The sequence below is a fragment of the Bacillus sp. EB106-04-02-XG92 genome (assembly GCF_058791995.1).
This window is the reverse complement of the sequence record NZ_JBYTEA010000012.1, coordinates 56,569-113,921: the sequence shown is the minus strand read 5'-3', so window position 1 is coordinate 113,921 and position 57,353 is coordinate 56,569. Positions and strand designations below refer to the sequence as shown.

Sequence of the window (57,353 nt, the reverse complement as noted above, 5' to 3'; positions counted from 1 at the left end):
AATAAAAAAAGGAGCGAATGATTTACGAGAAAGATTCAATACATATTATGAAGAAAAAGGAAATAATACTCTGTTTACTTTCGAGCAAATGCAGACGGGGCATATTGTTTTCGATAAGGATGCAGAGAAAAGAATAGCGAAGAAACATCCGAAGCATTATGTTACGGCAGTTTTTAGAAGTAATACTATTTTAGATGTAAACAATCCTGTACATATGGAAACATTAGCGGAGGTTGCAAGAAGTATAAAAGAATTCAATAAAACAATTGAAAATAGTAAGAGTAGTGTGGATGATATAACGATTCAGTTGCCAAATGATAATAAAGATGTATTACTACATATTGCGGTAGATTATATAGTAACGGCTGAAGAGGCAAAAAAGACACTTGAGAAAAAGGTGGATTATATGAAAGCTTTATAATCTGCAAGGGAATAGTCTGACACCTTTACTTCTCACGAAACATATAGTATGATGATTTCAGTAAATTAGATTTCAATGACTATAATATAAATTAATGAGAGGTGCTTTTTGTGAGTGCGGTAGGTACTAAATAGGAAAAATTTAATGAAATAAATCGGATAAGAACAGGGGATTTTTATGTATACCATACCCCTAATTTTGTCATGGATTTATTTCAATACCTATGAAGATACCTACAATACTTTATAAAGCTTGTAATAAGGGGATTGCCATCCGTTTTTATGGCTTATTTCCTCATATGTTATTACTCATGCCTTGTAAATGTAAAAGCTGCGGTATCCCCCGCAGCTTTTTTGTATATATTTTTAATGTATAAAAATGGTAATTGAATAATGTAGGGCTCATTGGAATCTAATGAGTAGGTATCTTCATTTATGATAGAAATCAATCATAGTGAGGAGAAACAAAATGAATACGATGACTTTTGAAAAGTTACAATATAACGAATTAAAGGATATAGTGAAATCTTATTGTGTAAGTGGATTAGGAAAAGAATTAATAAATAAATTAGAGCCGAGTACAAGTATAAAAGTAGTAAGGAATCGATTAAATGAAACGACGGAAGCACGAGCTATATTAGATGCAGAAGGGCATGTTCCTTTTTTCGGTATTTCAAATATCGCAAGTACGATTCAAAAATTAGAAAAAGGGATGATTTTAGATCCTGAAGAGTTAGTAAGTGTTTCAGATTTTTTACGTGGCTGTAGGAAGATTAAAAAGTTTATGTTAGATAAAGAATTTTTTGCGCCAATATTAGCTTCTTATGCAAATTCAATGACTGAATTTAAAAGTATTGAAGAGGAAATTAATTTTTCAATAAAAGGCAATAGCATTGATTCTGCCGCTAGTAAAGAGTTAAAACGAATTCGAAATAACATCGATTCTGTAGATGGAAAAATAAAAGAGCGTTTAACGAAGTTTTTAAATAGTAGTGCAAATAAGAAGTATATTCAAGAATTCTTTATTAGTAAGAAGGATGATAGGTATACGATTCCAATTAAATCTTCTTATAAAAATCAAGTTGCGGGAAGTATAGTTGAAGCGTCCGCTAAAGGTTCTACTGTATTTATAGAACCACATACGGTTACAAAGTTAAATGCGGAACTCGCAAGTTTGAAAGCAGAAGAAGCGATGGAAGAGTATCAAATTTTAGCGACTTTATCAGGCATGGTAGTAGAAAATATTTATCATATAAAAATTAACATGGAATTGATTAGCCAATATGATATGGTATTTGCGAAAGCGAAGTTTAGTAAATCAATCGATGGAATAGAGCCGAAGTTAAATGATCACGGCTACATTCGTTTAGTAAATTGTAAGCATCCGCTTTTAAGTGGAAAAGTAGTACCGTTAAACTTTGAAATCGGTCAAAATTACCGTAGTTTAATTATTACAGGACCAAATGCAGGCGGGAAAACAATCGTGTTAAAAACAATTGGATTGTTAACATTAGCGACAATGTCAGGCTTGCACATTGCTGGAGATAAAGAAACAGAAATTGCTATTTTTGAAAATGTATTTGTAGATATTGGAGATAATCAAAGTATCGAAAACGCACTAAGTACATTTTCATCTCATATGAAAAATCTATCTGAAATTATGAGGATGTCAAATAATAATACGTTGCTACTATTTGATGAAATAGGAAGCGGGACCGAACCGAACGAAGGGGCAGCACTTGCAATTTCTATTTTAGAGGAGCTTTATCTGGCGGGATGTATTACAGTGGCGAGTACGCATTACGGTGAAATTAAACGATTCTCAGAAATGCATGATGATTTTATGAACGCAGCAATGCAATTTAATAGTGAGACACTAGAACCACTTTATAAATTAGTAATCGGTAAATCAGGTGAAAGTAATGCACTTTGGATTGCGAATAAAATGAACGTAAGAGAGCGTGTACTGCAAAGAGCGAAAGCGTATATGGAAAATAAAGAATATGCTTTAGAAAAACTGAATGAAAGTAAAATTAGAAAACCAAAATTTGTGCAGGAAAAAAGAGAAAACCATTACGAGTACAAAATTGGCGATCGTGTAAATTTATTAGATTATGATGATTTTGGTATTATCTATAAGGAAATAGATAATTTCTATAACGTCGTTGTATATTATAACGGTGAATTTGTTGAAGTAAATATAAAACGTATTACGTTAGAGGTAGCAGCGAAGGAATTATACCCAGAGGGATACGATTTAAATACACTATTTGTCGATTATAAAGAAAGAAAAATGCAGCATGATATTGAGCGCGGATCGAAAAAAGCGCTTCGTAAAATCCAAAAAGAAATAAGAAAGAATAGAGGATAATATAGGATGGTAACGATTAGACAAGAGCAAAAAAACGATTATAGAAAAACAGAAGAAGTTGTACAACAAGCATTTTTACATGAAGAATTTAGTGATAAAACAGAACATGAACTTGTGAGTCGTATTAGAGAATGTGACGCGTTTATTCCTGAATTATCAATCGTTGCAGTAGACGAAGAAATAGTCGGTCACATTATGTTATCTAAAATTACGATAGAACAAGGTGCAACTTTTGTAGAATCGTTAGCACTTGCACCGGTTTCAGTTGCTAGGGGTCATCAGAAAAAAGGAATCGGCGGGAAGCTTATTGTAGCTGCGTTAGAAAAAGCGAAAGAACTTGGATACGGATCAGTTGTAGTATTAGGACATCCAGAGTACTATCCGAAATTTGGTTTTAAGAAAGCAAGTGAGTGGAATATAAAAGCACCATTTGAAGTGCCAGATGAAGTGTTTATGGTGATTGAGCTAAGTGAGAACGCTCTGCAAGATGTAGAAGGAATTGTACAATATTCGAGTGCATTTGCTGAGTAGGAGTATCGGTTAAAAAAATGTAATCATAAAAGATGCTATCTTTTTGTAGGGATATACAGAAAGATAGCTTTTTTATTAAACAAATGTACTTACGTATATTTTGCTCAATGAATAATTAAGGTGGTAAAATTGATATAGAAATGTAAAGGGAGAGAATTGAATGAAGAAGCGAGAAACAGATAGCAATGAGAATGTAGTTACGTTATATGTTACGAGACACGGTAAAACAATATTAAATACGAATCATCGTGCGCAAGGGTGGGCAGACTCTCCGTTAGTAGAAATAGGTGTGGAAGTTGCCTCTAATTTAGGAACGGGATTAAAAGATGTTCATTTTGCGAATGCGTATAGTAGTGATAGTGGCCGAGCGATTGAAACTGCTAATTTAGTATTAAAATATAGTGAGCAAACAAAGTTAAAACTTGAGAAAAGAAAAAATTTACGAGAATTAAATTTTGGTATTTTTGAAGGTGAAAAACTTGAAAATATGTGGGATGTGGTTGGAAAAGCTGCGGGCGTTGCATCACCAGAAGAACTTATGAAGTTTTCTATTCAAGAAGTGATTAATCTTATTAGAGCAGCGGACCCTACAAAACAGGCGGAAGATTGGGAATTATTTTCTACTCGTATAAAAGCAGAGATTGATAAAATTAGTGAAGAATCTGCTGCAAATGGAGGCGGCAACGTTTTAGTTGTCGTTCATGGGCTTTTAATTACTACATTAATCGAAATGTTAGACAGTAGCCAAACAAAACTTGGAGTAGAAAATGCTAGTGTGACGAAGATTATATATCAAAATGGAACATACACAGTCGAGTCGGTTGGAGATATGAGCTACGTTGCAAAAGGAAAAGAAAGTGTGGAAATATAAAAATAAGAAAAGGAAGGTAGAGAAATCTAGCTTCCTTTTTATTTTTTAATATATCATTTATTAATTCGAATCGGAATATTCTGTTAAAAATGAACTATGAAAATTATTGTAATGGTATAATTAGAGAGTAGGAACAACAAATTAGTTTGCAGTGTATTGGAGGGACATTAGCCTTACATTTCATCTCGGAATCTAAAGTAAGTATACGAGAAATAAAACAAAGTAAGGAATGTGTGAATATGGGTGGTACATGGTATGTGATTTATGTTCAATTCTAAGAAGAAAAGAATATTAACAATTATATGGAGAAGTGATTATGTTGATTAAATTCGTTCATTTGTTATTTGGAAAACCGTGTGAAAAAGGTGATTCGTTCCAAACTAAGTTTCCACGTTTTATTTATTGGAGTGCAGTTGTATTTTATTTTTTTGGAATGCTATTATTTGGGATTCTTTCTTTTATTGATACTGTATTTATTGGATCGTTGATATCAGGAGGTTTGTTCTTTCCTTTAATATTTAGATTCATTTATTATATAAACTTAAAAATGAGGGGCCTAGAAAGAGAAGCGTAGAGAAAAAATATAAATAACAGGGTAATTGAAAAGAAGCGAGATTGAACATAAATAACGTTAAAAAAGGAAGCAAAGAAATACATTCTAGCTTCCTTTTTTTATTGGAACGATTATGGGATCAATAAAATCTTCCCTGTGCTTTTTCGGCTCTCTAATAATTCATGAGCACGGGCACCATCTTGTAAAGAGAATGTAGTAGAACTTGCGATCTTTAATTTTTCGGTCGCAATCCATTCGAATAATTGAGAGGAGCGTTCTATTCTCTCTTCATAAGATGTAAGCACGTTCCAAAGGTCTCCGCCAGTTAAAGTTTTCGAAGTATCCATAAGCATACGTGGATCAACTGGCGCAGGATTACCGCCGGCCATTCCGTAAAATACGACAGTACCGCCAGTTTTAGTAGCATTAAAACTCTCCTCTAATGTAGAACCTACTGATTCATATACAACATTTACTCCATCACCATTTGTTATTTCAACTACTTTTGTATGCCATGCTTCCGTATATAAAAAAACGTGATCAGCACCAGCTAATGTAGCTATCTTTGCTTTTTCTTTGGATGACGTTAGGCCGATTACTTTTCCGCCTAGTAGTTTAATTATTTGAATAAGAAGTTGCCCAACACCACCAGCTGCAGCGTGTACTAAAGCTATATCACCTTGTTTTATTTCATAGCTATCTTTCGTTAAATAATGTGCGGTTAGACCTTGCAATAAGACAGAAGCGGCTGTTTCAAAAGAGATAGAATCTAAAAGCTTAATTGCTTTCTCAGACGGAACAGCAACTAGCTCTGCATTTGCAAATGGGACATCAGCAAATGCAATACGATCTCCAGGATTAATATTCGTAACGTCAGCTCCTACTTTTTCAACAATGCCAGCCCCTTCATAACCTAATATAAAGGGCGGGGTACCAGCGAGATGATAATCACCGCGGCGTCTATAAATATCGGCGAAATTTAAACCGATTGCTTTCGTGCGGACAAGAATTTCATTTGGATTTATGATTGGATCATTTAGTTTTTTATATTGTAGTACATCCGGATTTCCGAACTGTTCGAAACAAAGTGCTTTCATATGGAATACCTCCATTTTTATTGTTTGTCGATGCTCTTTATCATACAATACAAATATCAATAGACAAAGAGGATTATTTCGATGAAATCAATCGGAAATTACGATTGAAAAGAGGGATGATAAATGGAGATAAAACAATTAATTACATTTAAAATAGCCGCGGACACTTTGAACTTTACACAAACTGCGAAGAAATTAAACTTTGCTCAATCGAGCGTAACAGCGCAAATTAAAACGTTAGAAGCTGAGCTAGGTACGCCGTTATTTGAAAGATTAGGAAAACGCCTTTTCTTAACTGAAGCAGGTAGGAAGTTTCAACTATATGCCGACAAGATGATTGCACTCAGTAACGAAGCGAAAATGGCTGTGAAAGATGATGAAGAAATAGCAGGTACGTTAATAATCGGTGCGCAAGAAAGCCAATGTACATATAGACTTCCTTCTATATTAAAGAGGTTTAAAGCACAATTTCCTCAAATAAAGCTTATATTTAAACCAGCGCATTCCAATAAAGATGCGAAGGAACAATTGATGGAGGGAAAAGTCGATCTTGCATTTATTTTGGACGAATGTAAAACAGAAGATACTTTATATGTGGAGCCGCTTATGAAAGAAGAATTAAAAATAGTAGCTGCTTCAGGGCATCATTTACTCGAGAAAGCTTCCATTTCTACAAAAGATTTAGAAAGTGAGACGTTGTTGCTAACAGAGTTAGGGTGCTCGTACCGGACTTTATTTGAAGAGCTACTTCGTACAGAAGATGTGTATCCAGCAAATAAAATTGAGTTCGTTAGTGTAGAGGCAATTAAACAATGTGTTATTGCAGATTTAGGAATAGCTGTTTTACCAGCGATAGTAGTAGAAAAAGATATACGAGAAGGGACGATAGAAGAGTTACATGTAGAAAGTGCAATCTCACCGATTTATACACAAATTGCTTGGCATAAAGATAAATGGATGACATTGCCACTGCAGCAATTTATTGATGTAACGAGAGAGTTTTTTACAACGGATTAAGTGGAGAAATATTTATTTTATACAATAGAAAAAATGGCAATTTTGTATAAAGAACCGATACTTGCATGAAACGAGTATCGGTTCTTTTATGTTTTAAATAAAGAATGCTAAAACATGTGTATTTCTCAACTTTTTTTCTTAGACGGATACGTAAATTTCTTCGTATATTCCAATAATCATAAGGAAATTTACAACGTTTAGTCGTTTCTGTAAGATGCCTCTAGGAAGCATGAAAGGAGGGGCGTACATAGGGGATAGATTGTCTTTATTATACGTACTTATTTTGAGGGAGGAAATTGAAAATGTTTAAAAAGTTAATGAAAGTATGTGTATTAAGTGTAGCGAGTGTAGGGCTATTATTTAGTTTCCAAGGAAGTACATTTGCTGCTACTGATTTAAGTAGTTACTATGACGGGAAAAATCCAGCAACAACGAAAGTATACGGAGGTAGTACAACGTGTGATGCAGATGGATTTAATGCAAAGTCTACAGCTGTGTACGAAGGGAGTAAAAAAGTAGGGACAGTGTATTTACGTTACAGCAATAAATGTCATGCAGCTTGGGCTAAGTTTGTTTTAGATCAACCAGCACCAGCTGTGTCTGGAGGAGTGTATGCGTACGCTGTTGTGAATAAATACAAAAATGGTGTATTTCAAAAATCAGTCACTTCTAATCAGGGAAACGGTACAATAAAAACAGGTCAAACGAGCACGTATACAGGAATGGTATTTGATTTAACTGCTGATTTCGGATACACAGCAGATGCTGAGGCGGTTACGTTTAATAACGGTTATGGAAAAACAGGACGCTATTAAAAAGGAGTGGAATACTTTGAAACTTTTAAAAAAGCTAAGCGCATGTTTCTGTCTATCATTGCTCGTTTTAATTAGTGTGTTTAGTACGACGAATAATGATAAAGCATATGCAGAAAATCATTCGTATGATGGGAAAAGTCCGTATTACAATAGCTGTGACCAATCAGCAGTAACGAAAGAAAAGAAGTGGATTGATTCCAATTCTTATGTGGAATTAAAATTTAGCACAACGTGTAAGACAGCATGGGCAAAAGTTACAGTAACTCGTGCAGCAATTTATAATAACGAAGCTGATGCAAGAATTGTAAGAAAAACAGATGGAAAGGCATATACTTGCGGAAGTACTGGAGGAAATGGTGTTGTGAATAAAGGGCAAACATCATGTTATACGCCAATGGTATATGATTTAGATCCAAGAAAGGCACAGGCGCAAGGGAAACATGCTATTCCAAATAGTGATGCATATAATTATGCGGAGACTATTTGGTATTGATCATATTATAAAAAATTAAGATAGCATATTTAAAGAGCATGTTTTGAGTGGTTTTCAAAGCATGCTCGATCTGTATTCATTCTAAGTTTTTAGGTAATCAACTAATAAGATCTGTATCAGGAGGAGTATATCCAAGGTGACGAGCCATCGATACAATTTGTCCTTTATGATGAAATTCATGTGTCTCTGTATGAGTTAAAAGCCATAGCGGTGTTGTACTCCAAGGCTCTTTTTGCCATTTCACTTCATTTGCTATATTTTCGAGCCAACGGTCATTGTATTCATCTAAAAAACGTTGTACAGTCTCATCTACTAACTTAAATCTAGCACGGACTTTCGCGACATTTGCATGCTCAATTTCATCATCACTAGCGAATGAAAAATTTGCTCGCTTTTGCTTAAATGCGAATGATCCAAGCCAGTATCGATAGCAATCGGCTACATGAATATGCGTCTTTATAATGCTACCGCTCCCGAAGTTCGGAACAGTGCTATGTAATTTTTCTAGCGGGAGTTCTTCCAAAAATGAAAATAGAGTTTCTCTTGTAGAGCTAATAAGATTATATTGTTGTTTTAAAATATGTAACATGAAATTGACACTCCTCTATTATTTACTAAACTAACTGTGTAGTAAATAATTCTATATGTACGAGAGGTGAACCTTTTTATTATTTGTACTAGGCATATTAGATGTATTTCTTCATTGTTTCTGATAGATTAAACAAGGTAAAACTTTAATGAGTTGAACATTCTTAGTTCATAATAAATGGTACATGAAGAAGGAGCACGATCAAATGAATAGACTAGTTGGCTTAAAACAATTTGAAATAACGCGTGGGGAATTGCTTAAATTTATGGAGAAGCTAGACGATAAAACTGTAGATACGCAGCCAGAGGGGTTTAACAATACAATTCGCTGGCATATCGGTCATGTATTAACGGCAGCAGAAGTTTTCATGTTTGGAAAAGAATTTAAACAATTACCAACTGAATATCCAGGTATGTTTGGATATGGATCAAGACCATCTAAATGGAAAACAGAGGGGCCGTCATTGGAAGTGTTAGCCGCTCAATTAAAAGAACAAGCGAAACGTATTAACGAAATTCCAGCAGAAGCATTTGAAAATAAACTTCCAGAGCCATTCCTAGGATTGGAAACAGTAGGGGAGCTATACGGTATGATGCTTTATCATGAAGCGGATCATATTGGACAAATGAAGGCAATGGAGCGTATTATTAAAGCTCTTTAGTTCTAATTGTATTTAAAAAACGAAAGTACAGATTTTTTGTTAAAATTGAGGTGTAAGTAGTTACAACCTTATTTTTCAAAATATAGGTGTAATGTGAAATAATATATAAACAAAAAGGATAGATAATTTATTATCTATCCTTTTTGTTGTTGAAGGATTATGAGAGCTTACCATAGTAAGAATAGTTATTACTTTTTGTTTTACATAATAGAAAAATATTGAAGAAAATACAGAAATAAGGTTGCGAAATCTATATGAAATATAAGTATAATAGTAGAGAAGAACTAGAAATAGGGGTGAATATTATGATTACATTAGAACAAAAGTTGGAGCAATACACACATACATATGCACAGTTAAAGGAAGAACTAAAATGGAAAACGAGTGATTCTCGAACTGGAATGATGATTGCTGCTATGTATACAGGTAGTGATAAATTGTTTGATATCGGACGTTTTTTAGAGATTAGTAGTTATATTAAGAATCAAGTAGGGATGTTTTCATACTTAAAGTCTTATCATCGCTTTGTGGTGGCCGCAACTTTACATATTCACTTTACAGATTATAAGAAAGCTTTTCGAAATTTTTTAGATTTATATGAACAATTGGTTGCTGGTGGTTTTAGTCGAAGTATATTTACTTATCTCGCAGCATCTGTGCTTTTAACAGAAGAAAATGAACAGCATGGCACGCACATTCAGCGTTCGATGCAAGTATATAAACGTATGAAAGAGGATCACCTTTTTCTTACAAGTACAAATGATTATCCACTTGCAGTTTTACTAGCAGGACAATCAGAGAATGTAGAAACACTTATGGACCGTGTAGAACGTCTGTATCAGAAACTAGCGAAAGCTGGTTTGCGTAAAGGGAATGATCTTCAGTTTTTAAGTCATATCCTTTCACTAAAGAAGGATGTTCGTGAAGAAATGTTAGTTGCAACATGTACAAAAATATGGAATTCGTTAAAAGAAGAAAAGGTAAAAGTGAAACAGATGCATTATCCAGCAATCGGGCTACTAGCGTTACTTGAAGATGGAGAAAAAGAGGTTCATGCTATTAAAGCATTGATTGAAAAATTGCAGGGGGAGAAATTATTCCGTTGGCATACAGATACGAATATTCTTATTGCTATACAACTGTTTGTAAGTCAGAAAGGTGAGGAAAGTAAAGCTACCAGCACAGGTTTACAAACTATGATAGAAGTCCTTATACAAGCACAACAGGCAGCTATGATGGCAACGATTGCCGCTTCATCTGTAGCAACCTCTTCAGCTACTAGTAGTTCATAATGTGTAACTGTTTATGCTCTTGTAATTTATAACTCCTTTGATAAGGACGGTAAAAAAGCCCATCACTCTCTAATGAGTGATGGGCTTTTTTACATAATCAGCATTATTTTTTCGACTCCTTCAAATGTTTGAGTTGTGTAACAATCATAATGCTAATAACAACGAGTAAAAACCATGAGCTAATTTTGCTTAAGTGAACGAGATTCCACGCTTCCCGTTGATTTGGATATTGCCATGCTCCGAAAAATGTTGCGATGTTCTCTGCAATCCAAATAAAGAAACCGATAAGGAAAAAGGAGAGAACAAGTGGTATTTTATAGGTAACGCCTCGTAATGAAAATTCTACAAATGTCCGAAAGAAAACGATGAATAAAAGGACAGTTAATACCCATCTAAAGTCATATAGAAAATGATGTGTGAAAAAATTAAAGTAAATCATTGCTCCTAGCGGTATGGCAAAAATAGCCCTTGGCCAATGATGCATTTGCAAATGCAATCTTCTCCAAGCTTGGCATATGTAACTTGCAACACTTGCATACATAAAACCGCTGTATAGCGGAACTCCAAAAATCTTCGCATATGCCTCTTCAGGATAACTCCATGAACCGAAATGTACTTTATATATTTCTAGTAGAAGCCCGATAAAGTGAAAAACAGTAATTACTTTTAGTTCGTCCTTCGTCTCAAGTCCAGTCTTGTACATAATCAACTGCATAAGAAGACATACGATAAGTATGAAATCATAGCGATATAACCCTGGGATAGAAATGATTTTTGATAGGGCTAGTGTTAAGAAAATAACGACAGGGAATAAACAGGATAATGCTTGCTCATAAGTGAAGTGTAGTAGTTGTTTTATATAGAACATTGTGTCTCCTTTGTTTTTGTTAGAAAACTCAAAATAATGACTAAGTATACTACAATTTGCAAAATAAACCAGTAGTCTATTTTGCATGTATTTGTAAGTTTTAGAGGGGAATTGTAATAAGTATTTTAATATATAACAAAGTAAAAAATAGTTTGCTATTTAAAAAAAGTGGGGATATAATATCTAAATGAAAATGATAATTATTATCAATATTAATTATAAATAAAAAATAATTATAAAAAACAACTGAATATAAAGGATGAAATGAAACATGTTACATAAGTCTACTATACGTGCTGGCAATAACCGCTGGATACATATTAAGTTCATATGTTTTATGAGCTTAACAATTATATGTTTAATTGGATCTATATTTTTGGCCGTCGCATTTGGTGCAAAGGATATTCATTTGCAAACGGTGTGGACAGCGGTTTTTGATTACAATCCGAAATTAACGCAGCATCAAATCATTTACGAATTAAGGCTCCCAAGGGTAATTGGCGCAGCAGTTGTAGGAGCGGCTTTTGCGGTCGCTGGGGCTGTTATGCAAGGAGTAACACGAAATCCTTTAGCTGATGCAGGTGTGCTTGGCATAAATGCAGGTGCGATGTTTGTAGTAGCACTTAGTTTTGCCTTTTTTCCACATATGCCATATTCCTATTTAATGATTGTCTCTTTTATTGGAGCGGTTTTAAGTACAGTACTCATTTTTATTATCGGATCGGCCACATCAGGCGGATTAACACCGATGAGATTAACGATTGCAGGGGCAGTTATGGCCGCGTTATTGCATTCGTTGAGTTCAGGTATCGCGATTTATTATGACTTAAGTCAAGATTTAGCGTTTTGGTACGCTGGTGGTGTTGCAGGGGTTAAGTGGGAACATTTGAAGTTTTTAGTTCCTATCATTCTTATAACGATTCTTTTTGCGATAGGGATAGGGCGATCTATTTCACTCATATCAATGGGGGATGACGTCGCTACGAATTTAGGAGTAAAAACGAACCGAACGAGAATACTAGGGATGATTATAGTAGTCATTCTTGCAGGTGTATCTGTTTCAGCTGTTGGTTCTATCGGATTTGTAGGACTCGTTATTCCGCATATTGCTAGAAAATTAGTTGGTGTGAATTATCGACTCATTATTCCTATGTCAGCATTATTAGGAGCTATGTTATTAGTTTTAGCTGACTTAGGGGCAAGAACAGTAAACCCTCCTAAAGAACTCGCGATAGGAATTATGGTAGCTCTTGTTGGAGTTCCGTTCTTCCTCTATATAGCACGTAAAGTTGGGAGGGAGCTATAAGTGAAGGATCTTATTACCACAGATAAAAAAAGAGCCATTACTGCAACTACAATATTCGGTTGTATTGGTATCGCTGTCATTTTACTTAGCTTAAATACAGGGACACTGAGGATAGCGCCACTTAAAGTAATTCAAACACTTTTCGGTTATGGTGATTTTGAGAGCGCAACAGTGCTATACGATTATCGTATGCCAAGAATTATAATCACCATGTTAGCTGGTATTGGCCTTGGGATTTCTGGTGCGATTTTACAAGGATTATCACGTAATGCACTTGCAGACCCTGGTATTTTAGGATTACATGCAGGTGCATCCTTCGGGCTAATTATATTTGTTACTTTCTTTCATTCTATTAATGAGAATGCATCGATTTTAATACCGTTATTTACATTTGGCGGAGGAGTGCTAGCTGCATTTTTAATTATTATACTTGCGAGTGATCGGTCAAAAGGTTTACTGCCTATTAGACTTATTCTCGTTGGTATTGCTGTTTCAGCTGGATTTAGTGCGATTTCGTTATTTTTCTCGCTCAAGTTAAATGATGAGACATATACATTCGCTTCCAGATGGTTAGTTGGTAACGTGTGGGGAAGGGATTGGATTCATGTCCTTGCATTATTACCTTGGATTTTCATACTAACTCCGTATGCATGGCTAAAATCTAAAACGTTAAATGCATTGTCACTCGGTGATAGTGTGGCAGCAGGACTTGGTGTTTCTGTTCAAAAAGAACGGTTACTCCTTTTAGCTACAGCGGTTGGATTATCTTGCGCGAGTGTATCGATGGCAGGAGGGATTGGTTTTATCGGTTTAGTTGCTCCGCATATTGCAAGAAAGTTAGTAGGTACTACGTATCAACATTTCCTTCCACTAGCTGGCATTATCGGAATGATTATTTTAGTACTAGCAGATACGATAGGTCGTTCTATATTTGAGCCAAATTCTATTCCAGCTGGTGTAGTAGTGGCGGCTTTAGGAGCACCGTATTTTCTTTATTTACTTACAAAAACAAAATAAATACTTCAAAGAGGAGAACATATGAAAAAGAAACTTACTATTTTATTTAGCATCATGTGTATTTTAGTACTAGCAGCATGTGGTCAAACGAAAGCTAATGAAGAGGCAACGAAAAAAAGTAATGAGCCAAAAATCGCCTCTATGTCTATTCACTTAACGAATAATTTACTTGCATTAGGAATTACACCAGTAGGTTCTGTAATTGGTGGAGATTTAAAAGATTTCTTACCACATGCAAAAGAGCAACTGAAAGATACGAAGAAACTGGGCGTTGTAACAGATCCGAATATGGAAGCGTTACTTCAGTTAAAGCCATCTGAAATTTATGTGGATGAAAAATACGTTGGCAAAGATTTAGCGAAATACGAAAAAATTGCAAAAACACATTCTTTCAATTTAGATGAGGGTACGTGGAGAGATCATTTAAAACAAGTTGGTAAACTTGTAAACCGTGAGAAAGAAGCGGATACATATATTCAAGATTACGAAGAGCAAGCAAAACGAGTAAAAAGTTTAATAGATAAAGAGTTAGGTAATAACGAAAAAGTAATGGCAATTCGCGTTACTGCAAAAGAATTACGTGTATTTAGTACGAAAAGACCGATGGGACCAATTTTATTCGAAGACTTAGGATTACAACCTGCAAATGGTGTAGAGAAAATTGATGGAAACCGTCCTTTCGAAGTGATTTCACAAGAAGTATTATCTGACTTTGATGCAGATGCTATTTTCGTTGTTGTAAATAGAGACGATAAGGCAAAAGCTGCATTTAAACAACTTCAAGAAACACCAATTTGGAAAGGCTTAAAAGCTGTTAAAGGAAAGCACATATACATTATTAATGACCAACCATGGCTAGACTATTCTGCTTTAGGTAACAAAATGGCAATGGATGAAGCGGAGAAAATGTTTACGAAATAATATAGATTCGATGTTAGGAAGATCCTCTGAATTTTGAGGGTCTTTTTTTATTGTTAGAATAAATAAAAAATTATACAATAAATTTAATTTAATGCAGAGTAGATGTGCCGATGTCAGCACTTATTGTAAGTATCCCGTTTATAAAGCAGTTTATGGAAATAGGGGATAAATAGGCTAGAATAATTATTCCCATTATTTAATAAAGGGGAGTTTGAAATGACAATGAATCTTTTTCAAAATAAAACGATTAAATTATCAGTTATGAGAGAAGCAGATGCTGAAGTAATGGCTATGTGGCAGGAAGATAGTGAGTATTTAAGAAATGTTGATACAGATGTAGCATTCCCGCAATCTTTACAGGAAATAGCGAGTGATGGGCTATTAAAGGGACGAAGATCGAATAGTGTTTCTTTCATGTTAAGGACAGTTCAAGATGATCGCTTCATTGGTTTTGTTGCAATTCATGGCATAGAGTGGAATAACAGAACGGGTTTATTAGCTATTGGTATAGGAGATGCGAATGATAGGGGGAAGGGATATGGAAGAGAAGCGATCTATCTTATCTTAAAATATGCTTTTTATGAATTGAATTTACACCGCGTCGGTCTTGATGTTATTTCTTATAATAAAGCTGCTATTGAGTTGTATAAAAAGATGGGTTTTCAGATGGAAGGCTGTATGAGAGAAGCGGTTCAAAGAGATGGGAAGTGTTTTGATCGTATCATTATGGGGATATTGCGGGATGAATGGATTGAGCTGCAAGGTTAGAAAGTACATTCAAAATTATATATGTAGTATGCAGGAGATATAATGATAATTGGCGAATTTTTACAATGTACTGATTGAACTTATAAGGAGTCATGAAAAATGAATTTAGAAAAAAGTAAACCAGTAAATGAAGAGGTCGCTGAATTAAAGGAATTAATTAAAGAATTGCACGGAAGTGTACATCAACTTCAAAGTGAAGTGCAGCAATTAAGGCATGAAAGACCGGTTGTTGAAGTAAGAAAAGGTGTTCAATTATCACCAGCAATCGTTGGACAAATTGGTGGTATGATATTAGGTGGATTAGCAATTATCGGTATATTTTGGTGATAAAAAAAGGTTTGCAGCATAGTGCTGCAAACCTTTTGTATTTGACGATATAATTTTACGCACTACAACTTTTACATTAAATAACGTAAATATATATAAGCGTGTGATAACAATAGCGCAATAATTGTTAACGGTAAACCAATTTTTAAGAAGTCCATATACGAGAATCCATGTCCTTCACGTTTTGCAATACCAGCAACGACTACGTTTGCGGATGCTCCGATTAATGTTCCGTTTCCGCCTAAGCAAGCTCCAAGTGATAACGCCCACCATAGTACTTCGATTTGTGGAGAGTCTACAGATAGTCCGAGTCCTGTAGCTAAATCTTGAATAAGCGGAATCATCGTTGCGACAAAGGGGATATTATCAATTGTCGCAGATGCGATGCCTGATACCCATAAAATAAGTACCGCAGCGAAACCGATATCGCCATTTGTTACGTCGAGTACTTCTTTTGCGAGTGAAGAAATAAGCCCGATATCAATTAACCCGCCAACGAGAACGAATAGTCCAGCGAAGAAGAAAATAGTTACCCATTCAACGTGGGCAAATACATCTTCAATATCGTGTTCTTTTACTCCAATTAGCATAAGAATTGTAGCGCCTGTCATCGCGATAACGGCAGCGTCTACATGAATAATTGAATGAAGTACAAAGCCTAAAATAGTTAGTCCTAAAATTGAAATGGATTTTAAAAGGAGGCTTTGATCTTTAATATAATCTTTTTCGTTCAATGCCATTAATATTTTAATTTGCTCAGTTGTTGTTTTTAGTTTGTTACGATACATAAAGTAAATAATGCCAAGTGTAACGATAGAAATAATAATTACGATTGGAGCTAAGTTTAGTAAAAAGGCATTAAAATCTAAATGTTTGTTTGCTGATCCAATCATAATGTTCGGTGGGTCACCGATTAATGTTGCTGTTCCGCCTATATTTGAAAATAGCACTTCTGAAATCAAATAAGGAACAGGGTTTACTTTTAAAATACGTGTAATGGATAGTGTAACAGGTACTATTAATAAGACAGTTGTTACGTTGTCCAAAAATGCTGATCCGACAGCAGTTAATAAAGATAGCAATAATAAAATGCGAATCGGTTTTCCGCCAGCTGCTTTTGCCGCTTTAATGGCGACAAATTCAAATACGCCTGATTGACTTGTAATATGTACGAGAATCATCATCCCAATTAAAAGGGTAATCGTTTCCCATTGAATATGTGATGTGAAAGCGGTATGTAAATCTACAACTCCAAAAATAATCATAATAGCAGCGCCGAATAGTGCGATTACTGCACGATTCAATTTCTCAGAAATAATAAATCCGTACGTGACTAAAAATACGGAAATTGCAAAATAATATTGCCAATTTGCTACTTCATGTGCTGATTGTTCCAATCATGTCACCTTCTTTAAAGTATGTATTCAATTGTCAAAATGTATCTCGCTTTATAAATACGGGATAAAATATATTGTAGCAAATTCAAAAAAGAAAGAAAACTATTTAACAAAGTGAAGGAAAAAAATGATGATTTTACATATGATATAAAAAAATAAAGAAACACAGTGCAAATTATTAGGAAAAGTGGGCGCTGTCCTCTAATATAGAGATAGCAATTTACATTATTTTTGCGTAAAATGGTTTAAAGAGGTGAATTCCGATGGAAATAGTGAAAGATAGTTCTCTTATTCAAAATGAAATTGAACGTTTTGTAAATAAAGATGTATATATTCATTTAGAAACAACGAACGGAGCGTATGCGTCACACTTTAATGAAAAGATGATGACGGTTGGTGCATTCATTCGAAATGCAATTATTCGCTTTGAGCGCGGGAAGATTACTGGAACGAATCCATACCGAGTTGGTTTGAAAATGGATCATGGCTGGGTATATGCAGAAGGTATTACGCACTGGGAAGTAGACGATAAAGAGCGTTTATTACTTGCAGGGCACGATAATCAAGGACGCTTAGCAGTTGCACTTGAGTTAAGCTTAACACCATTTAAGTAAGAAGGAGGGAAACTTATGGAGAGACATGTACTTGTTGTATTTCCGCATCCAGATGATGAAGCATTTGCTGCGGGAGGAACAATTCGCTTATTAACAGATCAAGGAGTACCTGTAACGTATGCGTGTGGTACTTTAGGACAAATGGGACGTAACATGGGGAAAAACGTATTCGCTAACCGTGAAACGATTCCAAATATCCGTGAAAAAGAATTAAAAGATGCATGTGAAGCGATGGGGATTCAAGATTTAAGAATGCTTGGTTTCCATGATAAAACGTTAGAATTTGAAGATGTTGATTTCGTTGCAGATAAAATTGAAGCGATCATTCAAGAAGTAAATCCATCTCGAATTATTACATTTTATCCAGAGCACGGCGTACATCCAGATCATGATGCATTTGGCCGCGCTGTCGTTCGCGCTGTATCACGTATGCCAAAAGAAGAACGTCCAGTTATTCATGCAGTTGCGATTACGAGAAATCGCGAAGCTGTATTAGGTGAGCCGGATGTTGTAAATAATATTAGTGAAGTATTCGAGCATAAATTAGCTGCACTAGGTGCACATCGTTCACAAACAGAAGCGATGTTAGAAGAAACACATGCAAAAATCAAAAATAAAGATGCAGCAACGTTAAAATGGCTGCAACTTGAACAATTTTGGACTTATAAATGGGAGTAGGCTAGAAGGGAACCTTCTAGTAGCTCTTACATAGAAAAAGCATCGTCATTTGTGACGGTGCTTTTTTAGTGAACAGTTATCACGTTATTTCGTACTCCATTCTTTTACGAATTCATCATGATATGCTTCGCTCCAATGGTATGGCTGCAACTCTTTTAACGGTTTGAAAATGATATCTTGTTTAGAATTTGTAATGGCGCATAGTACTTCTGGTCCCCAGTAAAATAAACGTTCTTGGCATACACCACAAGGTGATAATACTTTTAATTCAGAATGTTCATTTTCCCTTGCAAGACAAATAGAATGTGTAACTTTCTTATGAAATTTATGAGCTTCTAAAATTGCACCTGTTTCCATACAAAGTTCTGTTGAAGCGTTTATTACATCAGGGGCCACACTTGTATAAATGGATCCATCTTCTACAAGAATTGCTGCAGCTCCGCCCCAACCATGTGGGTATCTTTGGTCAATTAAACTTTTCACTGCATCATATAATTGTTGTTCAATGCTCAATTGTATTTCCTCATTTCTATGTAATTTTCCATTCAATGACTATGTTACTTTTTTAGTAATACCGTTCAAAAAGAATAGACATCTAATTTCACACTATGGATGTAAGAATTACTCTTCATCTGCATACTTTTCCTCTAAAGAAATTAATAGAGCAATTAACCCGAGTACTACAATAATTAAAGTAGTTATAAAAGATTTAGAAAGAGAAAAGGAACCTGCAATGAAAGGTGATAAAAACTTGAATGACAGTATACTAGCTAGTAAGGAAACTACTAAAATGGTAAAAAGAGCTATATTTTTATTATTAATAGATGTTAGTAAAAAGTCTTTAATAAAGCCAATAGAGACAAATATAGTTAGTATGATAAGAGAAATAAAATAATGTGTTACATTTGTCATACTAATAGTAGGATCGTCTATTATGTAGGCAAGTAACTTAGATATTAACATACCGCCAAACAATAGAATGATAAAAGCGAGTAATTCTGTTGACATATAGGTGCTGAAATTGACTTTCTTTTTAAAGAGCTTATAGCTGAGAGTAGCCTGGATTATTTGCATGATAAATAAAGCGATAATCCACACATAATATACAATTGGTAATTCTCCTGAGAATAGAGAGATTAGGAAGTTTACTATTGTCCTTAAAATTTCAATCATTACGAAAGGCCTCCTGTTTGTAAGCTTTACGACATTAAAATATGCTAGTCTGTCGTTTAATAATTAGAACTATAAATTCAAACTATTTCTAATTATTCCATAAAAAGGTGGTTGCATCAAGTTATCTTTTTAAGAAATCCTCCAAGGCTCGACACTAGAAAAAGAAATGCAATATGTAATATAATTGAAAAAGTATATTTAAAAAATCAATGTTAATATTACCCTCCTATAAGTATTAACATACGTAATTGAGGTGTTTTCTTTGTTGTTTTATGATCGAATTTCTATAATGGCCCCTCCTGTTCCGTAGCTTAGGAAAGTCTTTTTATTTCTGAGATTTTCAAAGTTATAGGAGGGTATGAAATATGAAAAAAGTATCAGTACCATCACTTTTGTTAATGATCATTCTTGTCGCATTTCCGCAAATTAGTGAAACGATTTACACACCGTCTTTACCTGACATTTCAAAGGCGTTACATGTAAGGGATAATGAGGTGCAGTTAACACTAAGTGTCTATTTTGCTGGATTTGCTTTAGGTGTATTTTTTATTGGATGGTTATCAGATATAATTGGCCGTCGCCCGGCAATGTTACTTGGAATTGTTGTATATGGCGCAGGGAGTTTCTTATGCTTTATTGCAAATTCCATTGAAGTTTTATTGCTAAGTCGTTTTATTCAAGCGTTTGGAGCAAGTGCTGGATCTGTTGTTACACAAACGATTCTTCGTGAAAGTGTAGAGGGGCATAAGAGGCATGTTATGTTTGCTCAAATCTCGGCAGTCATTGCTTTTACACCAGCGATAGGACCGTTAATTGGTGGCTTTCTTGATCAAATGTTTGGATTTAAAATCGTATTTTTAAGTTTAGTTATTATGAGTTTCGGAATTTTTCTGTATACGCTTGTTTCTCTTCCGGAAACAAAGACGGACTCAGTAACGAATAAGATAAATGTGTTTTCAGTTTTGAAGAGGTTAATTACAAATCCGAAAGTAGTAACATACGGGTTATTAATTGGAGGAGCGAATGGTGTTTTGTTTAGCTATTATGCAGAAGCTCCGTTTATCTTTATTGAATACTTTCAGTTATCGCCTAGTATGTATGGATTTTTAGGGATTGTTGTTGCTTCTGCTTCTATTATTGGGGCGAAAGTTTCGAAACGATTGCTTGCTATTTATAAACCAGAGAAGATTATATATATCGGTTGTCTTGTAATGACAGGGGGAGCCATCCTTTTATCTGTTATTACGTTTGTTGGATCAAATCCGAATGTAATATATATGATTGGATTTTTAGTAGCGATGTTTATTTTGCTATTAGGAATTGGAGTAGCGTTACCTAACTGTTTAAGTTTAGCGTTAGTAGATTTTCAAGATGTTATTGGTACAGCCGGAGCATTGTTTAGCTTAGGCTACTATGTAATTGTAACGATAACAATTTGGGGAATGAGCCAGCTGCATACGGGATCGTTACTCGTGATGCCACTTTATTTTCTGGCTATTGTAGTTATCATGATGGTGTTTACTAAGGTGTTTATTTTAGGTAAACAAACTTCAAAAATGATTTAAATATGAAATGGTAAAAGGGTCTCATTAAAAATGAGACCCTTTTATATTTTATCCGGCTGTTTTGAGGTAGTAAGGTTCCTGCCTCAAAATTGGGCTGGACTAAAGAAATTAGTAGTTTATTAATATATTAAATTTCTGGTTGGTATATGAATCGGACGTGTGGGAAATTACGTTATCAACTATAAAGATTGAAGTGCATGAGATGTGAAACCAAGGAAGAAATACTCTCCTCGGTTATTTATATTGTAATAATATTTATACCGGAATCATATTGAATAGATGTATTTTATTGTTAATTCAGTTAAAAATTAAACATAATCATGTATATTAATTTATTGAAAAAATAATTGAATTTTTCAGATTAATGAATTAATATAAGGTAAGTAATTTTAAGATTTATAGAATATTGGAAGGTGAAAGGTTTTGAGAATTTTGTAAGAGGCAAAAAACGATTTTGGGATAGCTTTAAAGCTAGTGTAAAATGACGTTTGCTTCATCATTTTCAAGGCCGAAAGGAATTAGGGAAGGCATCTTGTTTTAAAATGCAGCTATGAATCATCTAAGAGGGGGAAGTGAAGTGGCAAACAAAGAATTGAAAAGAGGCTTAGAAGCACGTCATATTCAAATGATTGCTTTAGGCGGAACGATTGGTGTTGGGTTGTTTATGGGGTCAGCCAGCACGATTAAATGGACAGGTCCGTCAGTAATGCTTGCGTATGCAATTGCAGGTATTTTTATTTTCTTCATTATGCGTGCGATGGGCGAAATGTTGTATATGGAGCCGAGTACAGGTTCATTTGCGACGTTCGGTCATAAGTATATTCATCCGCTAGCTGGTTATATGACAGCGTGGAGTAACTGGTTCCAGTGGGTTATCGTTGGGATGTCAGAAATTATTGCGGTAGGAGCATATATGCAATATTGGTTCCCAGACTTACCAGCTTGGATACCAGGTGTAATCGCAATGGTTATTCTTGGCGCAGCTAACTTAATTTCTGTTAAGTCATTTGGTGAATTTGAATTTTGGTTTGCGATGATTAAAATCGTTACGATTCTATTAATGATTATTGCAGGATTTGGCCTTATTTTCTTCGGAATTGGTAACGGTGGAGAAGCGATTGGCATATCAAATCTTTGGTCAAATGGCGGTTTCTTTACAGGTGGTTTTTCAGGCTTCTTCTTTGCATTATCACTTGTAGTGGGTGCATACCAAGGTGTGGAATTAATCGGTATTACTGCTGGTGAGGCGAAGGATCCGAAGAAGACACTTACAAAAGCGATCCAAAGTACAATTTGGCGTATTTTAATATTCTATATTGGTGCTATTTTCGTTATTGTAACTGTGTATCCGTGGGATCAATTGAGTACAATTGGTAGTCCATTCGTAGCAACTTTTGCGAAAGTTGGTATTACGGCAGCAGCGGGACTTATTAACTTCGTTGTTATTACAGCAGCGATGTCTGGTTGTAATAGTGGGATTTATAGTGCGGGACGTATGCTTTACACGTTAGGTGTAAATGGACAAGCACCGAAATATTTCACGAAACTTTCTGGAAATGGTGTACCTTTATTCGGTACAGTTGGCGTAATTATCGGTTTAGCGGTCGGTGTTGTTTTAAGTTATATCGCACCGAAAAACTTATTCGTATATGTATATAGTGCGAGCGTACTTCCTGGTATGGTGCCATGGTTCGTCATTTTAATTAGTCAAATTAACTTTAGAAAAGAAAAAGGGGCAGAGATGAAAGATCATCCGTTCAAAATGCCATTTGCTCCTGTCACAAACTATTTAACAATTGCCTTTTTAATTATGGTATTAATTGGAATGTGGTTTAACGATGATACGCGTATTTCACTAGTTGTAGGTATTATTTTCTTAGCTATCGTTACAATTAGCTTCTATGCTTTCGGTATAGGAAAACGACGTCCGTTAGATGTTCCAAATGATCAGGAGATTTCAAGTAAATAAAGATAGTAAAAAGTCCGATTTCTTATTTGGAAATCGGACTTTTTACTATTAAAACTTTTCTAAAACGATTTTCCCAATTGTATTGCCGCTTTCAAGCAGGGCATGCGCTTTCTTTACATTTTCAGCGTTAATTGGTGTGAATGTTTCATTTAATGTAGTCTTTAAAATACCTTCATCTAATAGTTCGCTTACTTTATTTAATAGCTCGTGCTGCGTGATCATATCGCCAGTTTCATACATCGCCTTTGTAAACATAAACTCCCAGACGAATGTAGCACTTTTACTTTTTAAAATACTCATCTCAAGAGGGTGTTCATTTTCTACGATAGAGCAAATTTTTCCTTGTGGTTTAATAAGCTCGCATATTGCTTGCCAATGTTGATCTGTATTGTTTAAGCAGAAAATATAATCTACATCTTTTAGACCAAACTCTAATATTTGATCTTGTAAAGGCTGGTGATGGTTAATGATATAATCGGCACCAAATTTTTCAACCCAGTGTATCGTTTCATTGCGGGATGCAGTTGTGATGACATTCAGTCCAGCCCATTTTGCAAGTTGAATTGCAATCGAGCCAACACCACCAGCACCGCCGATAATTAAAATGTTTTTAAATGTATTCTCATCTCTTTTATTATAATCAATACCTAAACGTTCAAATAAACCTTCCCATGCTGTAATAGCTGTTAAAGGAAGTGCTGCAGACTCCGCATCACTTAACGTTTTTGGTTTTTTACCAACAATTCTTTCATCAACTAAATGATATTCACTATATGTACCTTGTCTCGTAATGCTTCCAGCGTAAAACACTTCGTCGCCTTCTTTAAATAACGTACAGCTTTCGCCAGTTTGCACGACAACACCACTAGCATCCCAACCAAGTATTTTCGCTACATCTTCTTTTTTATCTTTCGGAGAGCGAACTTTTGTATCAACTGGGTTAACGGAAATGGCGTTAATTTTAACGAGTATATCTCTTCCTGTAGCAACAGGTCTTTCAACTTCAATATCAATTAAACTGTTTTCTTCTTCAATAGGTAAGTATTCATGTAAACCAATTGCTTTCATTTCTATTCCCTCCATTAAAGTAAGAGTCATTTACTCTTTTATTATAGATGGTGAAATGCCATTATGTAAAAAAAGTACACGCTTTTTTATTTATGCTGGTATGAAAGTGTGGAAGGAGTTTGTTTCTAAAAAACAGAATTTTTTACTGTGTTACTTTATCCCACTTTAATGGGCAGTAAGACTCCCACCTCAAAATTCAGCGAAAGCAAAGAATTTAGGTGGGGGATCAACTGCCCCTAAAAGTCCGATTGGTGAGGGCTAATAATCAGTGGGGGATGAAGAAAACCCCCACTGATTAAAGTTTCACTTTATCTCAAATTAAATGTAAAGGTGGATACATAATGACAGTAAAGAAGCTTTATTTCATCCCAGCAGGTCGTTGTATGTTAGATCAATCTTCTGTTAATAGTACGCTCACACCGGGGAATTTATTGAACTTACCTGTATGGTGTTATCTTTTGGAGACAGAAGAGGGGCCTATTTTAGTAGATACAGGTATGCCAGAAAGTGCAGTTCATAATGAAAATTTATTTGAAGGGACATTTGCAGAGGGGCAGATTTTGCCGAAAATGACTGAAGAAGATAGAATCGTAACTATTTTAAAACGTGTAGGATATAAGCCGGAAGACCTTCTATATATTATTAGTTCTCACTTGCATTTTGATCATGCAGGAGGAAATGGTGCTTTTTCGAATACGCCAATCATTATACAGCGTGCTGAATATGAGGCGGCACAATATAGGGAGGAATATTTGAAAGAGTGTATACTGCCGAATTTAAACTATAAAATTATTGAAGGTGATTATGAAGTGGTACCTGGTGTTCAGTTATTGTATACACCAGGACATTCCCCAGGGCATCAGTCATTACTAATTGAGACGGAAAAATCTGGTCTTGTATTATTAACGATTGATGCATCTTATACGAAAGAGAATTTTGAAGGGGAAGTGCCGTTTGCGGGGTTTGATTCGGAATTAGCCTTATCTTCAATTAAACGTTTAAAAGAAGTTGTGATGAAAGAGAAACCGATTGTTTTCTTTGGACATGATATAGAACAGGAAAAGGGATGTAAAGTGTTCCCAGAATATATATAGTGCAAAAAGTCATGAGCTTATTTGCTCATGACTTTTTCGTTTAAATAATTTTTTTGAATAAGTTATAAACTTTTTTAGAACTATCTTCATTTAATTGATAGTACGTAAGGTTTACATCATCAGGAGTATCTTGCTGAGCAATCATCAATTCGTTACTGTGATGGTCAACTACCCATATGAAATATTTTTTATAAGTTCCATCTTCAAAAGTAATCCACATATCACAGTCTATTAAATCTGATCCTTCTTCATCTAATGTTAATTTTCCTTTTTTGGCTGTATCCATACTGTTAATGAAAGTTTTTAATTCATCTGTTTTTGTGAGAAAGATATCCTTTTTGGTTTTAATTGACTCGACATGTATATCTTTTATTTCCTGTTTTCCTAAAAAGACAGGGGGCTCATTTGGATCTCTTTGAGTGGAAATGATAGTAGCTTTCTTCTTTGGTTTATTCGCTGTATAGAAATCTTGAATAGATTTTCCAGAGTTAAAAAACCATACGATTCCAAAAATAATCAATGCGCTACCGAGCAATAAAATGATTTTCTTAATAGAATATTCTCCTCTCTATTACTTCGTATGAAGAGCTTTTCTATTAATATATGATAGGGAGGCGCAAAGTATTATAGTTGAACTTGGTTATGCTTCACAGTTTTTACAGGGCGATCTACGAGTAAATTGTAAGTGAGACCAATTAGTACGAAAATGCCACCGATAACTTTGCCCATTGAGAGTTCATGCGACAAAATGAAATCAATGATAGTCCCCGCAAATAATTGTCCGATAAAGATGAGTAATGTTAAATAAAATGCTGATATTTTAGGAGTGATATAGTTCGATAGCGAAATGACGATAACGCCTACTAATCCGCCTAAGTACACGGCGATAGGAATAGATTGTAACGTCTGCATTGGAATATACAATGAATCTGAACTGAAAATTAAAAATAACATAGAGAAAAATAATCCAGTAATATAATTAAAAAACGTGCCTTCCCAATTTCCAATTTTCGCTGCTAAATTCGCGTTTATAATTCTAGCAACAACGATAGAAACACCAGCTAAAATAGCGATCGTAATATATAACATTTTCTAGCCCCCTATTAATAAATTGTCATGATTATAATTCCGGAAGAGATGAAACATAATCCAATTAGTTTTTTCTTTTCAAACTTTGCAACTTTCATTTCTAATAAGCCGAAATGATCAATAACGATGGAAGCAATAGATTGACCGAGTAAACTTAATGCGATCGTAATAGAAGCACCAAGGGCGGAGAAACTTATATTATTAAAAAGAACAGTGAATACTCCAATCGCTCCAGCACTATATAGAAAAAGTGGAATGCTTTTATCAAAATGAATTTTATTTTTGTCTATGATTAAAATGAAGATAACTGCAATTAAACCGACAAGGTGAATGACAACGCTCGCTGTGTACTTGCCAATTAACTCAGATAAAATCCCATTCAATGGCAGCATAACGGCGATGAGCACACCAATAAAGACAGAAAGAAAGTTATACAATGTAATATCCCCTTTAATTTTCATATTTGTAATGACTGTATCATGCTGAAATTGTGTATTACTATGACATATGTCATAGTAGAAGAAGAAAATTTTGATTACAATGGGGATGAGTTGTAAAGGCGGGGGAACTATGAAGAAAGTATGTAATTCTATTAAAATAGCAGAGTATATGAAACAAAATAATATTGACTCCTTTTTTAGTAATAATATGAAACCGTATATGGAACTGATATTTTTTAAAAAGAATGAGTTTATTTGTAGAGAAAATGAAGAGATAGATTATTTATATTTTTTCGTTGAAGGAAAAGCGAAAGCGTTTAATACATTAAGTAACGGGAAATCTGTATTATTATGCTTTTATGATAGTTTGCAGTTGTTAGGAGATGTGGAGTTAATTCATTCTCAAAAGACTGCTTCAAACGTACAAGTAATGGCAGATTCATATTGTGTTGGTTTGCCTTTAGGAAAAGTGAGAAATCAACTATTTCATGATGCGAAATTTTTACGATGTATTTGCGGATCGTTAGCACATAAATTAAACCGACTTTCAAAAAATAGTACTATTAATTTACTATATCCACTTGAAAATAGACTTGCGAGTTACATGTTAGCAGCGGGAGAACGAGCGGTGCAGCACGGGAATCGAATTGTATTTAGTGGAAATTTAACGGAAACAGCTGAATTGTTAGGAACGAGTTATCGGCATCTATTACGTACATTAAATATTTTTTGTGATAAAGAGATTATAAAGAAAAACAATGGTTGCTTTGAAGTTGTAAACTTGGATGTTTTGAGGGAATTGGCCGCAGATGTTTATAAATAGGAGAGGATTATACATGATTACACCTATATTTAGAATTTTTGATGTTGAAAAAGCGAAGCAATTTTATTTGGATTTTTTAGGATTTAAAATGGATTGGGAACATAAGTATGAGAAACATATGCCATTATATATGCAAATTTCGTTACATGATGCTGTAATACATTTATCAGAACATCATGGAGATGCTTCGCCAGGTGGTGCGATTCGCATCAAAATAGATAATGTAGATGATTATCATTCTATATTATTGAATAAAGAATATGCTTATTCAAAACCAAATATAGAAAAAACACCTTGGGATATAATTGAATTAACTGTGAATGATCCGTTTTCAAATAGAATCGTATTTTATGAGGAGAGATAGTAGAGCCGGAAGGGATTACTATATAAATTTTTTATAGATAGTGCAGTGTAATTACGTATTAAATAAATGTAATGAAGAGTAGTTCATAAAGTAGCGAACTACTCTTTTTCTTTTTGTTGAACAAATTGAATTATTAAAAAATAAATTGTATCATAAAACATATGAATGAATGAGCATATATTCATATGTTTTATGAAGGAGGAAAAAGATGTTAGATGTAATTATTATTGGAGCGGGTCAAGCTGGATTAACAATGGGATATTACTTGAAGCAAGAAGGATATAATTTTTTATTACTTGAGGCAGGAAACCGAATTGGAGATTCATGGAGAAACAGATATGATTCTTTACAGCTCTTTACACCGAGAGAATATAGTAGTTTACCCGGGATGATATTAAAAGGGGAAAGGAATGAATTTCCACATAAAGATGAAATTGCAACGTATTTAGAAGAATATGCAAGACATTTTCAATTACCAATCCAATTGCAAACGGAAGTTTTAAAAATAAGGAAAGAGAAAGAAATATTTGAATTGCACACTCCTACAGAAATTTTACAATCGAAAAAAGTTATTATCGCATCGGGTGGGTTTCATCAACCATTTATCCCTTCAGTTTCAGAAAATCTTTCATCGCATGTTTTTCAAATACATTCATCACAATATAAATCACCATCACAAATTCCTAAGGGGAAAGTACTCGTAGTAGGTGGCGGGAATTCAGGAATGCAAATTGCAGTAGAACTTGCAAAAACTCATGAAGTTACAATGTCTATCAGCCACCCTTTAACATTTTTACCGTTATGTCTTTTTAGAAAAAGCATTTTTAATTGGTTAGAAACATTAGGTTTATTGTACGCCGAAGTAAATACTAAGAGGGGAAAGTGGTTTCAGAAGAGAAAGGATCCTATTTTTGGTTTTGAAGGCAAAGAACTTATTCGTAATGGAGCAATTAAACTAGAGGAAAAAGTGGTTCATGCATCAGAAAATGGCATTATGTTTCAAAATGGTGGCACGTATAGTGCAGAAAGCATTATATGGTCAACTGGTTTTATTCAAAACTATAAATGGATTGAAATAGAGCAGGCAGTGAATGAGAAAGGATTTCCTAATCATATAAGAGGAATAAGTCCAGTAAAAGGATTATATTATATTGGTTTACCGTGGCAATCTCAAAGGGGCTCTGCACTTATTTGTGGTGTGGGAAAGGATGCAGCATATTTACTTTCTGAAATCAAAAAAATAGATCAGTAGCAGCGACTACTGATCATCCATATGTACATGAATTAGGAGAGGTCAAACATTTATTAACTTTATTATAATTGATTTTCATAAGAATAAAAACTGAAAATTCTAATTTTATGTTGAGAAAGTTTTTTGTATCGAAATATATAAAAGAATAGGGGGTTTTAGTAAAAATATGATATTTATCCCGCATTAACGGGCAGTAAGACCCCTACCTCAAAATCCAGCGAAAGCGATTCAAGAAGTATCATGGTCACAATTCAAAGCGATGTTGTTGTATAAGGCATGCTGGTATGGGAAAAAAGTGATTGTGGTGTCAAAAACATTCGCTAGTTCCCAAACCTGTTCGCATTGCGACTACAAAAATAAAGATGTGAAAAGCCTGAACCTGCGTGAATGGAAGTGTCCTTCTTGTGGTATGTATCATGATAGAGATGTGAATGCAGCGGAAAATCTGAGAAAAGAGGCCATAAGGCTCCTAACCGTAGGGATTACGGGGATTGTCTACTCATAAAACTGCGGGATACCTTAGTGTTCGTAGGAATCCCCCACTTCAAACAGCTCGTTAGAGTGTTAAGTGGGGGTAGTTCAAATTTTAATAAATTGTGATATATTTTATAAGAATAGATTACCTGAAATGTTATTTTATTACATGCGGATCGCGTTTTTGATTAAGGAAGGGGGGATGGTTGTGAAGTTTGATGATCAACGCCTACTAGGAGTACGATTAGGTTCTGTACTTGTAACCGAGGAGAATCAATATTTAGTAATTAAGAAAAAAGATCATTATGCACTATTAAATATACATAATTTAGAATGCACACATGTTGAAGTGCAGCTAGAACATATTGAAGAAATGTTGCAGGAAGATTTCCAAGAAAGTATAACGGAGATTATCGCACCAGAACATATAAAAATTGTTGCGAAAAATGTAATATAAGTAAAGAAGCTGAAAGGAACAGCTTCTTTCTTTTCATTATAAAGATAAAGTTTTTAAAATGTCACCAATAATTCCTTCCATTTGATGAACACCTAAGTCAGTGTTCGTCATTATAACAGCACCATTACCTCGGTATGGATAGCATACTAGCATACATTGAAATCCAACGCCCCATCCAAGTGAATATATTTGTAAGTCTTCATTAGAATTATCTAGAAAAACCCCTAATCCAGTCCATTTTGAGCAACCTTGAGGTGAAATCATATCTTGTACTGTTTTTTGAGAAAGTTTTAGTTTGCCCTTTCCTTGTAAGGAATGAATGATTTCGATAACTAAAGCTGATAAGTCTGTTGGTGTTGTCCAAATACCTGAAGCTGCTGCGAATGGGTAAAATGGATATTTTTCATCTGTGACAATTCCATCCTTATTATGCCCACAAGCAAAGGCCTCCAGTTTATTTATATCTTCAGGAGGGAATAGCATACTATTTTTCAGTTGCAGTGGCTGAATGATATATTCTTCAAGTAAAAGATTGAATGGTTTTCCAGTTATATCTTCAAGTAGTAGTTCAATAATACAAAAGTTTGCATCAGAGTAGTGAAATTCGCTTTTTAGTTTATAAGTTATTTCTATTGGTACGGAGCAATAGGATGTTTTACCGGCAAGGAGTTCAGACATGTTTGGTCGCCCTTGTGCAAATGTATAATGTCCAAAACTATTAGGAGGATCAATAATTCCAGATTGGTGACTTAATAAATTTCGCAGGGTGACTTTTTTCTGTGAGGTAAATAGATTGGTAGGTATGTTCCAAGATGTGAGTCTATCATTTATGTCTTCATCTAAATGTATGATTTCTTGATCTGATAACGTTAGTACGAGCATTGTAGTGATGAATTTACTAATTGAACAAGAGTTGAATATAGAATTCGTAGTGACAGTTCTAGTTGTTCCAGATTCAAGCGTTCCAAAGGCAATCGTTTCGTCTAGTTTGCCATCACGTATAATAGCAAGGCTTAAACCTGCAACGGAATATTGATTCATTTTCTCGTATATATTGTTACTTTTTAAGTTCATAGTGACTCCTTTCTTAAAAAGACAGAATGTTAGTTCTATTATACAGTAGTAAATAGAGAGAAAAAGAAAAAACTTCATCGTTTATCGATGAAGTTTTTTTAGTTAATTCGAAGTGAATGTTTTAAAAAATTTATCTCGGTACATGTACATAAGCCATGAAGTTGTTAGTAAGGAAATAATCATTTGTTTATTTTTAATTGGCGCATTGAAAACAAGCCAGCCAACGATATCAAATAATAAATGTAGTGCAATTGAAAGAACTACAAATTGTAGTAACGTATTTAAAAATCTTTTCATAAAGTGTCCCCCTAAAATAAAAGGTTTTATCAATATTGTTGTATATTACTATTATACATTAAATGTTTTTTATGGTAAAATTTACATAAGATAATGGGATAAAACAAATGAAAGCTAATAAGGAGGGATAGTCATGGAATTTTGGATGATCATACCGATAGCGGTCTTTGGGTTTATTTATATCATTGAAAAATTAAATAGAATCGAAAAGAAAACGGATGCGCGTTTAAAGAGGATGGAAGATAGATTACAGCTAATTTCAAAAGAAATGGGAATTGTAGATAGAGAACCTGAAATTAATAAAGAGTTGCGTCAGCTTATGGAAGAAGGAAAAACAGTTACAGCAGTTAAGAGAGTAAGAGAGGCTTTTGGTTTTTCCTTATTAGAAGCGAAGCAATATGTTGATAAATTATAAAAAAGATCATCCATTTGGGTGATCTTTTTTCAATGCACCATGCGTGTATTTACATAAGCAGCGATTATAACGTGGCCAATTATAATGATAGGAAATAAGATTTTGACATTAGGAGTAGTGAAGACACTACCAATTGTGGCGATAATACCAGCAGTTAAATTATAAAGACCAACTATTTTTGATAACCTAACTTTATCTGGCACACGGCGTTCATTGAATCCTGATAAGAGCCAAGTGTATTGTTTAACTCCGATGAAATAGGCTAGTGCAAATGAAATAATTGCTAGTATGAATAATGAGGGGGAAGCAAAGAGAGTCATTGAAAACACCTCCGTTAAAGGGTTATAAATAAATTATAGTATGAATGTTATAATTTAACAAAATTAAAGTGTACAAAATTTGTGCGCTTTTTATTAATGGTATGAAAAATATGCAAAAAAAAGATGGAACAAACTGTTAAGGTGAATTGTCTAATATAGGTAATAATTATTTCGTTTGAAAGAAAGGGTGGAGAAAATGAAAAAGAATACATTATTAAAATTAGGGGTATGTGTTAGTTTATTAGGAACAACGCAATTTGTTAGTACAATTTCTTCTGTGAAAGCGGAACATAAGCTAGAGCATAAAGTAATAAAAAATGAGACAGGAACTATTTCGATTTCTCAGTTAAACAAAAATGTATGGATTCATACGGAATTAGGTTATTTTAACGGAGAGGCAGTTCCTTCGAACGGTCTAGTTCTTACTACTTCTAAAGGGTTAGTACTTGTCGATTCTTCTTGGGATGATAAACTAACGAAGGAATTAATAGAGATGGTAGAAAAGAAATTTAAGAAGCGCGTAACGGATGTCATTATTACACATGCGCACGCTGATCGAATTGGCGGAATAAAAACGTTGAAAGAAAGAGGCATTAAAGCGCATAGTACGGCATTAACTGCAGAACTAGCAAAGAAAAATGGATATGAAGAACCAATTGGAGATTTACAAACCGTTACAAATTTGAAGTTTGGAAATATGAAAGTAGAAACGTTTTATCCAGGGAAAGGACATACAGAGGATAATATCATCGTATGGTTACCGCAATACAACATTTTAGCTGGTGGTTGTTTAGTGAAATCTGCGTCCGCGAAAGATTTAGGAAACGTTGCTGATGCATATGTAAATGAATGGTCTACATCGATTGAGAATGTGCTGACGCGATATAGAAATATAAATGCAGTAGTGCCTGGTCATGGGGAAGTAGGGGATAGAGGAATACTTTTACATACATTGGATTTGTTGAAATAAGAAACTGTTGGAATATAAAAGCGAGGAGAAACAATTTTCTCCTCGCTTTTATATAACTATATTTAAATGCGAAGTCTGCATACGTTACTGAGATTTTAATTCCAAGTATACAAATACCAGTACCGTCATAATTGCGATAACAACGTAAGTAGCATCAAGCATTATAAGTGTTTTTAAAGTTTCAGTCATCCTCATTCACCCCTGGTATGAAAATATAACATAATCTCTTATCAATCAGATAATAGATTATAAAGATAACAATGTACATGAAATTTATTAAGTAGATTCTATATAAATATATCATATAAATAATGTAAACATTGTAAAGATAGTGTAAATATATTGTAAATAAAGTGATTTTTCATAAAATATTTAATCGAAAAATTGATAGTTCTTCAAAATGAAAAAAAGCTATTCTTTCTGTCGAATGATAGAAAGAATAGCTTTTTTTGTATGACTAGTAGTTCCTAAATTAATTATATACATACTTCTATATGATTTTTTGGTGTCAATAAAAATATTATGTCGACAATATGAACTGTCACAAATTTATACTAAGTATTGTGATTGATATCACATCCTTTTTTCCTAATGGGTATTATGCTTGATTTGTAAGGAAAGATTGGGAGAGGGTGGGATGATCATGTTTTGTTATCAATGTGAACAAACGCCAACAGGCGGATGTAAAGTAATAGGTGTTTGCGGTAAAAATGAAACAATAGCAAGTTTACAAGATACGATTGTATTTGGATTAAAAGGAATTGCTGCTTATCGTACGCATGCTGCTCAGCTAGGGTATACGGATAGTTTTGTAGATGCTACAACGCAAGAAGCATTGTATACGACATTAACAAATTCTAACTTTAATGAACAAGAACATATTGATATGGCTATGAAAGTTGGGAAATCGGCTTTACGAGTAATGGAGTTGTTAGATGAGGCACATACGAATCACTTTGGTGTTCCAGAACCTGTTCAAATTACACAAAACCATGTGGAAGGTAAAGCGATTGTAGTTACTGGTCATAATTTATTTGCGTTAGAAGAGTTATTAAAGCAAACAGAAGGAAAAGAAATTAATATTTATACACATTCTGAAATGTTACCAGCACACGGGTATCCGCAGCTGAAAAAATATAAGCATTTAAAAGGAAACATCGGTAAGGCATGGTATGATCAACGACGTCTTTTTGAAAAATTTACAGGTGCCATATTAGCGACAACGAACTGTGTTATGCCAATTAAAGGATCATACTCTGATCGATTCTTTTCATATGATATTGCAGGTTTAGAAGGTGTACAAAAAATTGAAAATGATGATTTTGCACCGTTGATTCAAAAAGCGCTAGAACTTCCAGAAGTACATATGGAATCGGATGAACAGTTAGTAACAGGGTTTCATCATAATACAGTATTATCATTAGCTCCAGAAATTATTGATGCAGTAAAAGAGGGGAAAATAAAGCGTTTCTTTGTTATCGCCGGTTGTGATGCACCGGGAAAAGGCGGAGAATATTATCGTGAATTAGCAACGTCACTTCCGCCAGAAACAGTTATTTTAACGACTTCTTGCGGGAAATTCCGTTTTAATGATGTGGATTACGGTGTTGTACCTGGTACAGAGATTCCACGTTACATCGATTTAGGGCAATGTAATAATTCAATTTCTACAGTGAAAATAGCAGCCGCTTTAGCAGATGCTTTTCAATGCGAAGTGAACGAACTGCCAGTTAGTATTGTCCTATCATGGTTTGAACAAAAAGCGGTTGCCATTTTACTTGGACTATTTAGTCTTGGCATTCAAGATATTCGCATCGGTCCAAAGGCACCTGAATTTATTTCACCTGGCGTGCTTGATGTATTACAAGAAACATTCGGTTTGAAACTGATTACAAATGCAGCGGAAGATATGGAAATGATGTTATCGTAACAAAAGCATAATCTGTCTGATTAAGAAGAAGAGCTAGCCAATAATGCCTCAAAACAAAAATGTAGAATTTTTGTTTTGAGGTCTTTTCTTTTCTTAGCGGGGTAGGTAATAGTTGATTTTAGAAAAATATAAAAATCGAGTTGACATTTACAACTACTCAGTCATACAATGTAGTTGTAATAGGTAATACTGAGTAGTGTTGTTTCTCAAAATATTTTCAGTAAACGATAGGTAATAGCGGATTTTAGAAAAATTTTGAAAATCAGTTGACATTCACAACTACTTAGTCATACAATGTAGTTGTAATAAGTAATACTGAATAGTGTAGTTTTACTCAAAAGCTATTCAGTAAAAATTCGCCTTAGTACTCTGTGATACTGAATATAAGTCAGACAGAATAGGGGGTAAAGGAGGATCAGGACATGGAAAATTTAACTGAAATGTTGAAAGGTTCACTAGAAGGGTGTGTATTGGAAATCATTAGCCGCCGTGAAACGTACGGCTATGAGATTACCCGCCACCTGAATGATCTTGGGTTTACCGAAGTCGTGGAAGGGACGGTTTATACTATCCTCGTACGATTAGAAAAGAAAAAGCTTGTGAATATTGAAAAGAAACCATCAGATATGGGACCGCCTCGTAAGTTTTATTCATTAAATGAGGAGGGCCGTCAGGAGCTTGAATTGTTTTGGAAAAAATGGGATTTTGTATCTTCAAAAATTAACGTCTTGAAGTCAAACTAGCCTCATAATATAAAATGTTCCGGCTCATATTTGGAGAGTTTCTTGTTCTGCTTTATAAAAAGGAGGAAAATAAAATGTTGGAAATATTTAAAAAATTAATCGGTGATAAAAAAGAGTACAAAATAATGATGGCACGTGTTGCGGCACTACCCGAGGACTATCAGTTTGTGTTTAAGAAAATTCAAAACTACATGTGGAATTTTTCGGCTGGAAACGGGATGGATATGCTGCACATACAGTATGAATTAATCGATTTATTTGAAGCTGGTGCAGCAGAAGGCAGACAAGTGCTTGATATTACTGGGGAGGACGTAGCATCCTTTGCTGACGAATTAGTGGCAAACGCTAAAACGTATGTTTCCAAGTATCGTGAAGATTTGAATGAAAGCATCATGAAGAAATTGAGAAAAAAATAAATGTAATACGTAATACCGACTGATTAGCTGGTTACAAATGTGAATTGCCGCCATCGCTATTCAGTTATAATTTTAATCAACTACTAAGTATTACAGATTATCAGTGATACTAAATAGAGGGTGAAGGTAACCTATTTTAATAAGGGGGAAAAAGTATGAGTAATGCAGCGATTTCTATAAAAGGGTTAAAAAAATCTTTTAAAGATAAAGAAGTCTTAAAGGGAGTAGATTTTGAAGTGCAGCGTGGTGAAATTTTCGCGCTGCTAGGATCAAATGGAGCGGGAAAGACGACAACGGTCAATATCCTTTCAACACTAATGAAACAAGATAATGGTGAAGTAAGTATTTGCGGATTTGATATCCAGCGTCAACCAGATCATGTTCGTCAAAGTATCAGTTTGACAGGGCAGTTCGCTGCTTTAGATGGCATGCTTACTGGGAGGGAGAACTTGATAATGATCGCCAAGTTACGTGGTGTTTCCAGTTCCGCCCAAGTCGCTGACAATCTACTTGCAAGGTTTAGCCTGACAGATGCGGCCAACCAGAGGGCAGATCAGTATTCAGGCGGGATGAAGCGCCGACTTGATATCGCGATGAGTTTGATCGGGGCGCCAGCAGTTATTTTTCTAGACGAACCAACGACAGGACTTGATCCGGAAGCGCGGATCGAAGTGTGGGATACAATTAAGGAACTTGCTGGAAGCGGCACAACGATCTTGCTCACGACCCAATACTTGGAGGAAGCAGAACAACTGGCTGATCGTATCGCTATTTTGCACGGTGGAAAAATTATTACGACAGGTACTCTTGCTGAACTAAAAGAGATGTTCCCGCCAGCAAAAGTGGAGTATATCGAGAAGCAGCCGACATTGGAAGAAATTTTCTTAGCGATTATTGGTAAAAAGGGGGAGAAGTAAATGAAAAGCAAAACAGGGGTATTACTAGGGCGCTTAATGCGTAATATTATGCGTAGTCCAGATACAATTATTACAGTAGCGATTACACCAATTATGATGATGCTATTGTTTGTCTACGTGTTTGGTGGGGCGATAAAGACAGGAACGGATAACTACGTTAATTATTTATTGCCAGGAATTTTGCTAATGGCTATTGCATCCGGTGTAGCTTACACTTCTGTACGATTATTTTCGGATGTAAAGAGTGGGTTGATGGCACGTTTCATTACGATGCCTATTAAACGCTCATCGATATTGTGGGCTCACGTTTTAACCTCTCTTGTTGCAAATGCTCTTACTATCGTAGTGGTTATTCTTGTTGCACTCTTAATGGGCTTCCGTTCCAGTGCGAATATGCTAGAATGGCTTGCAGTAGTTGGGATACTAGGAACGTTTACGCTAGCGCTCACATGGCTAGCTATCATTCCAGGTCTGAAAGCGAAGTCTATGGAAGGAGCGACAGCGTACTCATACCCACTCGTTTTTCTTCCATTTATTAGTTCAGCCTTCGTACCTACTGAAACGATGCCAAAAATTGTTCGTGCGTTTGCAGAGAATCAGCCTGTAACTTCAATCGTGAATGCAATTCGTGCCCTATTATATGAAGGAACTGTTGGCAACGATATTTGGATTGCAATCGCTTGGTGCGTAGGCATCATGATTATTTCGTACTTTTTTGCTAGTAAAGCATTTAAACGTCAGTTAGGGTAAGAACCGAGGTAACTGACCTTCCTGGAATAATATATATGTTTAGAACAGCACGGAAGATTTTCCGTGCTTTTATTATTTGTTACGCACTCATGGTAGAAAATATGGACAACTGGTAACGAAGTAAACTCAATATTTTTGGTTTAACGGATTATCGCTCAAGAGCAATATAAGGATAATCGTTCTTGTAAAACTTCTAATACTTCTTCAGGCATTTCCTTGATTGTAAGATCTTTCCCTAAGAAAAGTAGCCAATTTGTTATCTCTGTCACTTCATCGGAATTGTGAATATCGATAAATGTTTTTAAAATAGCTGTAGATTGGTAAGGATTTGTATAAGACATAGAAACTTTGAAAGGATGGTATTTTTTGTACTGGGCAATCGCTTTTGGACCAAGTTCAAGTGCAAGGTTAATTGCTTCGTCCTTCTTACGGAGTTTTTCTAAAATCTTTTTCTTATTTAATCTCTTTTTCATCGTGTACGGTTCGATATTGAAAAGGTCATCGACAGGAAACATCAGCTTCTTTTCTTCTTTTAAGTCAAATCCTTCAATAATCCAATGACTTTTTTCTTGATAAAGGTGTAATAGGTAAATTGGATAAGACTTGATTTTTTCTTCTTTGACAGTAATCAATAAATGTCTATCCAATAGAAGGATTTGAATGAGTTTTTCTAACATCGGATGGGGGAGGTCAGAAAGCTCAAGTAGATCGGGATTATGGGGGTTAGTCCCTTCAAAAAGTAAGAGTTGATTTAAAAGAACAAGGTCATCTTGTTGAGTTTCAGAAATGAGTCCTAGTAGTTTTTCGGCTAAAGATTGGCGACTCTTTAAATAGGGAAGTTGTTGATTTCTTGTAGCCATAAAGGCAATAAAAAGGGCTTTCACTTCATTATCAGTAAAGCGAACAACGGGCAGGATAGAGTTATGCATAACAAAATATCCACCAGTTCTTCCAACTTCAGCGACAAGTGGCATGCCCATAGCTTCAATTTCTCTTATGTCTCTAATAGCTGTCGATCGCGATATGTTAAATTCTCGTATGATTTCAGAAATTGTAAAGTGGGAGCGATTGTTGATATACCGCATAATTGTATTAATCCGTTCAACTTTTTTCATTAGAGTCTCCTAAACAGTATCATTTTTTGACATGATTTAAAGTTATTATAAACGTATCAGATGAAAAGATAAATCATTTGAATCATTTTAAAAGAAGGAAGGTTTTGAATATGAAAAATTATACGATTGAAGAAAAAGATAGCTTTATTGTGTTAGGTATTGGAACTGAAATTAAGAGTGACTATACAGACTTTGCTGGGATAAATAAAGAAAAGGAAGACTTTTGGTCGGCTGTTAAAGAAGATGGAAGGCTGGATACTTTAAAAGCTTTAGCTACAAACGAATACATTTTTTCTGTGAGTGAAGCGGTGAATAACAAGATGATGTATTATGCTGGTGTTATGACAGAGGCACAAATAGAAGAAGCATCTAGAGTAATCCAGTTTCCGAAGGGAGAATACTTAGTGGTGAAAGGGGAAGATAAAACGGCTGAAGAGCTAAGTAATAAGCTGACTGGTATTGCCTTCGGTCAAGCTTTACCAGATGCAAAAGATTTTGCCTATGTTGGTGGCCCAAATACAACGGTTGAGATGGGGCAGAGAGACGGTTTAGTATTTGGTGAAATGTGGATTCCAGTTGTTAGGAAGTAAAGTGATAAAAGGTACGAATATGGAAAGTGGAGGCTAACAATATTGAATTGTTGGCCTTTTTGATATGAATATAATATTCATATACGATTACACATTATGTTCTGATAAAATGGAATAAAAGGTAATTATTGTAAGGTGGTGGTGAGGTGAATAAAAAAAGGCTTTTTGAGCTATTCATAGTAATGTTTGTGTTTCTATTCCTTCATGCAAGCACATTTACTAATGAAAAATTTAACGATAAATTGGGATCCTTTACTTTCATTGTGCTCCTTCTTATGCTTTCTATTTACAGCGTATTTATAGAAAAGTATTTTGATGATATACAAAAGTGGATTCGAAATATCACATTTTGTTTTGCTTTGTTAGTAGTAGTTTTAGTAGCTCTATGGATAGGATATTTTTAGAACCTTACTTCAGGGACAGTTCATTTAGTGCCCAATATTTTGTCTATCTATAGGAAAAGGGAACTAGGTAATTCTTTAAACGGAGACACCAAAGTGGATATTTTTTAAATGAAAAGGCTTTCTTTTGTGCAATATAGGATAAAAAGGAGAGGTATGTGAAAAAGAGATTGGTAGTATGCATAATATACAGCGTCCAAAAAGCTACATTTGCTAAAAACGAATCCCCCTCTCATAAGCAGTAAATACTTTTTATGAGAGGGGTTTATTCGATTTAAGTCTATAAAATTGAATGAAGGCAATGCAAGTTCTCACTTATCTAGAATAAGAGAAAAGATGATGTTTTATTTGTTCAATAAAATACTGATGGTGTATATTATCGTTCGATACTCGACTTGCCATAATAGCGCCCTCCATTGAAGATGCAAGAAAAGAAGCGAGCGATCTAATGTCTATATCTTCTTTAAGTTCATGTTTTTCTATTCCTTCTTTTATGAGAGAAGCCATTAATATTACTGTATCATCATAACCTTTTGCTGCTGCTGTTTGTAATTCTGGGAATACTCCAGTACTTTCAATTGCGCTATTAAGCAATGGACAACCTCCAGCAATAGGGGGATTATTAGCTGCATCTTGATATACAAGGAAAATGGCAAGAATTTTATCGATTGCTGTCTTTTTATTTTCCATTGCTTTATGAAAATGATCCCACATAATCTCACCACTTTTGTTGTAGGCAGCAAGGACAATTTCTTCTTTATTTTTGAATCTACGATAAATAGACCCTTTAGGTAGTTCAGTAGCTGTCATTATATCCTGGATGGATGTGCGAGTTATCCCATTAGTATTGAATAAATATAAAGATGTTTCAATAATTTTTTCCTTTACCGTATCAACTTTAGTCATGCTTTGTAGTCCTCCTAATAAAAATGAGCTTAATATTCCAGGTAATGTTTATCCTTTGTTTTTTTGTAAGTATAGATAAGTGTGAAGCAAAAATATATTATCAATCCCTATCTTATGGAAACCTCAAACAATACAGTTTGGACAGAGGTTAATCAAATTATATTATTTATATTTTTTAAATGAATTTTCTGTCAAAAATAACATGATCAATTGTTTAATTTAGTCATGTTAGACAACTAATTTTACCTAAAATCGTAGAAGATGTAAAAATATATAGTTAATTTTAGTGCATAGATATATGAGTATTATATATAATCTTTATCAATATGTTTAGCTAAAGTGTTAGAACTACTCCCACTTTCACTTCTTATATAATAATATCTTTCACAGTTCTTGTGGGTAAAAGCCTAATCACTTCATTCTATAAAAGAAATAATTAATGAGTACTAGAATTGGATTGTAAATAAGAAACCGAGTTATAAATATATTGGCTTTTTTCTATTTTGTTAATCATTTGTAAAAAGGGTTTAAAAAACTAGAAACTTATAGTATCATTAGATTCCGAACCGGACCGTTCGGTCTGTTGTATGAATATATTTAGAAGGAGAACTTTATGCAGAAAGAAAAATCAAAGATTGTAGGTAATTTATTAGGAGGATAACAAAATGAACTTTATAAAAATGAATAAAAAAGAACTTAATATGCTAGTAATCTTTACACTGTTTGTGCCATTTCAAATTAGCTTGTACATATTATTTGGCATATCACTCTTAGCTAATGTCAATTTAGTTGAATCAGAATTTCTTCTTAGTGCCATCGGTTTTACTGTACCTGCTATTGTAGGAATAATTTTCTTTAGGAAAGAAATCATTCAAAGTTTTACTTATTTTAAAGAGAAAACAATTTTGAAAATAGTAAGTATTCCTATGGTAGTTTTACTTATGGTGATTATTGAGAATTCTATTATGCACTTTCTAGCAACTGGTCAGCCAGAGAACCAAGAACAGCTCCTTGAAAGGGGGACGGAGGTACCTCTTATCTTTACATTGCTTGTATTTGGTATTCTGGGTCCAATACTTGAAGAAATTATGTTTCGTTATATTTTAATAAATCGCTTTTCGCATTATATTGGTACTGCTATTGCATCTATCATTTCGATTCTAATCTTTACATTTCTTCATACGAACCAGCTTTCGGATTATGCTATCTATTTACCAGGCGCGGTGATACTTACTATTGCGTATCTGATTTCTAAAAGATCCCTTGCATATGTCATGGCGATACATATGTTAAACAATTGCCTTGGTTTCATACTGTAAGAAACTAGCCTTGCATCTGTTACAGAGTTAAAAAACTAAAAACAGGTATTGATAAATCATTAGACAGCCAACTAAGGATTTATGTAATTCCTTGTACGTCGAAAAACCACAGTTTGGGTGTAAACTGTGGTTTTTTTTATAGGGACCCAACACATCGTTATCAATCCAAACTCATACAACTTCAATTTTTGTATAGATATTATATAAAAAACCATTGATTAGCCTTTTTCAAAGCAATGGTTTTTATATTTGAAATAAATATTTTTATAAAAAATATTTTTGACCCCCATAAAACTTTGTATTCCTCCGAATATGTATAGTGAAGAAAATTAATAGAAGAAAAATGATTATGAAAGAATATTGAAGTGTTAATAAAATTACTAGATTAAGTGGGCACCCCAAATAAAAAGATAAAATTACCAATGATATAAAGAAGAGTTATTTAAGGATTGCAGATAAAATAGAAAAAGAGTAAGCAAAACAAGCGGAAGAAAATAAGAACATACATTAAAATATAGGCTTAACTATAGTGCCGAGAGAAAAGAGAAATCATTAGGAAAACGGTGAATAAAGTTAGTCTCGAAAAATATAAGTAACAGCAAGAAGACAAACCAAAAGAAAAGTACTAACAAAATGTGGTTGAATGGTCACTTGTTTAGTGACCATTTTGCTATGTGAAGGAGGCTGGGAGATTACAAGTGTTGAGTTTAGTAATGAAGATCTTAAGAAAACCAAAAATAGAAGATATCGTATATAACATACAAAATAATGAAGAAGATAAAGAAGCTTTTATCGTACAGTATCAGCCGTTTATTAGAAAATCAATCTCGTCTGTCTGCCGCAGATATATTACAGAACAGGATGATGAATATAGTATTGGATTGTTTGCGTTTAATGAAGCAATAGAAAAGTATTCATATAAAAAAGGGAAATCTTTTCTAGCGTTTGCTGATCTTCTTATAAAAAGAGATGTAATTGACTATATACGCAAGGAGTCTAAGCATAACTTTGTCTTTTTAAAAGAAGATGAGCAAGAGGAAATGTTAGAAATGCAAGTATCGCTTACGGAGTATATGAAAGAGATGGAAAATAGTAACCGTAAGGAGGAAATTCTTCATTTTCAAAGTGTGTTAGCTGAGTTTAAAATCACATTTTCAGAGCTTGCTAAAGAATCCCCTAAGCATCGTGATACGCGTGAGCACTTACTAGAAATTGTGAAGATTATTATAAAAGAAGAGGAAATGATGGAAGAGCTGTTCCGAAAGAAAAAGTTACCGCTTAAACATATTGAACCGCGTGTTAGGGTAAGTCGTAAAACGTTGGAGAGACATAGAAAATATATCATTGCAATGTGTATTATCTTCGCAAATAACTATACATACATTCTTGATTATATAAAGGGAGGGAAGCATGATGAATAAAGGAATTGTAATGGATATAAAAAAACATAGCGTAGTTGTTTTAACGCCAAATGGAGAGTTTATTACGTGTAAAAGAAAAGGGAATTCTTGCGTGATTGGAGAGGAAATCTCGTTTGAAGAACAAGAACAAAGAGCATCGCGTTTTTCAATCCCTTATTTCTTAAAGCCGGCATCATTACTTATTGCTTGTTTTCTATGTGCGCTTTTATTTTTCTACAACCAACCGGAAGAAAAAGTATTTGCTTACGTCTCAGTTGACATTAATCCAAGTTTAGAGGTGAGCGTAACGAAGGATCTTCGCGTTATAGATTTACAAGCTTGTAATGATGATGGAAGGCGTATTTTAAAAGAATTGAAGCAATGGGAAAACAAACAATTGCAAGAAGTGATACGTACAATTATAAAGCAGAGTCAAGAGGATAAGTATTTAACGAATGATAAGCAAGTTATGCTAACAGCTGTTGCAAAGGATAAGTCGTTAGAATCGAAGTTGGAAAAGGCAATGAAAGAATTAAAGAAAGAGTATGAGCTAAAACATATTACAGTTGAATATCAAAGTAGCACGATGCAAGTACGAGAGAATGCTAGAAAAGCTGGAATTGGCACTGGTGTTTATATAAAGCAAGAGAATGAGAAGAATAAATCGCTTACGCCTCCTGCTACGCCGTCTAATCAGGTGGAAAACGAAGAAGAGGTGCAATCGCAGCCGGAGTCATCTCCTGATGTATCACCAGATTTGTCTCCTGTAAAAGAAAAAAAATATGAGAAGCCAGAACATAAAGAACAAAAGGAAACAGAGGAACAGCCATCTAGGCAAATAAAAGAAAATGATGGACAACAGCAAGGAAATAACGGAAGAGGATCTCAGCAAGAAAATAGAGGATCCCAACAAGGAAATAATGGAAATCAGCAAGGGAACAACGGAAGAGGACCTCAACAAGGGAATAATGGGAATGAGCAAGGAAACAACGGAAGAGGGCCTCAACAAGGGAATAACGGAAATCAGCAAGGAAACAACGGAAGAGGACCTCAACAAGGAAATAATGGGAATGAGCAAGGAAACAATGGAAGAGGACCTCAACAAGGAAATAATGGGAATGAGCAAGGAAACAACGGAAGAGGGTCACAGAAAGAAAATAATGGGAGCGAGCAAGGAAACAATGGAAGAGGATCTCAACAGGAGAATAGGGGCCATCAACAAGGCAATGAAAAGAAGAATCAATAGAATATGGAAGTGAGAGATTCATTTTAAAGCGAAAAGGGTTTATCTCGCTATTGCGGGCAGTAAAACTCCCATCTCAAAATTTGGCTAAGGCAAAGAAGTTAGGTGGGAGTTGGGCTGCTTAAAGTTGCACTTTACTATTCTATAGTTCTATTAAGAAGGAGTATGTGAAAAATATAATGGAGAAAAACATTCAACAAGAGAAAGATAAATCTAAACCTGTTTTTTATGATCCGAAAGGAAGGAGAAACATAGCTTTTATCTCGTTTCTATGTATCTCAATAGTTAGCGTAAGTATTGTATTTTATTTTTTCTTTCAAAGTATTTTTTCAACACCAGAAATTCCAAATATGAATCCTACTGTAAAACAAGATACGAAACTTGTACCAATTAATCAAAAACTTAGTGAGGAGCAGTTAAAGAAGGAAGAATTCAAGCCAAATACTGAAATGAAGGATAATAAAAATTTGGTGAATTCGACAAACGATAGTAAACAACATAAAGAGGTGTATGGTTTTTATGTAAATTGGGATGAAAATAGTACAGCATCTTTAAAAGAAAATATCGGTTCATTAACCACGTTAGTACCAGAATGGTATCATTTAAAAGAAGATTTAACGATTAGAAGTGAGATAAAACCAGAGATTGTAAAACTAGCCCAAAAAAATCATGTGAAAATTATGCCGTTACTTACTAACTATACAGAAAAAGCTTCTGGCCCTGATAGTGAGCTTATTCATAAGTTACTGAATTCTCCGAATGATACGAAAACGAAGTTTATTAATAATTTAGTAAACCAAGTGAAAAAGAGTCAGTTTTCAGGTATTAATATTGACTTTGAGGCCGTACCTGAAAGTGATAGAGAAAACTTAACAAATTTTATGAAAGAACTTACTACGGCCTTTCATAAACATGATTTGCTCGTCACACAAGATGTTCCAGCTAATGATAAGGCTTTTGATTATGGTGCATTAGCAAAGATAATTGATCGAATGATTGTAATGATGTACGATGAGCACTATGGAGCCGGGGAACCAGGACCAATTGCTTCAAATAAATGGTTCCAACATACATTGAAGGAACTGAATATTCCGTCTAATAAACTTATAGTTGCTTTCGGTAACTATGGATATGATTGGGAAGTAAATAGTAAAAAATCTGCGAAGTCTTTAACTTTTTCAGAAGTTATGACAATGGCTCATGATTCCAATATGAAAATTCAATGGGATAACATGAGTGGAAATCCATATTTTAGATATAAAACAGGAGAGAAAGAACATACTGCTTGGTTCTTAGATAGTGTTACTCTCTACAATCAAGTGAAAATCGCAATGGAAAACAATGCAAAGGGGTTTGCGTTATGGAGGTTAGGAGCAGAAGACCCTACAATATGGAAAGTTTTAAAAAATCCAATTGAGGCACAAAAAAATCCTAATGCATTACATAAAATTACTAGTTTAGATGAAGTGAATTATGCTGGACAAGGTGAAATTTTGCAGATTGAGAATGAAAGAAAAAATGGGTTGAGAGATTTCAAAGTAGGAAAAGATGGGTATCTTACAGATGAAGTATATGAATCCTTACCATCTGCATACAAAGTGCAACGACATGGGAAACCAAATGGGAAACAAGTAGTATTAACATTTGATGATGGGCCAGATCCGAAATATACACCGGAAATTTTAGATATATTAAAAGAGAATAAAATAAATGCTGCTTTTTTTGTACTTGGTGAAAACGCGCAACTACATCCTAATATTGTGAAAAGAATATACGATGAAGGGCATGAAATTGGCAATCATACTTTCAAGCATCCCAACGTCGCTGATACGTCTTTACTACGAACAAAATTAGAGCTTAATACGACGCAACGTTTAATTCAAGAAATAACTGGACATTCTACTGTTTTATTTAGACCACCATATGAAGCCGATGCTAACCCGGATTCATCAAATGAAATATTGCCTATTTTGCGTGCACAAAATATGAACTATACAATGGTGGGGGAAGAAGTTGATCCTGAAGACTGGGCAACACCATCAACAAATGAATTAGTAAAGCGTACTCTTACTCCCATTTATAAGGGAGAGGGACATGTTATTCTTCTCCATGATGCGGGAGGGAATCGTACCCATACGGTAGAAGCGCTTCCCATTATTATTAAAGAACTTAAAAAAAACGGATATAGTTTTGTAACAATTTCAGATTTAATGAATAAAGAACGAGATGAAATTATGCCTCCTGTTTCTTCTGAGGGTGAGCAATATTTACTTTACAATAAAGCTGTCTTTTCAGGAGCGGGATACTTTAAACATATATTAACAACTATTTTTTATATTGCTATTGGATTAGGTATTTTTCGCTTCTTATTCTTAATTTATTTTGCATGGAGGCAGAAAAGAAAAACGCTATCTCGCTATATTAATACGTCCTATCAACCTTTTGTTAGTGTTGTCATAGCAGCATATAATGAAGAAAAGGTGATAGCCAAGACGATTCGCTCAATTTTGGATAGTAATTATAGTGAGTTTGAAGTTATTGTTGTGGATGACGGATCGACAGATGATACGTCAAAAGTAATGCAAGAAACATTTTATAAACACCCTAAAGTTCGTTTCATTCAGAAAGAAAACGGTGGGAAATCATCGGCAATGAACCTAGGGTTTCAACAATCGCGAGGAGAGATCATTGTCACTTTAGATGCGGATACTATTATTGCGCAAGACGCTATTTCTCTCATGATTAGACACCTCGAAGATCAGAATGTAGCGGCAGTTTCAGGTAATGTCAAAGTGGGGAATAGACGAAACTTGTTAACTACTTGGCAACATGTTGAGTATATTACAGGGTTTAATTTAGAACGTAGAGCTTTTGATGAGTTAAATTGTATTACAGTAGTTCCAGGAGCTATTGGGGCATGGCGTAAAAAGAATGTAGTTGAATCTGGATATTTAAGTGAGGATACTTTAGCAGAAGATACGGATCTTACTATTACATTTTTACGTCAAGGATATAGAATTGTATATGAAGAAAAGGCCTATGCTTTTACGGAATCACCTGAAGATGTGAAAAGTCTCATTAAACAGCGATATCGTTGGTCATATGGTACACTGCAATGTCTTTGGAAACATCGAAAAGCAGTGTTTCATACAAAACATAAAACATTAGGATTTATTGCATTGCCTAACATGTGGTTATTCCAATATGTTCTGCAATTCATTGCTCCTTTTGCAGATATATTAATGATTATGGGGCTATTTGGTAGCAATCCGCTAAAAGTTTTAGGATTTTATCTTGCATTCTTTTTATTGGACCTTCTCGCATCTCTCTTTGCATTTAAATTAGAGAAAGAGGACCCTAAACCGTTAGTGTGGTTAATTTTACAACGCTTTATTTATCGCCAATTTATGACTTATGTTGTCATTAAATCTATATTCTCATCTATTCGAGGTGTAGCGGTAGGATGGAATAAATTAAAGAGAGTGGGGAGTGTTGAGCATTCCACGGAACATAAGGAGGCATCTTAAGAGAGCAGGTTATCTGCTCTCTTTTTTCATTGGTTTTAGTAAGTAATATGTAGTATAAAGCCTTCGCTTCCATAACGAAATTCCTAATCATTACTGATAGTGAGACATTATGTTAAGAAACTCCTTGAGTTTCGGGAAAAGTTTTTTTATATTTTTTTAAAATGACGGACACAAAATCTTATATCCTTTCGAATTATATATATGGATATCAATAATATTTATATAAAAGGGGAGAAAAAATATGAAAGAAAAAAAAGAAATGTTTGAAGAAATCTCTGAAATACTAAAGGTATTGGCGCATCCAGTCCGTTTTTCCTTAGTAAAAATAATGCTGACAAAAGGCCCTACTAATGTAACAACAATGTATGAAATGTTACAAATGCCTCAAAGTACAATTAGTCAACATTTATCTAAACTAAAAGCTACCAAAGTCGTTACAGGTACTCGGAAAGGGTTAGAAATTTATTATGAGGTAACTGATAAGCGTACAAAATCAATATTAGCATGTTTAGTTTAAATGCTGATTGTTTAGACATTAAGAAGAGGATGCTAAAGTAATTCTGTGACTACAATTTTTAAGATTCTATACAAAAGTAATATGTATAAGTGTATGTGATTTTCTTATTAACATAAGTTGTATGTAGTAGACTGGTTATTAATTTGTTATACTTCTAGATTATTTTATTTGTTTAATAATATTGTATAATCTTCACCTTGTTAAATTTAATATTATTTTATTAAAAATTAGTAAGGTGAAGGATTATTTATGTACACATGAAATATTTTATAAAGAGTACGACTTTGCTCCAAAGTTACATTTTTAGTTTTTTATCTATAGATCTAATACTAAATGGAAAAAAACTGAAATATAAATGTAATTGAAAGGAGTGAAGTAACAATGGAGGTAAGCCTTTTTTTAGGTTTTTTTTGGGGATGGATAACGGTTATCATCTCAGGGATACTTTTTGTGCGACCATCTATACTACGTGAACTGAAAAAATTAGTGGTGGAAGACAGAGGATTTGGAATTATGTATGGCTTTCTATCAATTTTCCTCGGGTTAGGTACTGTAATCCTACATAATGTTTGGACACTTAATTGGCAGGGACTCATTACACTTATTGCATGGCTTGCACTATTAAAAGGGATTTATGTAATTGCATACCCTGAACCATCCAAGAAAACCGATTTTGAAGTAAGGGTACTATCTACTCGTATAGTGCTTGCTATCCTTTGTGCTTTATCTTTATGGATGCTTATCATACTTTATATGAAATAGAGACAAATATTTTTGAGCATGGGAGTATGTAGGTGGGGAGTTTTGGGTAGTCCTTTGGAACGGGATTTTATAGTTAACTGTAAATGTAGTGTTTCTTCCCTTGTAGATATGTTTTTATAAATAGTGAGATGGGTAAAACGAAGAGAGTCCTAAATAAATAGGATTCTTTTCGTTTTATAAAATTGAATTTATCTTGTATCACTAATACAATTGATAATCATTTTTATGGACTATTCGCAGTTATCTACCTTGTTATACTCAATGTCGGCTATGTGACCATCCGGTCGAATCAAAACGGTATCTATATTTTTAAATTTGGAATCTTGTATTTCTCCTATTATCACCTTTATGTGTGAATCAATATTTATTTTATTTATCTTATCTATATAAGAAGGGTGTATTAATAAGATAAATTTACCATCCTGCATTAATTCAAAGAGTTTATAACTTTTCTTATTTAGAGAAGAAATAGTGAGATTTGTACATCTTTTTCCTATCAATGGATGCCTTTCTGTATCGTGCATCGACGAATACATTATCCCTAAGCCACTTACTCTTTCAGATAAATCGTGATTTATCTCGGGGTATGTAAGTAGGTGCGAAAATAAATCCCTTAATTCCATTCCTGCGTTTGAAAAGTTTATCATTAATTGTTCTTGCGCTTGTACTTCCTTGAAAAATTGTTTTCCTACAGCATGTCTTTCAATATGATAACTTTCTAATAGGCTTTCATATTTTTTTTGTTTTATTGCGAGCCCTAATTTCCAGCCTATATTAAAAGCATCTTGTAGACCTACATTCAAACCTTGTCCTCCAGCAGGGAAGTGAATATGTGCTGCATCCCCTGCTAAGAATACACGCTTATGTTGATAAGTATTTGCTAGTTTGGTTGCATTGCCAAAACGAGAAAGCCATATTGTGCTTTTAATTTGAAGATGTTCACCTGTAATACTATAAATACTATCTATAAACTCTTTTTCTGTAACAGCAACATGAACGGGTATTGTCTGATTCTTAGGATCAACAATTGCAAAACGAAATACATCAGGTGTAATAGGTACCATCATTAATATCCCATTTATATTAGAAGTAGATAAAAATGGAGTATCTGGTATATTTTCTAAAATAATATCACCTAATATAGCAGTAGTTGTTGTGTTTGTTCCATTAAACGGTATATTTGATAATTCACGAACTTTACTTCTTGCTCCATCAGCTCCTATTACATATGGAACTTCTATTTTATATATTGTTTCTCTTTGTTCTATTTCTAGTTGTATGAATGTTTCATATTGTTTTAAGTCTTTTAGAGTATGCCCGCGTTTAATGACTACACCTAATTCTAATGCACGTTCTTCTAATATTTCTTCTGTAATAGATTGGGGAATAAAAAGTGTATACGGAAAATCAGTATTTAAATTTTTAAAGTTTAATCTTGTATCTAAGGCAGCAAAATGACTTGTATTTAATTTCTTGCCTCTAGCTAAAAATCGATCTGCAATACCTCTCATAGCCATCAATTCTAAGGAGCGGGGGTGTAGTGTGAGTGCTCTAGAATTTCGTACCCGGTCTAATCTTCTCTCTAAAACAACAACTTTTACGCCTTGGATAGCTAATTCACATGCTGCCATAAGTCCAACTGGACCACCACCAACTATCGCTACATCATAATAATTGTCCATATTATGCCCTCCATTTATTTAATTGTTTAAGAGCTAATGTAAAAAATGTAAATAGATTTATAAATGCTATCTATTGTACATATATAATTATACTTCATTTTAGTTTCCTTGGAAACTAAAATGAAGTTTCTAGGAGAAGTCTACATAGTAAGTGTGTAGTTAAAGCTATATAGCGTGTCTGCAGCAGTAGCCATTGGGTAGCATTGATATGTAATGGCATTTGCATTAACGGCTACAGATTCTTCTACTTGTGCTATTTTTGGGTGAAAATGCTACTGCTGTAGTGCCATGTGGGAGTTATAAAGGTCTTTCCGCTATTCGTAGTTTTAATGAAGTAGTAGTGGTTGTAACTCGACTTCAAATAATTCGCTTTCCATTTCATTAAGTGCATACATTGATACAGGATGTGGAGAGGTATTAGATAAGACTTGTGATGAAAGAAGTTCTCCTGATGATGAGTAAAATGTAACAACCACTTGTGAAAATGGAGGGACCATAATGATTACACGGTCAGTTTTTTGTAACGTATTAACCAACTCCAAAATAATATAGTTTTATAAAAATTAAAAAACAATAGATAAATATAAAGATATTATTATGGGTACTTTTCCGATAGTGAATTAAGCAAATTAATAAACTCTTTATTTTATTGTAAATAATTTAAGAGCACACAAATATGCGTGCTCTTAGAATAGAAAGGTAGTTTTCTATGAGTAGGGAGTCCCCATACAATAAAATATGCTTGTCCAATTTAAATGTGAGAAGTTTTTTATAAAAATGCTATTTGGTAAGTCTATGTGAAAAATCACCTTGTACAGGAACTCTTTGCAAAGTATTTTGTCTACAGTCATGATTATTAAAGTTGATGAGAGCTGTTATTCGGCTAATAAAACCACATCTTAAATTGTTGACTATATGTCTAACAACTAGGATGCGGTTCAATGAATAAAAAGTATAGGATACTTTTGTTATAAAGAGTATTTATAGATGAATGTTATTGTTTTTTACTTCTGAAAGATTTGAGGTTCTAAATTACAAGTTGTTGGAGTCCCTCTACTATAACATTTCAATAGAGATATTAAACTACTAATATGAATGTATCAGATTTAATAAAGACGGTAATGTTCTTTTAGTCATGTAATCTTTTCATTTGATGATCTTTTCCCCATTCACATAGTTCATCCATAATTTGCATTAAAGATTTCCCATATTCACTTATTGTGTATTCAACCTTTGGTGGTACTTCTTGATATACAGTACGATGGATAATCCCATCAGCTTCAAGTTGCCGAAGTTGTTGAGTCAGAACTTTTTGCGTAATGTTTGGGATTTCTCGTCGGATTTCACTTGTTCGCATTTTTCCATCCATTAACACACATAAAATATGAACTTTCCATTTTCCGCCGATTACATCAAGTGTCGTTGCAATTGGGCAGTCATCATTTTGATTCATATAACACCTCCACAGGTACTTTAAGGTTCCTATAGCACTTTAAAGTACGTACTTTTCAATTATATGTGACTCATTCATACTAATACGTAAAGGTTTGAATAATTTATAAAGGGGATGGAAGATGATGAAAACACTTGTAATTGTAGCACATCCTGATATTGAAAAATCAAAAATTAATAAAAGATGGATTGAAGAACTTGAGAAATATTCGGATGAAATTACGGTGCATGAATTATATAAAGTGGCACCGAATTGGGAGTTTAATGTGGAAGAGGAACAAAAGCTATTAGTAGAACACGACCGATATATATTTCAATTTCCGCTATACTGGTACAGCTCACCACCATTATTAAAAAAATGGTTTGACGATGTATTAACATATGGATTTGCTTACGGATCAAAAGGAGATAAAGTGAAGGGGAAAGAGTTTGGGGTAGCTATTTCTATAGGTGGATTAGAAAAAGACTATGAAAATAGTGGAATCACGATGGATGAGTTAACAAAACCATTTCAAGCTACGTGCTTATATACAGATATGAAATTTATACCTTCGTTTTATTTATACGGTGCTGAATACAAATTAAGTGATGAAGAGATTGATAAAAGCGCACCGGAGTATGTACGATATGTGATGAATAAGGAGTATTCGAATATATAAGAGGGAATAGCCATTTACTTATTAAGTAGATGGCTATTTTGATCCCGCGTTAACGGACAGTAAAACTCCAATCTCAAAATTCAGTTGGAGCAAAGAAGTTAGGTGGGAGTCGGGCTGTCCGTAAACGTCCGATTGGTGAGGGGTGATTAAAGTTTCACTTTATAAAATTTATATTCACTAAGTGTAATCTTTAGTAAATTAATAGTTAATCTGGTAAAATAAAAACCTAACATATATAAAGGGGAGTTTTACTTGAGAACGATGCAAAAATTATTACAAAAAAGAGCAATGCAATCACCAAATTTGGAAGCGCTTGTAGGGGGAGAGAAAAGGTATTCGTTTCAGCAGTACAATGAACGAGTAAATCAGCTTGCACACTATTTGTTACAAAGCGGTGTACAAAGAGGAGATCGTATTGGAATACTATGCAAAAATAATCATCCATTTCCAAGCGTTATGATGGCAAGTTTAAAAATTGGTGCTGTATGTATTCCACTAAATCATCAGCTTACTGCGTATGAATTAGAAACGATTGTAAAAGAAGCAAAATTAAAAGTGTTAGTTATTGATGAAGAGTTCCATGAAGCTTTAAAGATTGATGCTGTTAAAGAAATTCCTTATGTAATGAAAACGACAAAAGAAGGCTTTGGTTCATTTGAATTAACATTACAAGAACAGCCAAGTACAGAGCCGAACGTAGAAGTTCATGAAGATGATGATGCGATTTACTTATTTACTTCAGGAACGACTGGACAGGCGAAGGCATGTGTCATTGGACATAAAAACTTACATCATTATTTTGCTGAAATTGCAGGACAAAGAGAAATTCCAGCAGGTGAACGCTTTTTATCCGTGCATCCATTGTTCCATATGAGTGGCGTGCTTTCTATTTTAAATTGCATTTATCATGGCGTTACGATGATTTTCTTAGCTGATTCGAATCCTACTCTCATTTGGGATAAGATTGAAGAAGAGAAAATTACGACGATGCTTGCGTTCCCAGCTGTTTATAGCTACATGCTTGATGAGCTAAATAAAAAAGAGCGTAACATTTCAACCTTTAAAGTAGCGCAAAGCGGTGGTACAAAAGTGCCAGAAACACTTATTCAAAAATATATGGAAAAAGGAATATATATGGTGCAAGGCTATGGGAGTACAGAAGGTTGGGTTGTCACTTCATGGCATCCAATGATGGGAAAAGAAAAGATGTCTTCTGTAGGAAAAACTTTGAAACATGTAGAACTGAAAATTGTTCATCCAGAAACAGGTGATGAACTAACAACAAATGAAGTTGGCGAGATTCATGTGAAAAGTCCATACATGTTTAAAGGGTATTGGAATAATGAAAAGGCGACGAAGAAGGTAGTAAAAGATAGTTGGTTTAACATGGGCGATGCTGGCATGATAGATGATGACGGATTCCTGCATATTATGGGAAGATATAAAGACGTTATCATACGCGGTGGTGACAACGTATATCCAGATCAAGTAGAAGATGTCATTCATGAAATACATGGTGTTTTAGAAGTTGCGGTAGTTGGGGTTCCGGATGACTTTTGGGGTGAGGTTCCGACAGCGTATATTGTAAAAGATATGCAAACGTCCCTAACAGAAGAAGAAATTATACAACATTGTAAAGAAAAATTAGCAAGTTATAAAATACCAGAAGTTGTATTTATGGAAGAATTACCGAAAAACGCTTTAGGGAAAGTGTTGAAGAGGGAATTAAGAGAAGTTGTACTTGTAAAATAAAAAGCGATTAGATGATGAGGAATCCAGTTATGTATAAAGCATAACTGGATTTTTTGTTTAGAACATAATAATTTACTAGATTTTGTATTTTGTGTAAGATAATAAAGAATATTCAATCATTAATTAGAGGAAGAGATATAAATGAAGCTGCCGCTATTGCAAATAGAGACAGAAAGACTTATGATCCGTCCGTTCCAAAATGATGATTATGAAAGTTGGTTCGATGGCTTTCATAAGAGGTTACCATCGCAGTATAAATATGACGACGGTTATCAAGTTATGGCGTCATCAACGAAAGAATGGTTCACGGAATGGATAAGAGGGTTTGATGAAGCAGCACATCGAGATGAGATGTATGTATTAGGTATTTTTCGTAAAGAAGATGGAGCTAATATTGGAAAGCTAGAGCTTATAAAAATTTTACGCATGGACTATCAATGGGCGATGATGGGGTATTCCATACATAATCAATACTGGAAAAATGGATATGGCATGGAAAGTGTGAAAGCCGCATTATCGTTATTTTTTAGTCGTCTTCATTTTCATAGAATTGAATTACATATACGTGTTGATAATGAGCCATCCGTTCGTCTCGCGGAACGAGCAGGTTTTTCTTTTGAATGCAAGAGAGAGGCGTTTTCTTTAGAGAATGGTAAGTGGATGGATTTTCTTATTTATTATAAAAATAATGAAACGAACAAATAGGGGGCTAAAAAATGAAGAACATAAACGTATTTCATTATGACGCATTCACGAATAAACCGAATATGGGAAATCCAGCAGGTGTTGTATTAGAAGCGGATGGATTAACAGAAGGGGAGATGCAGCGTATTGCTGAAAAAGTTGGGTTTAACGAAACGTCTTTCGTTCTTTGTTCAGAAGTAGCAGATATAAAGATTCGCTATTTTACTCCCGGTCATGAAATGGATTTATGTGGTCATGCGACAATAGGGACTATATATGCACTTCATGAAAGGGGATTATTAGAAGGGAATCATAATTTAACAATTGAAACGAAGGCAGGGATTTTACCGATACATATAGGTGCGAATGAAAGTGGAGAAACAGTTATTAAAATGAGACAAGCAACACCCCAGTTTCAAGGTTTTACAGGTTCTCAAGAGGCATTAGCACATAGTATTGGTCTTGAAGTAAATGATTTAGATGGAAAATTACCAATTGTATATGGAAGTACTGGTATTTGGACTGTAATTGTACCTGTTAAAAATCTAGAAGCATGTGAGAAAATGAAACCTAATAATAATGAATTTCCATGTGTGTTAAAAGAAATACCGAATGCCTCTATTCATCCGCTTTGCATAGAAACATATAATGCAGAAGCAAAAATGCACGGTCGTCATTTTTCATCACCTTATTCTGGAACAATAGAAGATCCAGTGACAGGAACAGCTTCAGGTGTAATGGGAGCGTACTATGCGACGTATTTGAAGAAAGATTTTGATCATGAAATGGAATTAATCGTTGAACAAGGACAGGAAATGAATAAAGATGGTCGTGTAACGGTATATGTAACGAAAGATGTAGAAAATGAGAAGTTAAAAATAGATATTGCTGGAACAGCGGTGTATGTGAAAGAGTTTGAAGTTTCGATATAAAAAAGAAAGCCCGGAATACATCCGGACTTTCATTATCTGTTCAACACTTCAATATACGAAGCGTCTCCAGTTGTTCTTAAAGCAGAGCGGAAATTGTTGTTTTCTAACGTTTTAGCGACTTGCTGTAACTGCTGTGCATCATCATGATGGATAAGTAAGCTATCAGCACCGCTTTCTTCTATATGAATGTGCTCAACATTTCCAAT

Annotated in this window: 61 protein-coding genes and 1 pseudogene (2 of these 62 only partly in view); 44 read left to right on the top strand and 18 right to left on the bottom strand. The window is 34.4% G+C overall.

The features are described from left to right. The 5 genes from AC3WVA_RS23810 to AC3WVA_RS23790 all read left to right on the top strand — a co-directional run. Positions 1–421, top strand: the 3' portion of a protein-coding gene (locus tag AC3WVA_RS23810) for a hypothetical protein (protein WP_088314048.1). Its footprint begins 284 nt before the window's first position; only the last 421 of its 705 coding nucleotides appear in the window; its start codon lies beyond the left edge, outside the window; it ends in the stop codon at positions 419–421. A gap of 468 nt (positions 422–889) precedes the next feature. Further along, on the top strand, positions 890–2,791 hold the full coding sequence (locus AC3WVA_RS23805; protein WP_098346073.1) for an endonuclease MutS2: 1,902 nt from the start codon (positions 890–892) through the stop codon (positions 2,789–2,791). A 6-nt stretch (positions 2,792–2,797) separates the two neighbouring features. Continuing rightward, the gene (locus tag AC3WVA_RS23800; protein ID WP_098346072.1) at positions 2,798–3,322 is read left to right on the top strand and encodes a GNAT family N-acetyltransferase; all 525 of its coding nucleotides are present in this window, start codon (positions 2,798–2,800) and stop codon (positions 3,320–3,322) included. A gap of 160 nt (positions 3,323–3,482) precedes the next feature. Next, positions 3,483–4,193, top strand: coding sequence for a histidine phosphatase family protein (locus tag AC3WVA_RS23795; protein WP_071758659.1), 711 nt, complete (start codon positions 3,483–3,485; stop codon positions 4,191–4,193). A gap of 316 nt (positions 4,194–4,509) precedes the next feature. Next, a complete protein-coding gene (locus AC3WVA_RS23790) occupies positions 4,510–4,767 on the top strand; it encodes a hypothetical protein (RefSeq protein ID WP_000905655.1) in 258 nt (85 codons plus the stop codon). A 110-nt stretch (positions 4,768–4,877) separates the two neighbouring features. Here the strand turns inward: AC3WVA_RS23790 and AC3WVA_RS23785 are convergent, their stop codons facing one another. Beyond that, positions 4,878–5,843, bottom strand: coding sequence for a quinone oxidoreductase family protein (locus AC3WVA_RS23785; RefSeq protein WP_098346071.1), 966 nt, complete (start codon positions 5,841–5,843; stop codon positions 4,878–4,880). Positions 5,844–5,966: 123 nt separating this feature from the next. Between AC3WVA_RS23785 and AC3WVA_RS23780 the strand changes: the two genes are divergently transcribed. The 3 genes from AC3WVA_RS23780 to AC3WVA_RS23770 all read left to right on the top strand — a co-directional run bounded on the left by AC3WVA_RS23780 (position 5,967) and on the right by AC3WVA_RS23770 (position 8,168). Further along, entirely contained in the window at positions 5,967–6,860 is an 894-nt protein-coding gene (locus AC3WVA_RS23780; RefSeq protein ID WP_098346070.1) for a LysR family transcriptional regulator, read from the top strand. Between the two features lie 302 nt (positions 6,861–7,162). After that, positions 7,163–7,675 carry a YjfA family protein gene (locus AC3WVA_RS23775; RefSeq protein WP_000473746.1) on the top strand — a complete coding sequence of 171 codons (513 nt, stop codon included), beginning with the start codon at positions 7,163–7,165 and terminating at the stop codon, positions 7,673–7,675. Between the two features lie 16 nt (positions 7,676–7,691). Beyond that, positions 7,692–8,168, top strand: a complete 477-nt coding sequence (locus AC3WVA_RS23770) for a DUF2690 domain-containing protein (protein WP_098346193.1) — start codon at positions 7,692–7,694, stop codon at positions 8,166–8,168. Between the two features lie 97 nt (positions 8,169–8,265). Here AC3WVA_RS23770 and AC3WVA_RS23765 read toward each other — a convergent pair whose 3' ends face one another. Continuing rightward, the gene (locus AC3WVA_RS23765) at positions 8,266–8,757 is read right to left on the bottom strand and encodes a DinB family protein (RefSeq protein WP_098346069.1); all 492 of its coding nucleotides are present in this window, start codon (positions 8,755–8,757) and stop codon (positions 8,266–8,268) included. A gap of 184 nt (positions 8,758–8,941) precedes the next feature. Between AC3WVA_RS23765 and AC3WVA_RS23760 the strand changes: the two genes are divergently transcribed. Next, positions 8,942–9,418 (top strand): DinB family protein, encoded by a 477-nt coding sequence (locus AC3WVA_RS23760; protein ID WP_142321014.1) that lies wholly within the window; start codon positions 8,942–8,944, stop codon positions 9,416–9,418. A 254-nt stretch (positions 9,419–9,672) separates the two neighbouring features. Further along, positions 9,673–10,710: a DUF4003 domain-containing protein gene (locus tag AC3WVA_RS23755; protein WP_142321013.1), complete on the top strand. Its 1,038-nt coding sequence runs from the start codon at positions 9,673–9,675 to the stop codon at positions 10,708–10,710. Between the two features lie 103 nt (positions 10,711–10,813). Here AC3WVA_RS23755 and AC3WVA_RS23750 read toward each other — a convergent pair whose 3' ends face one another. Then, positions 10,814–11,578: a DUF817 domain-containing protein gene (locus AC3WVA_RS23750; RefSeq protein ID WP_098347476.1), complete on the bottom strand. Its 765-nt coding sequence runs from the start codon at positions 11,576–11,578 to the stop codon at positions 10,814–10,816. A gap of 271 nt (positions 11,579–11,849) precedes the next feature. Here AC3WVA_RS23750 and AC3WVA_RS23745 point away from each other — a divergent pair, with 271 nt between their 5' ends. From AC3WVA_RS23745 to AC3WVA_RS23725, 5 genes are all read left to right on the top strand, one after another. Continuing rightward, positions 11,850–12,884, top strand: a complete 1,035-nt coding sequence (locus tag AC3WVA_RS23745) for a FecCD family ABC transporter permease (protein ID WP_048525697.1) — start codon at positions 11,850–11,852, stop codon at positions 12,882–12,884. Further along, positions 12,885–13,901 carry a FecCD family ABC transporter permease gene (locus AC3WVA_RS23740; RefSeq protein ID WP_098347477.1) on the top strand — a complete coding sequence of 339 codons (1,017 nt, stop codon included), beginning with the start codon at positions 12,885–12,887 and terminating at the stop codon, positions 13,899–13,901. 21 nt (positions 13,902–13,922) lie between these two features. Next, entirely contained in the window at positions 13,923–14,822 is a 900-nt protein-coding gene (locus AC3WVA_RS23735) for an iron-hydroxamate ABC transporter substrate-binding protein (RefSeq protein WP_098881544.1), read from the top strand. A 216-nt stretch (positions 14,823–15,038) separates the two neighbouring features. Continuing rightward, the gene (locus AC3WVA_RS23730) at positions 15,039–15,590 is read left to right on the top strand and encodes a GNAT family N-acetyltransferase (RefSeq protein WP_098347479.1); all 552 of its coding nucleotides are present in this window, start codon (positions 15,039–15,041) and stop codon (positions 15,588–15,590) included. 99 nt (positions 15,591–15,689) lie between these two features. Next, a complete protein-coding gene (locus AC3WVA_RS23725; protein WP_001047523.1) occupies positions 15,690–15,917 on the top strand; it encodes a coiled-coil domain-containing protein in 228 nt (75 codons plus the stop codon). A gap of 71 nt (positions 15,918–15,988) precedes the next feature. Here the strand turns inward: AC3WVA_RS23725 and AC3WVA_RS23720 are convergent, their stop codons facing one another. Further along, complete coding sequence (locus AC3WVA_RS23720; RefSeq protein WP_098347480.1) at positions 15,989–17,314, bottom strand: ArsB/NhaD family transporter; 1,326 nt, start codon at positions 17,312–17,314, stop codon at positions 15,989–15,991. Between the two features lie 263 nt (positions 17,315–17,577). Here AC3WVA_RS23720 and AC3WVA_RS23715 point away from each other — a divergent pair, with 263 nt between their 5' ends. After that, positions 17,578–17,928 carry a YojF family protein gene (locus AC3WVA_RS23715; protein WP_000407039.1) on the top strand — a complete coding sequence of 117 codons (351 nt, stop codon included), beginning with the start codon at positions 17,578–17,580 and terminating at the stop codon, positions 17,926–17,928. A 15-nt stretch (positions 17,929–17,943) separates the two neighbouring features. Beyond that, the gene (gene bshB2 / locus AC3WVA_RS23710; protein WP_000439466.1) at positions 17,944–18,606 is read left to right on the top strand and encodes a bacillithiol biosynthesis deacetylase BshB2; all 663 of its coding nucleotides are present in this window, start codon (positions 17,944–17,946) and stop codon (positions 18,604–18,606) included. Between the two features lie 84 nt (positions 18,607–18,690). On the opposite strand, the gene AC3WVA_RS23705 is transcribed toward bshB2, so the two are convergent. Both AC3WVA_RS23705 and AC3WVA_RS23700 read right to left on the bottom strand, forming a co-directional pair. Next, complete coding sequence (locus AC3WVA_RS23705; protein WP_098347481.1) at positions 18,691–19,119, bottom strand: cytidine deaminase; 429 nt, start codon at positions 19,117–19,119, stop codon at positions 18,691–18,693. Positions 19,120–19,227: 108 nt separating this feature from the next. Next, positions 19,228–19,779, bottom strand: a complete 552-nt coding sequence (locus AC3WVA_RS23700) for a DUF5823 family protein (RefSeq protein ID WP_098347482.1) — start codon at positions 19,777–19,779, stop codon at positions 19,228–19,230. Positions 19,780–20,144: 365 nt separating this feature from the next. Here AC3WVA_RS23700 and AC3WVA_RS23695 point away from each other — a divergent pair, with 365 nt between their 5' ends. Then, on the top strand, positions 20,145–21,344 hold the full coding sequence (locus AC3WVA_RS23695) for a multidrug effflux MFS transporter (RefSeq protein WP_098881543.1): 1,200 nt from the start codon (positions 20,145–20,147) through the stop codon (positions 21,342–21,344). Between the two features lie 577 nt (positions 21,345–21,921). Then, positions 21,922–23,313, top strand: a complete 1,392-nt coding sequence (locus AC3WVA_RS23690; protein WP_071758673.1) for an amino acid permease — start codon at positions 21,922–21,924, stop codon at positions 23,311–23,313. Between the two features lie 48 nt (positions 23,314–23,361). Here the strand turns inward: AC3WVA_RS23690 and AC3WVA_RS23685 are convergent, their stop codons facing one another. Next, positions 23,362–24,381 (bottom strand): zinc-binding alcohol dehydrogenase family protein, encoded by a 1,020-nt coding sequence (locus AC3WVA_RS23685; protein ID WP_098347485.1) that lies wholly within the window; start codon positions 24,379–24,381, stop codon positions 23,362–23,364. A 341-nt stretch (positions 24,382–24,722) separates the two neighbouring features. On the opposite strand from AC3WVA_RS23685, the gene aiiA reads away from it, so the two are divergent. Continuing rightward, positions 24,723–25,475, top strand: a complete 753-nt coding sequence (aiiA, locus tag AC3WVA_RS23680; RefSeq protein ID WP_098347486.1) for a quorum-quenching N-acyl homoserine lactonase AiiA — start codon at positions 24,723–24,725, stop codon at positions 25,473–25,475. 40 nt (positions 25,476–25,515) lie between these two features. Here aiiA and AC3WVA_RS23675 read toward each other — a convergent pair whose 3' ends face one another. From AC3WVA_RS23675 to AC3WVA_RS23665, 3 genes are all read right to left on the bottom strand, one after another. Next, positions 25,516–26,010 carry a hypothetical protein gene (locus tag AC3WVA_RS23675; RefSeq protein ID WP_142321093.1) on the bottom strand — a complete coding sequence of 165 codons (495 nt, stop codon included), beginning with the start codon at positions 26,008–26,010 and terminating at the stop codon, positions 25,516–25,518. Between the two features lie 89 nt (positions 26,011–26,099). Next, on the bottom strand, positions 26,100–26,564 hold the full coding sequence (locus AC3WVA_RS23670; RefSeq protein ID WP_000965803.1) for a DMT family transporter: 465 nt from the start codon (positions 26,562–26,564) through the stop codon (positions 26,100–26,102). A 14-nt stretch (positions 26,565–26,578) separates the two neighbouring features. Continuing rightward, a complete protein-coding gene (locus AC3WVA_RS23665; protein WP_142342066.1) occupies positions 26,579–27,025 on the bottom strand; it encodes a DMT family transporter in 447 nt (148 codons plus the stop codon). A gap of 109 nt (positions 27,026–27,134) precedes the next feature. Between AC3WVA_RS23665 and AC3WVA_RS23660 the strand changes: the two genes are divergently transcribed. From AC3WVA_RS23660 to AC3WVA_RS23640, 5 genes and pseudogenes are all read left to right on the top strand, one after another. Then, positions 27,135–27,827 (top strand): cyclic nucleotide-binding domain-containing protein, encoded by a 693-nt coding sequence (locus AC3WVA_RS23660; RefSeq protein WP_048525550.1) that lies wholly within the window; start codon positions 27,135–27,137, stop codon positions 27,825–27,827. A 13-nt stretch (positions 27,828–27,840) separates the two neighbouring features. Beyond that, positions 27,841–28,191 (top strand): glyoxalase superfamily protein, encoded by a 351-nt coding sequence (locus tag AC3WVA_RS23655; protein ID WP_098347487.1) that lies wholly within the window; start codon positions 27,841–27,843, stop codon positions 28,189–28,191. A gap of 208 nt (positions 28,192–28,399) precedes the next feature. After that, the gene (locus AC3WVA_RS23650; protein WP_098881541.1) at positions 28,400–29,443 is read left to right on the top strand and encodes a flavin-containing monooxygenase; all 1,044 of its coding nucleotides are present in this window, start codon (positions 28,400–28,402) and stop codon (positions 29,441–29,443) included. 217 nt (positions 29,444–29,660) lie between these two features. Beyond that, positions 29,661–29,948 (top strand): annotated as a pseudogene (locus AC3WVA_RS23645) (zinc ribbon domain-containing protein); the annotation flags it as partial. A gap of 177 nt (positions 29,949–30,125) precedes the next feature. Further along, the gene (locus AC3WVA_RS23640) at positions 30,126–30,374 is read left to right on the top strand and encodes a hypothetical protein (RefSeq protein WP_000666946.1); all 249 of its coding nucleotides are present in this window, start codon (positions 30,126–30,128) and stop codon (positions 30,372–30,374) included. 36 nt (positions 30,375–30,410) lie between these two features. Here AC3WVA_RS23640 and AC3WVA_RS23635 read toward each other — a convergent pair whose 3' ends face one another. Then, a complete protein-coding gene (locus tag AC3WVA_RS23635; RefSeq protein ID WP_098881539.1) occupies positions 30,411–31,448 on the bottom strand; it encodes a serine hydrolase domain-containing protein in 1,038 nt (345 codons plus the stop codon). A 102-nt stretch (positions 31,449–31,550) separates the two neighbouring features. Continuing rightward, complete coding sequence (locus tag AC3WVA_RS23630) at positions 31,551–31,745, bottom strand: hypothetical protein (RefSeq protein WP_098347491.1); 195 nt, start codon at positions 31,743–31,745, stop codon at positions 31,551–31,553. Positions 31,746–31,878: 133 nt separating this feature from the next. Between AC3WVA_RS23630 and AC3WVA_RS23625 the strand changes: the two genes are divergently transcribed. Then, a complete protein-coding gene (locus AC3WVA_RS23625) occupies positions 31,879–32,160 on the top strand; it encodes a hypothetical protein (RefSeq protein ID WP_098347492.1) in 282 nt (93 codons plus the stop codon). 29 nt (positions 32,161–32,189) lie between these two features. On the opposite strand, the gene AC3WVA_RS23620 is transcribed toward AC3WVA_RS23625, so the two are convergent. Next, positions 32,190–32,480 carry a DUF3784 domain-containing protein gene (locus tag AC3WVA_RS23620; protein ID WP_048525556.1) on the bottom strand — a complete coding sequence of 97 codons (291 nt, stop codon included), beginning with the start codon at positions 32,478–32,480 and terminating at the stop codon, positions 32,190–32,192. Between the two features lie 196 nt (positions 32,481–32,676). Between AC3WVA_RS23620 and bla2 the strand changes: the two genes are divergently transcribed. The 6 genes from bla2 to AC3WVA_RS23590 all read left to right on the top strand — a co-directional run bounded on the left by bla2 (position 32,677) and on the right by AC3WVA_RS23590 (position 38,206). After that, entirely contained in the window at positions 32,677–33,450 is a 774-nt protein-coding gene (gene bla2, locus AC3WVA_RS23615; protein ID WP_098347495.1) for a BcII family subclass B1 metallo-beta-lactamase, read from the top strand. Positions 33,451–34,093: 643 nt separating this feature from the next. After that, positions 34,094–35,380 (top strand): hydroxylamine reductase, encoded by a 1,287-nt coding sequence (hcp, locus tag AC3WVA_RS23610; protein WP_492322202.1) that lies wholly within the window; start codon positions 34,094–34,096, stop codon positions 35,378–35,380. A gap of 422 nt (positions 35,381–35,802) precedes the next feature. Continuing rightward, positions 35,803–36,123 carry a PadR family transcriptional regulator gene (locus AC3WVA_RS23605; protein ID WP_048543787.1) on the top strand — a complete coding sequence of 107 codons (321 nt, stop codon included), beginning with the start codon at positions 35,803–35,805 and terminating at the stop codon, positions 36,121–36,123. Positions 36,124–36,197: 74 nt separating this feature from the next. Continuing rightward, positions 36,198–36,539: a DUF1048 domain-containing protein gene (locus tag AC3WVA_RS23600; RefSeq protein ID WP_098347497.1), complete on the top strand. Its 342-nt coding sequence runs from the start codon at positions 36,198–36,200 to the stop codon at positions 36,537–36,539. A 155-nt stretch (positions 36,540–36,694) separates the two neighbouring features. Continuing rightward, the gene (locus AC3WVA_RS23595; RefSeq protein WP_098347498.1) at positions 36,695–37,456 is read left to right on the top strand and encodes an ABC transporter ATP-binding protein; all 762 of its coding nucleotides are present in this window, start codon (positions 36,695–36,697) and stop codon (positions 37,454–37,456) included. After that, positions 37,457–38,206 (top strand): ABC transporter permease, encoded by a 750-nt coding sequence (locus AC3WVA_RS23590; RefSeq protein WP_048525562.1) that lies wholly within the window; start codon positions 37,457–37,459, stop codon positions 38,204–38,206. It begins immediately after the preceding gene. 155 nt (positions 38,207–38,361) lie between these two features. Here the strand turns inward: AC3WVA_RS23590 and AC3WVA_RS23585 are convergent, their stop codons facing one another. Next, complete coding sequence (locus tag AC3WVA_RS23585) at positions 38,362–39,321, bottom strand: helix-turn-helix transcriptional regulator (RefSeq protein WP_098881538.1); 960 nt, start codon at positions 39,319–39,321, stop codon at positions 38,362–38,364. Between the two features lie 110 nt (positions 39,322–39,431). Here AC3WVA_RS23585 and AC3WVA_RS23580 point away from each other — a divergent pair, with 110 nt between their 5' ends. Together AC3WVA_RS23580 and AC3WVA_RS23575 are read left to right on the top strand one after the other, a co-directional pair. Further along, positions 39,432–39,911 carry a GyrI-like domain-containing protein gene (locus AC3WVA_RS23580; RefSeq protein WP_097889805.1) on the top strand — a complete coding sequence of 160 codons (480 nt, stop codon included), beginning with the start codon at positions 39,432–39,434 and terminating at the stop codon, positions 39,909–39,911. Positions 39,912–40,057: 146 nt separating this feature from the next. Continuing rightward, positions 40,058–40,315: a DUF3963 domain-containing protein gene (locus tag AC3WVA_RS23575; protein WP_098347501.1), complete on the top strand. Its 258-nt coding sequence runs from the start codon at positions 40,058–40,060 to the stop codon at positions 40,313–40,315. Positions 40,316–40,627: 312 nt separating this feature from the next. Here the strand turns inward: AC3WVA_RS23575 and AC3WVA_RS23570 are convergent, their stop codons facing one another. Further along, on the bottom strand, positions 40,628–41,218 hold the full coding sequence (locus tag AC3WVA_RS23570) for a TetR/AcrR family transcriptional regulator (RefSeq protein WP_060487801.1): 591 nt from the start codon (positions 41,216–41,218) through the stop codon (positions 40,628–40,630). Positions 41,219–41,883: 665 nt separating this feature from the next. On the opposite strand from AC3WVA_RS23570, the gene AC3WVA_RS23565 reads away from it, so the two are divergent. The 6 genes from AC3WVA_RS23565 to AC3WVA_RS23540 all read left to right on the top strand — a co-directional run bounded on the left by AC3WVA_RS23565 (position 41,884) and on the right by AC3WVA_RS23540 (position 49,986). Beyond that, positions 41,884–42,537 (top strand): CPBP family intramembrane glutamic endopeptidase, encoded by a 654-nt coding sequence (locus tag AC3WVA_RS23565; protein ID WP_098347502.1) that lies wholly within the window; start codon positions 41,884–41,886, stop codon positions 42,535–42,537. Positions 42,538–43,235: 698 nt separating this feature from the next. After that, on the top strand, positions 43,236–43,958 hold the full coding sequence (gene sigI, locus AC3WVA_RS23560) for an RNA polymerase sigma factor SigI (protein ID WP_098347503.1): 723 nt from the start codon (positions 43,236–43,238) through the stop codon (positions 43,956–43,958). Beyond that, positions 43,948–45,183 (top strand): anti-sigma factor domain-containing protein, encoded by a 1,236-nt coding sequence (locus AC3WVA_RS23555; RefSeq protein WP_492322201.1) that lies wholly within the window; start codon positions 43,948–43,950, stop codon positions 45,181–45,183. Before sigI ends, AC3WVA_RS23555 begins: the two co-directional genes overlap by 11 nt. A 176-nt stretch (positions 45,184–45,359) precedes the next feature. Further along, complete coding sequence (locus AC3WVA_RS23550; protein ID WP_098347505.1) at positions 45,360–48,707, top strand: trifunctional glycoside hydrolase family 18/polysaccharide deacetylase/glycosyltransferase family 2 protein; 3,348 nt, start codon at positions 45,360–45,362, stop codon at positions 48,705–48,707. Between the two features lie 241 nt (positions 48,708–48,948). After that, on the top strand, positions 48,949–49,224 hold the full coding sequence (locus AC3WVA_RS23545; RefSeq protein ID WP_048525571.1) for an ArsR/SmtB family transcription factor: 276 nt from the start codon (positions 48,949–48,951) through the stop codon (positions 49,222–49,224). Between the two features lie 381 nt (positions 49,225–49,605). Beyond that, on the top strand, positions 49,606–49,986 hold the full coding sequence (locus AC3WVA_RS23540) for a hypothetical protein (RefSeq protein WP_087984109.1): 381 nt from the start codon (positions 49,606–49,608) through the stop codon (positions 49,984–49,986). A 230-nt stretch (positions 49,987–50,216) separates the two neighbouring features. Here the strand turns inward: AC3WVA_RS23540 and AC3WVA_RS23535 are convergent, their stop codons facing one another. Together AC3WVA_RS23535 and AC3WVA_RS23530 are read right to left on the bottom strand one after the other, a co-directional pair. Beyond that, positions 50,217–51,668 (bottom strand): FAD-dependent oxidoreductase, encoded by a 1,452-nt coding sequence (locus AC3WVA_RS23535; RefSeq protein WP_098347506.1) that lies wholly within the window; start codon positions 51,666–51,668, stop codon positions 50,217–50,219. A gap of 1,129 nt (positions 51,669–52,797) precedes the next feature. Beyond that, positions 52,798–53,121 carry a winged helix-turn-helix transcriptional regulator gene (locus tag AC3WVA_RS23530; RefSeq protein ID WP_001072966.1) on the bottom strand — a complete coding sequence of 108 codons (324 nt, stop codon included), beginning with the start codon at positions 53,119–53,121 and terminating at the stop codon, positions 52,798–52,800. A 124-nt stretch (positions 53,122–53,245) separates the two neighbouring features. Here AC3WVA_RS23530 and AC3WVA_RS23525 point away from each other — a divergent pair, with 124 nt between their 5' ends. The 4 genes from AC3WVA_RS23525 to AC3WVA_RS23510 all read left to right on the top strand — a co-directional run bounded on the left by AC3WVA_RS23525 (position 53,246) and on the right by AC3WVA_RS23510 (position 57,147). Further along, positions 53,246–53,779 carry an NAD(P)H-dependent oxidoreductase gene (locus AC3WVA_RS23525; protein WP_141539405.1) on the top strand — a complete coding sequence of 178 codons (534 nt, stop codon included), beginning with the start codon at positions 53,246–53,248 and terminating at the stop codon, positions 53,777–53,779. Positions 53,780–54,031: 252 nt separating this feature from the next. Then, a complete protein-coding gene (locus AC3WVA_RS23520) occupies positions 54,032–55,531 on the top strand; it encodes a class I adenylate-forming enzyme family protein (RefSeq protein WP_141539406.1) in 1,500 nt (499 codons plus the stop codon). Positions 55,532–55,672: 141 nt separating this feature from the next. Further along, positions 55,673–56,236 (top strand): GNAT family N-acetyltransferase, encoded by a 564-nt coding sequence (locus AC3WVA_RS23515; RefSeq protein ID WP_098347508.1) that lies wholly within the window; start codon positions 55,673–55,675, stop codon positions 56,234–56,236. Between the two features lie 11 nt (positions 56,237–56,247). Beyond that, the gene (locus tag AC3WVA_RS23510) at positions 56,248–57,147 is read left to right on the top strand and encodes a PhzF family phenazine biosynthesis isomerase (protein ID WP_098347509.1); all 900 of its coding nucleotides are present in this window, start codon (positions 56,248–56,250) and stop codon (positions 57,145–57,147) included. A gap of 32 nt (positions 57,148–57,179) precedes the next feature. Here the strand turns inward: AC3WVA_RS23510 and AC3WVA_RS23505 are convergent, their stop codons facing one another. Next, positions 57,180–57,353 carry the 3' portion of a hypothetical protein gene (locus AC3WVA_RS23505; protein WP_000801653.1) on the bottom strand. 36 nt of this gene lie beyond the right edge of the window, so 174 of the gene's 210 nt are visible here — the last part of the coding sequence; its start codon lies off the right edge, out of view; its stop codon occupies positions 57,180–57,182.

Bases quoted from the DNA above. Each gene is read 5' to 3' on its own strand.
- AC3WVA_RS23805 (WP_098346073.1), top strand. From the start codon at position 890: ATGAATACGATGACTTTTGAAAAGTTACAATATAACGAATTAAAGGAT.
- AC3WVA_RS23800 (WP_098346072.1), top strand. From the start codon at position 2,798: ATGGTAACGATTAGACAAGAGCAAAAAAACGATTATAGAAAAACAGAA.
- AC3WVA_RS23795 (WP_071758659.1), top strand. From the start codon at position 3,483: ATGAAGAAGCGAGAAACAGATAGCAATGAGAATGTAGTTACGTTATAT.
- AC3WVA_RS23790 (WP_000905655.1), top strand. From the start codon at position 4,510: ATGTTGATTAAATTCGTTCATTTGTTATTTGGAAAACCGTGTGAAAAA.
- AC3WVA_RS23785 (WP_098346071.1), bottom strand. From the start codon at position 5,843: ATGAAAGCACTTTGTTTCGAACAGTTCGGAAATCCGGATGTACTACAA.
- AC3WVA_RS23780 (WP_098346070.1), top strand. From the start codon at position 5,967: ATGGAGATAAAACAATTAATTACATTTAAAATAGCCGCGGACACTTTG.
- AC3WVA_RS23775 (WP_000473746.1), top strand. From the start codon at position 7,163: ATGTTTAAAAAGTTAATGAAAGTATGTGTATTAAGTGTAGCGAGTGTA.
- AC3WVA_RS23765 (WP_098346069.1), bottom strand. From the start codon at position 8,757: ATGTTACATATTTTAAAACAACAATATAATCTTATTAGCTCTACAAGA.
- AC3WVA_RS23760 (WP_142321014.1), top strand. From the start codon at position 8,942: ATGAAGAAGGAGCACGATCAAATGAATAGACTAGTTGGCTTAAAACAA.
- AC3WVA_RS23755 (WP_142321013.1), top strand. From the start codon at position 9,673: ATGAAATATAAGTATAATAGTAGAGAAGAACTAGAAATAGGGGTGAAT.
- AC3WVA_RS23750 (WP_098347476.1), bottom strand. From the start codon at position 11,578: ATGTTCTATATAAAACAACTACTACACTTCACTTATGAGCAAGCATTA.
- AC3WVA_RS23745 (WP_048525697.1), top strand. From the start codon at position 11,850: ATGTTACATAAGTCTACTATACGTGCTGGCAATAACCGCTGGATACAT.
- AC3WVA_RS23735 (WP_098881544.1), top strand. From the start codon at position 13,923: ATGAAAAAGAAACTTACTATTTTATTTAGCATCATGTGTATTTTAGTA.
- AC3WVA_RS23730 (WP_098347479.1), top strand. From the start codon at position 15,039: ATGACAATGAATCTTTTTCAAAATAAAACGATTAAATTATCAGTTATG.
- AC3WVA_RS23725 (WP_001047523.1), top strand. From the start codon at position 15,690: ATGAATTTAGAAAAAAGTAAACCAGTAAATGAAGAGGTCGCTGAATTA.
- AC3WVA_RS23715 (WP_000407039.1), top strand. From the start codon at position 17,578: ATGGAAATAGTGAAAGATAGTTCTCTTATTCAAAATGAAATTGAACGT.
- bshB2 (WP_000439466.1), top strand. From the start codon at position 17,944: ATGGAGAGACATGTACTTGTTGTATTTCCGCATCCAGATGATGAAGCA.
- AC3WVA_RS23700 (WP_098347482.1), bottom strand. From the start codon at position 19,779: ATGATTGAAATTTTAAGGACAATAGTAAACTTCCTAATCTCTCTATTC.
- AC3WVA_RS23695 (WP_098881543.1), top strand. From the start codon at position 20,145: ATGAAAAAAGTATCAGTACCATCACTTTTGTTAATGATCATTCTTGTC.
- AC3WVA_RS23685 (WP_098347485.1), bottom strand. From the start codon at position 24,381: ATGAAAGCAATTGGTTTACATGAATACTTACCTATTGAAGAAGAAAAC.
- aiiA (WP_098347486.1), top strand. From the start codon at position 24,723: ATGACAGTAAAGAAGCTTTATTTCATCCCAGCAGGTCGTTGTATGTTA.
- AC3WVA_RS23670 (WP_000965803.1), bottom strand. From the start codon at position 26,564: ATGTTATATATTACGATCGCTATTTTAGCTGGTGTTTCTATCGTTGTT.
- AC3WVA_RS23665 (WP_142342066.1), bottom strand. From the start codon at position 27,025: ATGAAAATTAAAGGGGATATTACATTGTATAACTTTCTTTCTGTCTTT.
- AC3WVA_RS23660 (WP_048525550.1), top strand. From the start codon at position 27,135: ATGAAGAAAGTATGTAATTCTATTAAAATAGCAGAGTATATGAAACAA.
- AC3WVA_RS23655 (WP_098347487.1), top strand. From the start codon at position 27,841: ATGATTACACCTATATTTAGAATTTTTGATGTTGAAAAAGCGAAGCAA.
- AC3WVA_RS23650 (WP_098881541.1), top strand. From the start codon at position 28,400: ATGTTAGATGTAATTATTATTGGAGCGGGTCAAGCTGGATTAACAATG.
- AC3WVA_RS23635 (WP_098881539.1), bottom strand. From the start codon at position 31,448: ATGAACTTAAAAAGTAACAATATATACGAGAAAATGAATCAATATTCC.
- AC3WVA_RS23630 (WP_098347491.1), bottom strand. From the start codon at position 31,745: ATGAAAAGATTTTTAAATACGTTACTACAATTTGTAGTTCTTTCAATT.
- AC3WVA_RS23625 (WP_098347492.1), top strand. From the start codon at position 31,879: ATGGAATTTTGGATGATCATACCGATAGCGGTCTTTGGGTTTATTTAT.
- AC3WVA_RS23620 (WP_048525556.1), bottom strand. From the start codon at position 32,480: ATGACTCTCTTTGCTTCCCCCTCATTATTCATACTAGCAATTATTTCA.
- bla2 (WP_098347495.1), top strand. From the start codon at position 32,677: ATGAAAAAGAATACATTATTAAAATTAGGGGTATGTGTTAGTTTATTA.
- hcp (WP_492322202.1), top strand. From the start codon at position 34,094: ATGTTTTGTTATCAATGTGAACAAACGCCAACAGGCGGATGTAAAGTA.
- AC3WVA_RS23605 (WP_048543787.1), top strand. From the start codon at position 35,803: ATGGAAAATTTAACTGAAATGTTGAAAGGTTCACTAGAAGGGTGTGTA.
- AC3WVA_RS23600 (WP_098347497.1), top strand. From the start codon at position 36,198: ATGTTGGAAATATTTAAAAAATTAATCGGTGATAAAAAAGAGTACAAA.
- AC3WVA_RS23595 (WP_098347498.1), top strand. From the start codon at position 36,695: ATGAGTAATGCAGCGATTTCTATAAAAGGGTTAAAAAAATCTTTTAAA.
- AC3WVA_RS23590 (WP_048525562.1), top strand. From the start codon at position 37,457: ATGAAAAGCAAAACAGGGGTATTACTAGGGCGCTTAATGCGTAATATT.
- AC3WVA_RS23585 (WP_098881538.1), bottom strand. From the start codon at position 39,321: ATGAAAAAAGTTGAACGGATTAATACAATTATGCGGTATATCAACAAT.
- AC3WVA_RS23580 (WP_097889805.1), top strand. From the start codon at position 39,432: ATGAAAAATTATACGATTGAAGAAAAAGATAGCTTTATTGTGTTAGGT.
- AC3WVA_RS23570 (WP_060487801.1), bottom strand. From the start codon at position 41,218: ATGACTAAAGTTGATACGGTAAAGGAAAAAATTATTGAAACATCTTTA.
- AC3WVA_RS23565 (WP_098347502.1), top strand. From the start codon at position 41,884: ATGAACTTTATAAAAATGAATAAAAAAGAACTTAATATGCTAGTAATC.
- AC3WVA_RS23555 (WP_492322201.1), top strand. From the start codon at position 43,948: ATGATGAATAAAGGAATTGTAATGGATATAAAAAAACATAGCGTAGTT.
- AC3WVA_RS23550 (WP_098347505.1), top strand. From the start codon at position 45,360: ATGGAGAAAAACATTCAACAAGAGAAAGATAAATCTAAACCTGTTTTT.
- AC3WVA_RS23545 (WP_048525571.1), top strand. From the start codon at position 48,949: ATGAAAGAAAAAAAAGAAATGTTTGAAGAAATCTCTGAAATACTAAAG.
- AC3WVA_RS23540 (WP_087984109.1), top strand. From the start codon at position 49,606: ATGGAGGTAAGCCTTTTTTTAGGTTTTTTTTGGGGATGGATAACGGTT.
- AC3WVA_RS23535 (WP_098347506.1), bottom strand. From the start codon at position 51,668: ATGGACAATTATTATGATGTAGCGATAGTTGGTGGTGGTCCAGTTGGA.
- AC3WVA_RS23530 (WP_001072966.1), bottom strand. From the start codon at position 53,121: ATGAATCAAAATGATGACTGCCCAATTGCAACGACACTTGATGTAATC.
- AC3WVA_RS23525 (WP_141539405.1), top strand. From the start codon at position 53,246: ATGAAAACACTTGTAATTGTAGCACATCCTGATATTGAAAAATCAAAA.
- AC3WVA_RS23515 (WP_098347508.1), top strand. From the start codon at position 55,673: ATGAAGCTGCCGCTATTGCAAATAGAGACAGAAAGACTTATGATCCGT.
- AC3WVA_RS23510 (WP_098347509.1), top strand. From the start codon at position 56,248: ATGAAGAACATAAACGTATTTCATTATGACGCATTCACGAATAAACCG.